Annotated in this window: 63 protein-coding genes; 44 read left to right on the plus strand and 19 right to left on the minus strand. The window is 43.2% G+C overall.

Annotated features, from left to right (window positions below; genetic code table 11):
• The first annotated feature begins 290 nt into the window (after positions 1–290).
• The 3 genes from DWW52_RS18730 to DWW52_RS18740 all read left to right on the plus strand — a co-directional run bounded on the left by DWW52_RS18730 (position 291) and on the right by DWW52_RS18740 (position 1,847).
• The gene (locus DWW52_RS18730; RefSeq protein ID WP_118717254.1) at positions 291–1,103 is read left to right on the plus strand and encodes an RteC domain-containing protein; all 813 of its coding nucleotides are present in this window, start codon (positions 291–293) and stop codon (positions 1,101–1,103) included.
• Between the two features lie 89 nt (positions 1,104–1,192).
• On the plus strand, positions 1,193–1,540 hold the full coding sequence (locus DWW52_RS18735) for a helix-turn-helix domain-containing protein (protein ID WP_018339453.1): 348 nt from the start codon (positions 1,193–1,195) through the stop codon (positions 1,538–1,540).
• A 4-nt stretch (positions 1,541–1,544) separates the two neighbouring features.
• Positions 1,545–1,847 (plus strand): helix-turn-helix domain-containing protein, encoded by a 303-nt coding sequence (locus DWW52_RS18740; protein ID WP_117775551.1) that lies wholly within the window; start codon positions 1,545–1,547, stop codon positions 1,845–1,847.
• Positions 1,848–2,517: 670 nt separating this feature from the next.
• Here DWW52_RS18740 and DWW52_RS18745 read toward each other — a convergent pair.
• Positions 2,518–2,967 carry a hypothetical protein gene (locus tag DWW52_RS18745; protein WP_117775550.1) on the minus strand — a complete coding sequence of 150 codons (450 nt, stop codon included), beginning with the start codon at positions 2,965–2,967 and terminating at the stop codon, positions 2,518–2,520.
• Positions 2,968–3,067: 100 nt separating this feature from the next.
• Between DWW52_RS18745 and DWW52_RS18750 the strand changes: the two genes are divergently transcribed.
• A complete protein-coding gene (locus DWW52_RS18750) occupies positions 3,068–3,277 on the plus strand; it encodes a hypothetical protein (RefSeq protein WP_117775549.1) in 210 nt (69 codons plus the stop codon).
• Between the two features lie 38 nt (positions 3,278–3,315).
• Here DWW52_RS18750 and DWW52_RS18755 read toward each other — a convergent pair whose 3' ends face one another.
• A complete protein-coding gene (locus DWW52_RS18755) occupies positions 3,316–3,783 on the minus strand; it encodes a hypothetical protein (protein WP_117775548.1) in 468 nt (155 codons plus the stop codon).
• 169 nt (positions 3,784–3,952) lie between these two features.
• Here DWW52_RS18755 and DWW52_RS18760 point away from each other — a divergent pair, with 169 nt between their 5' ends.
• The 16 genes from DWW52_RS18760 to DWW52_RS18835 all read left to right on the plus strand — a co-directional run bounded on the left by DWW52_RS18760 (position 3,953) and on the right by DWW52_RS18835 (position 25,766).
• Positions 3,953–4,570 carry a hypothetical protein gene (locus tag DWW52_RS18760; RefSeq protein ID WP_118261383.1) on the plus strand — a complete coding sequence of 206 codons (618 nt, stop codon included), beginning with the start codon at positions 3,953–3,955 and terminating at the stop codon, positions 4,568–4,570.
• On the plus strand, positions 4,567–6,027 hold the full coding sequence (locus DWW52_RS18765) for a hypothetical protein (RefSeq protein WP_118310437.1): 1,461 nt from the start codon (positions 4,567–4,569) through the stop codon (positions 6,025–6,027). Before DWW52_RS18760 ends, DWW52_RS18765 begins: the two co-directional genes overlap by 4 nt.
• Positions 6,028–6,048: 21 nt before the next feature.
• The gene (locus DWW52_RS18770) at positions 6,049–6,978 is read left to right on the plus strand and encodes an AAA family ATPase (protein WP_118261381.1); all 930 of its coding nucleotides are present in this window, start codon (positions 6,049–6,051) and stop codon (positions 6,976–6,978) included.
• 1 nt (position 6,979) lies between these two features.
• Entirely contained in the window at positions 6,980–7,603 is a 624-nt protein-coding gene (locus DWW52_RS18775) for an ATP-binding protein (protein ID WP_118717256.1), read from the plus strand.
• A gap of 24 nt (positions 7,604–7,627) precedes the next feature.
• On the plus strand, positions 7,628–8,047 hold the full coding sequence (locus DWW52_RS18780) for an HAD family hydrolase (protein WP_255419011.1): 420 nt from the start codon (positions 7,628–7,630) through the stop codon (positions 8,045–8,047).
• Between the two features lie 36 nt (positions 8,048–8,083).
• Positions 8,084–8,659 (plus strand): RNA polymerase sigma-70 factor, encoded by a 576-nt coding sequence (locus DWW52_RS18785; RefSeq protein ID WP_118261380.1) that lies wholly within the window; start codon positions 8,084–8,086, stop codon positions 8,657–8,659.
• 92 nt (positions 8,660–8,751) lie between these two features.
• A complete protein-coding gene (locus DWW52_RS18790; protein ID WP_158582668.1) occupies positions 8,752–9,918 on the plus strand; it encodes a FecR family protein in 1,167 nt (388 codons plus the stop codon).
• Between the two features lie 159 nt (positions 9,919–10,077).
• Positions 10,078–13,476, plus strand: coding sequence for a SusC/RagA family TonB-linked outer membrane protein (locus tag DWW52_RS18795; protein WP_370449536.1), 3,399 nt, complete (start codon positions 10,078–10,080; stop codon positions 13,474–13,476).
• Positions 13,477–13,494: 18 nt separating this feature from the next.
• On the plus strand, positions 13,495–15,462 hold the full coding sequence (locus tag DWW52_RS18800) for a RagB/SusD family nutrient uptake outer membrane protein (protein ID WP_118717262.1): 1,968 nt from the start codon (positions 13,495–13,497) through the stop codon (positions 15,460–15,462).
• Between the two features lie 24 nt (positions 15,463–15,486).
• Complete coding sequence (locus DWW52_RS18805; RefSeq protein ID WP_118717264.1) at positions 15,487–16,794, plus strand: DUF4959 domain-containing protein; 1,308 nt, start codon at positions 15,487–15,489, stop codon at positions 16,792–16,794.
• 3 nt (positions 16,795–16,797) lie between these two features.
• Positions 16,798–18,255 carry a DUF4998 domain-containing protein gene (locus tag DWW52_RS18810; RefSeq protein ID WP_118261376.1) on the plus strand — a complete coding sequence of 486 codons (1,458 nt, stop codon included), beginning with the start codon at positions 16,798–16,800 and terminating at the stop codon, positions 18,253–18,255.
• A gap of 211 nt (positions 18,256–18,466) precedes the next feature.
• Positions 18,467–18,940 (plus strand): hypothetical protein, encoded by a 474-nt coding sequence (locus tag DWW52_RS18815; RefSeq protein ID WP_118261375.1) that lies wholly within the window; start codon positions 18,467–18,469, stop codon positions 18,938–18,940.
• A 21-nt stretch (positions 18,941–18,961) separates the two neighbouring features.
• Positions 18,962–20,041 carry a TlpA disulfide reductase family protein gene (locus DWW52_RS18820; RefSeq protein WP_118261374.1) on the plus strand — a complete coding sequence of 360 codons (1,080 nt, stop codon included), beginning with the start codon at positions 18,962–18,964 and terminating at the stop codon, positions 20,039–20,041.
• Between the two features lie 179 nt (positions 20,042–20,220).
• Complete coding sequence (locus tag DWW52_RS18825) at positions 20,221–20,604, plus strand: hypothetical protein (protein ID WP_147348417.1); 384 nt, start codon at positions 20,221–20,223, stop codon at positions 20,602–20,604.
• Between the two features lie 502 nt (positions 20,605–21,106).
• Complete coding sequence (locus DWW52_RS18830) at positions 21,107–22,714, plus strand: ATP-binding protein (protein ID WP_118717266.1); 1,608 nt, start codon at positions 21,107–21,109, stop codon at positions 22,712–22,714.
• A gap of 244 nt (positions 22,715–22,958) precedes the next feature.
• A complete protein-coding gene (locus tag DWW52_RS18835) occupies positions 22,959–25,766 on the plus strand; it encodes a pitrilysin family protein (RefSeq protein ID WP_118717268.1) in 2,808 nt (935 codons plus the stop codon).
• Between the two features lie 322 nt (positions 25,767–26,088).
• On the opposite strand, the gene DWW52_RS18840 is transcribed toward DWW52_RS18835, so the two are convergent.
• The 3 genes from DWW52_RS18840 to DWW52_RS21145 form a co-directional block, all read right to left on the minus strand.
• Positions 26,089–26,538: a DUF4405 domain-containing protein gene (locus tag DWW52_RS18840; protein ID WP_117775537.1), complete on the minus strand. Its 450-nt coding sequence runs from the start codon at positions 26,536–26,538 to the stop codon at positions 26,089–26,091.
• A gap of 66 nt (positions 26,539–26,604) precedes the next feature.
• Positions 26,605–27,063 (minus strand): AraC family transcriptional regulator, encoded by a 459-nt coding sequence (locus tag DWW52_RS18845; RefSeq protein ID WP_233556986.1) that lies wholly within the window; start codon positions 27,061–27,063, stop codon positions 26,605–26,607.
• A gap of 43 nt (positions 27,064–27,106) precedes the next feature.
• A complete protein-coding gene (locus tag DWW52_RS21145; protein WP_181998447.1) occupies positions 27,107–27,256 on the minus strand; it encodes a hypothetical protein in 150 nt (49 codons plus the stop codon).
• A 99-nt stretch (positions 27,257–27,355) separates the two neighbouring features.
• Here DWW52_RS21145 and DWW52_RS18850 point away from each other — a divergent pair, with 99 nt between their 5' ends.
• Positions 27,356–28,282 (plus strand): ABC transporter ATP-binding protein, encoded by a 927-nt coding sequence (locus DWW52_RS18850; RefSeq protein ID WP_118717270.1) that lies wholly within the window; start codon positions 27,356–27,358, stop codon positions 28,280–28,282.
• Between the two features lie 32 nt (positions 28,283–28,314).
• Positions 28,315–28,719 (plus strand): ABC transporter permease, encoded by a 405-nt coding sequence (locus DWW52_RS18855; RefSeq protein ID WP_118717272.1) that lies wholly within the window; start codon positions 28,315–28,317, stop codon positions 28,717–28,719.
• Between the two features lie 133 nt (positions 28,720–28,852).
• On the opposite strand, the gene DWW52_RS18860 is transcribed toward DWW52_RS18855, so the two are convergent.
• A complete protein-coding gene (locus DWW52_RS18860; RefSeq protein WP_118451162.1) occupies positions 28,853–29,308 on the minus strand; it encodes a hypothetical protein in 456 nt (151 codons plus the stop codon).
• Positions 29,309–29,413: 105 nt separating this feature from the next.
• On the minus strand, positions 29,414–30,670 hold the full coding sequence (locus DWW52_RS18865; protein ID WP_158582669.1) for a DUF3945 domain-containing protein: 1,257 nt from the start codon (positions 30,668–30,670) through the stop codon (positions 29,414–29,416).
• Positions 30,671–31,017: 347 nt separating this feature from the next.
• Here DWW52_RS18865 and DWW52_RS18870 point away from each other — a divergent pair, with 347 nt between their 5' ends.
• Positions 31,018–31,806, plus strand: coding sequence for a hypothetical protein (locus tag DWW52_RS18870; protein ID WP_118451164.1), 789 nt, complete (start codon positions 31,018–31,020; stop codon positions 31,804–31,806).
• Here the strand turns inward: DWW52_RS18870 and mobC are convergent.
• The 3 genes from mobC to mobA are packed head-to-tail and all read right to left on the minus strand — an operon-like array spanning position 31,803 to position 35,450.
• Entirely contained in the window at positions 31,803–33,815 is a 2,013-nt protein-coding gene (gene mobC / locus DWW52_RS18875; protein ID WP_118717274.1) for a conjugal transfer protein MobC, read from the minus strand. The genes DWW52_RS18870 and mobC overlap by 4 nt on opposite strands.
• A gap of 17 nt (positions 33,816–33,832) precedes the next feature.
• Positions 33,833–35,041: a conjugal transfer protein MobB gene (gene mobB, locus DWW52_RS18880; protein ID WP_118717276.1), complete on the minus strand. Its 1,209-nt coding sequence runs from the start codon at positions 35,039–35,041 to the stop codon at positions 33,833–33,835.
• Complete coding sequence (mobA, locus tag DWW52_RS18885) at positions 35,025–35,450, minus strand: conjugal transfer protein MobA (RefSeq protein ID WP_118717278.1); 426 nt, start codon at positions 35,448–35,450, stop codon at positions 35,025–35,027. Before mobA ends, mobB begins: the two co-directional genes overlap by 17 nt.
• A gap of 588 nt (positions 35,451–36,038) precedes the next feature.
• Between mobA and DWW52_RS18890 the strand changes: the two genes are divergently transcribed.
• The 20 genes from DWW52_RS18890 to DWW52_RS18985 all read left to right on the plus strand — a co-directional run bounded on the left by DWW52_RS18890 (position 36,039) and on the right by DWW52_RS18985 (position 50,425).
• Entirely contained in the window at positions 36,039–36,794 is a 756-nt protein-coding gene (locus tag DWW52_RS18890) for a ParA family protein (protein WP_118717280.1), read from the plus strand.
• A complete protein-coding gene (locus DWW52_RS18895) occupies positions 36,791–37,120 on the plus strand; it encodes a DUF3408 domain-containing protein (RefSeq protein ID WP_118717282.1) in 330 nt (109 codons plus the stop codon). The genes DWW52_RS18890 and DWW52_RS18895 overlap by 4 nt, the downstream gene beginning before the upstream one ends.
• 71 nt (positions 37,121–37,191) lie before the next feature.
• Entirely contained in the window at positions 37,192–37,566 is a 375-nt protein-coding gene (locus DWW52_RS18900; protein ID WP_148315409.1) for a hypothetical protein, read from the plus strand.
• A 109-nt stretch (positions 37,567–37,675) separates the two neighbouring features.
• Positions 37,676–37,969, plus strand: a complete 294-nt coding sequence (locus DWW52_RS18905) for a DUF4134 domain-containing protein (protein WP_118717286.1) — start codon at positions 37,676–37,678, stop codon at positions 37,967–37,969.
• A gap of 10 nt (positions 37,970–37,979) precedes the next feature.
• Complete coding sequence (locus tag DWW52_RS18910; RefSeq protein WP_118717288.1) at positions 37,980–38,297, plus strand: DUF4133 domain-containing protein; 318 nt, start codon at positions 37,980–37,982, stop codon at positions 38,295–38,297.
• Entirely contained in the window at positions 38,290–40,767 is a 2,478-nt protein-coding gene (locus tag DWW52_RS18915) for a TraG family conjugative transposon ATPase (protein ID WP_118717290.1), read from the plus strand. The genes DWW52_RS18910 and DWW52_RS18915 overlap by 8 nt, the downstream gene beginning before the upstream one ends.
• A gap of 24 nt (positions 40,768–40,791) precedes the next feature.
• The gene (locus DWW52_RS18920) at positions 40,792–41,133 is read left to right on the plus strand and encodes a DUF3876 domain-containing protein (RefSeq protein WP_148315410.1); all 342 of its coding nucleotides are present in this window, start codon (positions 40,792–40,794) and stop codon (positions 41,131–41,133) included.
• Positions 41,130–41,753 carry a DUF4141 domain-containing protein gene (locus DWW52_RS18925; RefSeq protein WP_118717292.1) on the plus strand — a complete coding sequence of 208 codons (624 nt, stop codon included), beginning with the start codon at positions 41,130–41,132 and terminating at the stop codon, positions 41,751–41,753. Before DWW52_RS18920 ends, DWW52_RS18925 begins: the two co-directional genes overlap by 4 nt.
• Positions 41,754–41,767: 14 nt before the next feature.
• Positions 41,768–42,757: a conjugative transposon protein TraJ gene (traJ, locus tag DWW52_RS18930; protein WP_118717294.1), complete on the plus strand. Its 990-nt coding sequence runs from the start codon at positions 41,768–41,770 to the stop codon at positions 42,755–42,757.
• A 4-nt stretch (positions 42,758–42,761) separates the two neighbouring features.
• Complete coding sequence (traK, locus tag DWW52_RS18935) at positions 42,762–43,382, plus strand: conjugative transposon protein TraK (protein ID WP_118717296.1); 621 nt, start codon at positions 42,762–42,764, stop codon at positions 43,380–43,382.
• Positions 43,379–43,630 (plus strand): TraL conjugative transposon family protein, encoded by a 252-nt coding sequence (locus tag DWW52_RS18940; RefSeq protein WP_118717298.1) that lies wholly within the window; start codon positions 43,379–43,381, stop codon positions 43,628–43,630. Before traK ends, DWW52_RS18940 begins: the two co-directional genes overlap by 4 nt.
• Positions 43,614–44,876: a conjugative transposon protein TraM gene (gene traM / locus DWW52_RS18945; RefSeq protein WP_118717300.1), complete on the plus strand. Its 1,263-nt coding sequence runs from the start codon at positions 43,614–43,616 to the stop codon at positions 44,874–44,876. The genes DWW52_RS18940 and traM overlap by 17 nt, the downstream gene beginning before the upstream one ends.
• A 2-nt stretch (positions 44,877–44,878) precedes the next feature.
• The gene (traN, locus tag DWW52_RS18950; RefSeq protein ID WP_118717303.1) at positions 44,879–45,703 is read left to right on the plus strand and encodes a conjugative transposon protein TraN; all 825 of its coding nucleotides are present in this window, start codon (positions 44,879–44,881) and stop codon (positions 45,701–45,703) included.
• A 1-nt stretch (position 45,704) separates the two neighbouring features.
• Entirely contained in the window at positions 45,705–46,280 is a 576-nt protein-coding gene (locus tag DWW52_RS18955; protein ID WP_118717305.1) for a conjugal transfer protein TraO, read from the plus strand.
• A 2-nt stretch (positions 46,281–46,282) separates the two neighbouring features.
• The gene (locus DWW52_RS18960; RefSeq protein ID WP_118717307.1) at positions 46,283–46,738 is read left to right on the plus strand and encodes a hypothetical protein; all 456 of its coding nucleotides are present in this window, start codon (positions 46,283–46,285) and stop codon (positions 46,736–46,738) included.
• Between the two features lie 2 nt (positions 46,739–46,740).
• Positions 46,741–47,550, plus strand: coding sequence for a fimbrillin family protein (locus tag DWW52_RS18965; protein WP_118717309.1), 810 nt, complete (start codon positions 46,741–46,743; stop codon positions 47,548–47,550).
• Between the two features lie 21 nt (positions 47,551–47,571).
• The gene (locus DWW52_RS18970) at positions 47,572–48,378 is read left to right on the plus strand and encodes a fimbrillin family protein (RefSeq protein ID WP_118717311.1); all 807 of its coding nucleotides are present in this window, start codon (positions 47,572–47,574) and stop codon (positions 48,376–48,378) included.
• A 47-nt stretch (positions 48,379–48,425) separates the two neighbouring features.
• Entirely contained in the window at positions 48,426–49,343 is a 918-nt protein-coding gene (locus DWW52_RS18975; protein ID WP_118717313.1) for a fimbrillin family protein, read from the plus strand.
• Positions 49,344–49,390: 47 nt separating this feature from the next.
• Positions 49,391–49,798 (plus strand): DUF3872 domain-containing protein, encoded by a 408-nt coding sequence (locus tag DWW52_RS18980; protein ID WP_118717315.1) that lies wholly within the window; start codon positions 49,391–49,393, stop codon positions 49,796–49,798.
• On the plus strand, positions 49,799–50,425 hold the full coding sequence (locus tag DWW52_RS18985) for a hypothetical protein (protein WP_118717317.1): 627 nt from the start codon (positions 49,799–49,801) through the stop codon (positions 50,423–50,425). It begins immediately after the preceding gene.
• Between the two features lie 192 nt (positions 50,426–50,617).
• On the opposite strand, the gene DWW52_RS18990 is transcribed toward DWW52_RS18985, so the two are convergent.
• The 9 genes from DWW52_RS18990 to DWW52_RS19035 form a co-directional block, all read right to left on the minus strand.
• Positions 50,618–51,007, minus strand: coding sequence for a hypothetical protein (locus DWW52_RS18990; protein ID WP_118717319.1), 390 nt, complete (start codon positions 51,005–51,007; stop codon positions 50,618–50,620).
• Positions 51,008–51,053: 46 nt separating this feature from the next.
• A complete protein-coding gene (locus DWW52_RS18995; RefSeq protein WP_118717321.1) occupies positions 51,054–52,703 on the minus strand; it encodes a ParB/RepB/Spo0J family partition protein in 1,650 nt (549 codons plus the stop codon).
• A gap of 35 nt (positions 52,704–52,738) precedes the next feature.
• A complete protein-coding gene (locus DWW52_RS19000) occupies positions 52,739–53,041 on the minus strand; it encodes a hypothetical protein (RefSeq protein ID WP_118717323.1) in 303 nt (100 codons plus the stop codon).
• 40 nt (positions 53,042–53,081) lie between these two features.
• Positions 53,082–53,246: a hypothetical protein gene (locus tag DWW52_RS21085; protein ID WP_158582671.1), complete on the minus strand. Its 165-nt coding sequence runs from the start codon at positions 53,244–53,246 to the stop codon at positions 53,082–53,084.
• Entirely contained in the window at positions 53,212–53,457 is a 246-nt protein-coding gene (locus tag DWW52_RS19005; protein WP_118717325.1) for a hypothetical protein, read from the minus strand. The genes DWW52_RS21085 and DWW52_RS19005 overlap by 35 nt, the downstream gene beginning before the upstream one ends.
• 496 nt (positions 53,458–53,953) lie before the next feature.
• The gene (locus DWW52_RS19020) at positions 53,954–54,166 is read right to left on the minus strand and encodes a DUF3873 family protein (RefSeq protein ID WP_118717331.1); all 213 of its coding nucleotides are present in this window, start codon (positions 54,164–54,166) and stop codon (positions 53,954–53,956) included.
• Positions 54,167–54,172: 6 nt separating this feature from the next.
• On the minus strand, positions 54,173–54,379 hold the full coding sequence (locus tag DWW52_RS19025; RefSeq protein ID WP_118717333.1) for a hypothetical protein: 207 nt from the start codon (positions 54,377–54,379) through the stop codon (positions 54,173–54,175).
• Positions 54,379–54,645, minus strand: coding sequence for a hypothetical protein (locus tag DWW52_RS19030; protein ID WP_118717335.1), 267 nt, complete (start codon positions 54,643–54,645; stop codon positions 54,379–54,381). Before DWW52_RS19030 ends, DWW52_RS19025 begins: the two co-directional genes overlap by 1 nt.
• Positions 54,646–54,698: 53 nt before the next feature.
• Positions 54,699–55,226, minus strand: coding sequence for an antirestriction protein ArdA (locus DWW52_RS19035; protein WP_118717337.1), 528 nt, complete (start codon positions 55,224–55,226; stop codon positions 54,699–54,701).
• Between the two features lie 684 nt (positions 55,227–55,910).
• On the opposite strand from DWW52_RS19035, the gene DWW52_RS19045 reads away from it, so the two are divergent.
• On the plus strand, positions 55,911–56,792 hold the full coding sequence (locus DWW52_RS19045; RefSeq protein ID WP_118717341.1) for a HEPN domain-containing protein: 882 nt from the start codon (positions 55,911–55,913) through the stop codon (positions 56,790–56,792).
• The last annotated feature ends 147 nt before the right edge of the window (positions 56,793–56,939 follow it).

Genomic DNA, 56,939 nt, shown 5'->3' on the forward strand with positions numbered 1-56,939 from the left:
CATTATGAGTCTCTTAGTGGGCGCTGAGGTACCCGAACCTGTATCTTTTAATTCTTTAATATCCAATTCTTTACTTCGAAAGAACTCTTGAAAAACTAATCTAGGTTACTTTTAAGTAACTGCTTTTGGCTCAAAAAAAAGCCTTTTAATTTTCTCGTAACAAAGATACTAATTTTATTTTCAATATAGGCGATAGTGGGCTATTTTCTTATGTATTTCAGTGTATTATTTGTTTTTTATTTGTATATTTTACACTTAATAGTTTCATAGCCGCTATTAAACTATCGTGTATGAAAAAGTATTTTATGATGCTTATGAGCGAATTGGAAACAATTATTCATTCGCTTAAAGGAAATGACGCCTTAAATATGTCGGTTATGGCTATGCAAGTTATTTATGGTGTGGTGAAACAAGTAAAAGATTACGTACTAACGAATGGTTTTGCAGATATAAACGAAGAGATAGTGTTCTTCAAAGAGTTAAAGCCGTTATTGCATAGTAAATTGATCTACTACATGGAAATAAAGGAGATCGAATCAAAGCGTATTTTATACGCAAATAAGGAATTTGTACGTGCTTATTTGATTGAACAAGTGGAGCGTTTAACGGGATATTTGGAAGAGAATATTTACACGTATAAATATTTGCAGCTTGGTTCTACATTCTTGGATGAAGCATTATTTACTCGAAAAAATGTTTTAGAATTTTCGTGTGTAAATCGTGATAATTTGGATGATTCTTTCATGACACTTTGGGATAATAAAGTATCTCGAATTTTAGCTTACCAGATGCTTTTGGAATATCTAAACTCTGAAATATTGCTTTTGGATAAGCCATTTAGCAAATCTTCCAAATTAGTGTGGCACGGGACAAAGCGGGGGTTAGTCGAATTGATCTATGCGCTCGTCACGAAAGAGTGTTTTGGAGAAGCAACGATAAAAGATTTAGCCGATTTTTTTCAGTTGAATTTCAACGTGGATTTGGGTGATTATTATGGGATCTATAAAGAGTTAAAAGAACGTCCGGTAAAGAATCGTGCGGGTTTTCTTGGTGATCTTGTGGATGGGCTTTTAAAGCGTATGGAAGAGGACGAAAATAGTTAATATAGTATAAATAACTACCCCTGATTTCCCCTACCGTGGCATTCTGAAAATTACGTAATTACATATTCGCGAAAATAAAAAATGACTTTATGGAAATAATAACATTTGATTCTGAGGTTTATCGCGAATTGAAAAAGAGTTTGGATACAATTTCAAACTACGTGCTTAATAAAGAAGACAAGCAAGGGGAGGAGGATTGGGTAGATGAATATGATGTTTGTACTTATTTGAAGATTAGCCGCCGTACCCTTCAACGTATTAGATACGAAAATCTGTTAACCTATTCTTTGGTAAGGGGTAAGGTGTTAATACAGATGAAAGAGGTGCGGCGGTTAATTGAAACGGGGACTATAAAATGCGACATTAATCGCTTTGCAGATTTGTGCAAGGGGCATAAGGCGTATCTTGAACAGCGTAAACGAAACAAGAAAAAGTAAGTCTATGGATATTGACGAGCATTTAATGCTAAAGGCTTTTGATAAATGCTTTAGCCTGTTAGAAAGGATAGATGCAAGGCTTAATTCTCTTGAAAAAAGGGAATTTGGTGTGGATGGTGAACGCTTGTTAGATAATCAGGATTTATGTCAATTGCTGAATGTGGATAAAAAAACATTGGAACGATACAGGCGTTCCGGGCGATTGCCTTTTTTGAAGTTGGGTGGTAAAATTTTTTATAAATATTCCGAGATTGTCAAGGTAATGCAGAATCTAAGGAAATATGATTTTGACAAAGAAAGTGAGTAGAGGTAGGGGGGTAAAAACAAAATGTGTAAATGATAATCTTATATGTTGTTAATATACAGGCAAATACAATAATGATGCAGAAAAATAAATTGTGCAAAAAGTATAATTCAGGTTTACTTATTGAGCTACTTCTCATCAAAAATAAGGGAAAAAGTTAACAATAGGTATAAGAAGGAGGGGAAAATGTTACTTTGGTTATATTTGTGAGGGAAGATCGGTCGGGAAAGGCTTGAATAACGTGGTTTTAGGCGATATTGAGGGGGAATTGACAAAAGGATTGGGAATAGACAAAAAGACTCCAGAAACGGGGTCTTTTTTGTTGTTTATAGAGGGTAGTTTCGGGAGGATTCTGAGAGACGATGCTTCCCTCAAAAGAGTGTGAAAAAGGTGTTTTTTAACACTTGGATATTCAGTTGGATATTCAAAAAGCATATTTTTGAGAGGGCAAATACGGATACATATTCTATAAAAAATATACATTTAAAACGTTTGCATTGCAAAATAAGGGGGTACAAAATATTTTGATTAACATAAACAGATTTAATTTGAATCGCTTGTAATTCAGTAAACTACAACCAAAAACACAGAAAAGGTAATAGTAAAAAGGCGCAATAACCCTATACAAGCCACTTGCCTGGTCACCCATGTGGCCAAAGAAATGCCCAACCGATCAAGAAGCGGCAACGACACCCGAGACATCCTCGGCACTTCTTAACTGAACGATAACCTTTCTTAATTCTTGGTTGTCTACCTCTAAATTTTCATTGATCTCCCTCAAGCGTCCGATCTCCTGCGCTTGTTGCTCTATCTTATAGTCTTTTTCCTTGATGACACGCTCCAAATAGGATACAATGGGATCAGTCGTTTGTAAAGTGTCATGGGTGGTTGGAGCGTCTGGCTGTTTCAACATTTCACCTTGACCTGTAATGAGCCATTCTATATTTAAGTCCGGGAATGATGCTAAGATTTTAGCAATATATACATCTGAAACAGTAGCATCAAGCTTGTCTTTATCAAGTAAACCTCTTTTAATATCAGTTTTTTCGTAAAAAACTGACTTGGTAATATTCTTTTTTTCAATAAAATACAAAATTCTTTGCTTTGTTGTTGCTAAAATCATAGTAAAATGTTTGTTTGTTGCGATAATCTTAGTAATATTGCATCATATTACACGGATGTGTAACGGCAGTAAAGGTAATGATAAATTTAATAATAGCAGAATGGCAAAAGTGATTATTCGCACGACAAGAAAAGTGATGCCGGCATTATTGCCGCCCGGGGCGATCGATGATATCGCCAAGGTTTGCGGCTGTGGCCGGAAAACGGTTTACAACGCCTTAAGAAAAGGGATGAAAGGTCCAGTGTCCAACCGGGTGAAGGCTTATTGCCTGGAGAAATACGGGACGGAGGTTGAAAATAATAACGAGTGAAAAGAGAATTGACATGAGAAACAAAAAAATGTACAGTATTATAATGACGACACATCTGTATCTTGCAAGTCCTCTTCATTTAGTAAATTTTGAAGAGCTTCCACGGCAACACAAAGAGTTACTTTTTTTCCGTTATGGACTTCCGTGTAAGGATAATTTAGAGGTTTGCAATACTCATCAGGAAAAGGGTATTGAGGTAAAAGCTTATAAAGTTGACGACCAACTTCGACTCCTTCATAAAAAAATGAAAGCCCGTTGCGGAATACGTCATAAATGAGCGTATCAAGTTCTTTCTTAGAGATTTTTGTCTCCTTGGTAGAACGAAAATAGATTAAATCTGCATCACCTTTATCTAATCCAAAATTATGACTAGTAGAGATGGCATACTCAAGGCGATACAGCCAAGCAAGATTTGTAAGGATATTAAGAATAGGTTGACGATACTGGTTGATATTTACGTGTTCAGTGTACGATACAAGTACATTTATACGAAAGTTTTTTTTCATAATCGTGATATTTAATTGTTTCGAGGCTACAAATATAACGATTTTCCCACGAACAGAATGGTGTTGTTCACAGCGATAGTGGCGTGGGAACAAAATCAAGCATTTTTCCCGAACGGCATAGCCCGGGGTTCGACTCCCCGGCGGGAACCAAGAAAAAAAGAATAAAATTATGGAATGGTACAATGGATTGGCTTGCGTGACATACAAGGAGCTGACAGACGGGGACCCGGAAGCGGAAAAAGTGGAAGATAGACCGGTGATGAGTGTTTTCACTTATCGCAACCTGACAACCAGGGGTGACATCTCAGTACTTCGGCGTGCTTGTTACGGACATCCGGCGTTGATCTCGTTCAGGAGTTTGCCGTTGAAATACCGGGAGGCCTTTGTCGCCAAGTACGGTGATCCAGAGAAGATGGCGAAGACGTCGTGCCTGAAAGACCTCGTGATCACGGACGTCAAGGCGGAGGCTTTTTTCTCCGGGTGGCAGAAGCCAAACGGGGATCACCTGAAACCGGAACAAATCAGGACCCTGACAATGAACGTGTCGATCCTTAACGCGCTGAACGAGATCATGACGGATGGGCTCACGTTGCACAAGGCCCTCGGGAATTTCAGGTCGCCGTCGGAAGCGTGGAGAGATATGGCGAAATCAGTAAAAGAGTTGAAAAAGTATGACAGGTACCGTCACACGTTGCCGGAGAACTATCGCCGCTTACGGGATCGGCTTGAAAGCTACAGGGCGAACGGGTACCGGGATTTCTCATCCACGCCAACGAGGGGAACTTGAACGCCTCGAAATTAAAAGAAGAGGAACAGAACGCCATGTTGCAGGAACTCGCCAGTGACGGGCGGAACCTGGACAACGAGATGATCGCGATGTTGTATAACACGGTGGCCTCGAAACTCGGGTGGAACACTATCTTGGCGGGAACCGTGGCGAACTGGAAACTCCGCAACATGGACGTGCAGTACGTCGGGCGACACGGCGTGGTGGCTCACCGGAACAACAAGGCCATGCAAGTGAAACGCCGGGCCCCGAGATTCCCCTTGTACTACTGGACGGTGGACGGCTGGGACGTGGAACTTCTTTACCAGCAAAGAGAGGAACGAGAAAAGAACGGCAAAAAATATTCCGTGGTGACATACAGCAACCGCCCGACCGTGGTCATGTTACTTGACCCTTGCACGAGATATCCCGTTGGTTACGCTATCGGGACACACGAGACCCCAGAACTGATCCGGGAGGCATTCCGGAACGCGTTCAAGCACGTGAAAGAATTATTCGGGCATTATTACAAGCCGTGGCAGCTACAGACGGATAATTACGGTAAAAAGACACTCCTCTCGTTCTACGAGGCCTGCACGAGAGTGTACACGCCCGCCCGGGTGAAGAACGCCAAAGCGAAAGTCGTCGAGCCTTACTTCAAGAAAGTGAATAGCAAGTATTGTCACCTGTTACCCAACTGGAGTGGTTACGGGGTAACGAGCAGGAAAGAGAATCAACCAAACGATGAATGGTTAAACCAGAACCGTCACAAGTTCCCTGGCTGGGATGGCGTGGTTGGACAAGTAGAGGGAATCATCCGGGTACTCCGTTCCGAGAGTATCGAGAAATACCGTCAAGCGTGGGGAAAAATGGCCGTCGAGGATAGGCTGGAGATGAGCGACGAGGAGTACCTGGTGTTATTCGGGGAGACGACCGGGTACGGCAACAGCCTCGAGGGAGGCGGCGTTGGCTCGACCATTCTCGGCGAGAAGGTTTGGTACGATAGTTTCGACCCGTCGTTCCGGAACTGGGGACACCTGAACTGGATCGTGAAGTACGACCCGGAAGACTTGAGCGTGGCGGTGGCGATCGAGAATCTCGGTACCCCCGGCAAGCCGGAAGAGGGAACCCGGCGGTTCATGCTCGAGCGGAAACACGTGCAGCCCATGGCGTTGAAAGAACGGGAACCCGGGGATTTCGACGAGTTGCGGAGGGTTCAAGACTACAACGACCGGAGAGAGAAGATGATCAAGGAGAAGCGTGCCCGCTCGGGAGAGGTTGTCCGGGAATTGTTCGAGGAACGGGCAGAACTGAACGATACGCTGGCGAAACTTGTTCTCTGTGATAGCCGGGGGCAGCACAAGGACGAGCGCAACCGGTTGGCCGGGAGGACGACGAAACAGGTCGAGAAGAGCTGTCACGAGGAAGTCGATTACGAGGAAGTGTTCGACGAGCGAGATTTACTGAGAAAATTTTAAACAAACTTTAAACGATACATCATGAACAGGAACGGGTTAATGAAACACGCGCACGACTGGATCACCCGGTTAGGAAGCCAAGCGAGGGTCGCCGATAGATGCGGAATCAGCACGGCAGCGTTGAGCTTGTGGCTCGGTGGCAAATACGGGGCTGACACGGCCTCCTTGGACAAAAAGATAGCGAAGGCGCTTGGGTACAAGGAGAGTGATTGGGTAACGGTAGAAAATGTAAAAAATTTCAAGACGGTAAAATTCGTTTTTGACCAGTGCAAAGAAATAAGTATGTGGATGGCGATAAGCAGTAACGCCGGTAGCGGCAAAACACGCAGCCTCGAGCATATATTCAACACGGACTTGAGCGGGTCGATCGTGTTGATCCAGGCGGAAGAATGGGCAGCACACCAGTTCCTGGAACGCTTGCACGGGAAATTAACAAGCACCCCGTTGAAAGGGTACATGACGAATAACGAACTGCTTGACAAGGTTATTGCCTTGTTGAACGAGATGGACGGTCATCCGATACTGGTGATTGACGAGGCAGACAAACTAAAACCCTCCGCGTTAAGGCAACTAATCCCGATTTATAACCGGACAGAAGAACACCTTGGTTGCGTGCTTGCCGGGACAGAAAATTTGCAAAAAGAAATCAAGGCCGGGGTCCGCAAGAGATTAAAAGGTTATGACGAAATTGATAGTCGCTTGGGAAGAAGTTACATAACCCTTGACGGGGCGACGGAAAAGGACGTTTACACTATTTGTGAGGCAAACGGTGTTACCAGCGAAACGAGTAAATTGACGGTATGGAGCGAGATCGAAAAAGTGGAGAAATTCGTTAGGGTACGGACCACTCAAGGGGAACGGGAGGTGAAGGTATTGCATTGCGAGGATTTCCGTCGCCTGAGACGGTTAATCACCCGGGAAAAATTGTTAAACAAGACAAGCGGCAAGTGACATGAGTCAGGCTATATCAATAGATAACCTTCTAAAAAAGAAATACCGGAAACTTGGTTTCACGGGGGAATGGCACGAGGCTTTCGGTGATCCCGTCCTGGGCGGATCATGGTTCGTGTACGGTGCCTCCACTAACGGGAAATCCAGCTTCGTGCAACAATTAACTCGTTATCTTGCCGAGTTAGGGTTAAACATCGAGTACGTTTCCCTCGAGGAGGGAGCCGAGGACACGATGCAGCAAGCGGCACTCAGGGCGGAATGGAGAAGCGTGAAGCGAAAAATCAGGATCATGGAGCCGATCGAATTCGATGATTTCGCGGAGAGAGTAGCCAAACCGAAAAGTGCGGACGTGTTCGTGATCGACACGATACAGTACTTCGGGGAGGAAGTAAGGTTTAAACAGTATTTAAAATTAAGAAGGGATAACCCGGGCAAACTGTTTATATACATCTCGCACTTGAAAGGCAAACAACCCGACGGCAAGGCCGCAATGAAGGTGATGCGAGACTCGAGTCTGAAAATATGGGTCGAGGGCTACCGGGCGATCTCGAAAGGAAGGTATATCGGGCCACGAGGGTATTACACGATCTGGGAAGAAGGCGCATCACGATACTGGGGAGTGTGAAATTTAGTGATACAGTGATTTACGATTTTAAAAGCGGATTTCACGGCTCCTTATGCCGGGATCCCCGAGTTGCTGGGGGAATTGAAGCGGCAAGGTATTTTATTAGCCGTGGCATCCAATAAATACCATGAAGCAACCGTAGCCCTTATCCCCGCATATTTTGGCGAAGGACTTTTTGATTTTGTATTCGGGCAACGGGAGGGAATACCTATAAAGCCTGATCCGACGATTGTCTATGATATTATAAAAGCGGCAGGTGTCCGAAAAGAGGAAGTGCTTTACGTGGGAGATTCCGGTGTGGATATGCAGACCGCCGTGAATAGCGGGGTGACTTCCGTCGGTGTGACTTGGGGCTTTCGGGATCGGGAAGAGTTGTTGGCAAACGGGGCTTGCCATGTCGCGGAATCTCCATTAGATATACTGGCAATATTGAATGAAATATAAAAATATATGCTAATTTTGCACTAAACATGAACTGGCATGGTGGGTAGTGAAAAAATATTGTCATTGTATAAACAGAACGAGAAGGTGGCGATGCAGTTGCTTTTTGATGTTTATTACGACCCTCTTTTATTGTATTGCAACCGGATGGTGCATGATGCGGATGGTGCGGAAGACATCGTGCAAGAATGTTTCGTGCACCTGTGGTTCTCCCGGCGATTGCAAAGTTTTGAGGGGGATTTGGACCGGTTTATGTTTCAGGCTGTGAGGTTTCGAACGATTAATTATATCCGGGATAAACATCGCCGGGATAAAATGCACGACGATTCTTCCGTTGATGATTGTATTTTGCCCGGTATTCTCCGGGAGGAGGAAGCGGGACAAGAGATTGAGTTGCTATATCGTATGATAAATCGCTTGCCGGACGAGTGCCGGAAAATATTTTTGATGGCAGCTCTTGACGATATGAAATATCAAGAGATCGCCGACGCCTTGCAGATCAGTGTGAATACCGTGAAAACTCAAATGAAGATAGCCCTCCGGTTTTTGCGGGAACATTTGAATAAGGATTCTTTTTCTTCCATTTTGCTTTTCTTCGTGGAGGACGTGTTTTAATTTTTTTGCGGCAAGGCAAAAAAAATTCATTTTCTTTTCACCCTAAATGAAAAGTGTGGTGATATATGAGTAAACGACCCATAATAATGAGTATGAAAGAAAATGAAATAGATCGGATTTTGGCAGACCTTGTTGCGGGGGAGCGTATTTCCGCGGAGGATCGGCAAATCTTGGAAAACTGGAAAGAGGTTTCCGGGCGAAATTCCCGTTTTGAGCGGGAGATGCGGGAAATAGCCTCCTCTGGTGCGAAATTGCATCATCGGCGGAAGAACGAGATCGTCTTTGAACAAGTGGAGCAGGTCGTGAGAAAACGACGGGGGAGGGTCCGGTTGATGCGGCAATTGTCAGTGGCGGCAGGTATAGCCTTGTTCGTGGGGATAGCGGCTTATTTTATGCTTGCGGGAGAACGGCAAACGGGAACTTCAGCACGGGTGGTTACCGCGAGGATCATGCCCGGGAGTGTGCGGGCGGAGTTAGTTTTGCCGAGGGGAGAGGTGGTTCATTTGGATTCCACCACCCAAGTGGTGCTTGCTGCCGATAGCTTGAACCTGCGAGTGATGAGCGACGAGAGTACGCTAATTTATGGTGCGGAAGAGAAGAACGAGCAGATGGAGTACCACACGATTCGGGTACCCCGGGGCGGGGAATATAATTTGCAGTTGGCGGACGGTTCCAAGGTCTATTTGAACGCGGGATCCTCGTTACGTTATCCTGTTCGGTTCACGGGGGAACGGCGGGAAGTCGTTTTAACCGGGGAAGGATATTTCGAGGTGGCAAAAGATACCGCCCGACCGTTTGTCGTGAAGGCGGGCGAGATTGACGTGCGGGTGTTGGGGACGGCGTTCAACGTGAACGCTTACCCGGAGAGGGAAACCGTTGCCGCGACGCTGGTGGAAGGAAGCGTGCAAGTGAATTATAAAGCGGGACAGCAAGTGATACGACCTGGGATGCAACTCGTGTATGACAAGCAGAACGGGAAGGCGGAGGTGAGTGCGGTGGATACCGAGGTGTACACTTCGTGGAAAGACGGGTATTATTATTTCAAGCGGGAACCGCTGGAGAATATCATGGAGGTGCTTTCCCGGTGGTATGATTTGAATGTCTTTTACCATAACCAAGATTTGAAACGCATGGAATTCGGGGGACGTTTGAAGCGTTACGATGATATTAGTTACCTGCTCAAGAAAATGGAGGAAACTCAAGATGTCGAATTTATAATAAAAGGAAACACGATAACCGTGCAAAGAAAAACAGATTGAAGACCTGAGCAATCTTCAACCTGCCGTTAATCAAGTATACTTTCCGATTCATTTGCACCGATAGGGAAGTATATCATGTACAATTATAAATACAAAACTATGAAAAAAAGGCGAAATTGCGCTTGGCGATGCCATGGGAAGTCATGGCGAAAAATGTTAATGTTTATGAAATTATTGAGTGTTTTACTATTTGGTGTGTGTATGTCAGTGAGCGCCAGTGTGCTGTCGCAAAATGCGAGAGTGACGGTGGATATGCGAAACGTGGCATTAACCACGGTGTTGGAAGAACTGGGGAAGCAGTCGAAGTGTGATTTCTTCTACAATTACGCTTTGATGCAGACGAAAGGGATGGTCAGCGTGAAAGCCGAAAAACGGGAACTCGGGAAGGTGTTGGAAGAGTTGTTGCCCGGGTTGGGATTGGCATTTACTTTTGACCGGAACGTTGTGGTGATCCGGGAGAAGGTCGACGACGAGAAACCGAAATCCGTGCGGGTGAAAGGGTACGTTTTCGACAAGCAGAAGCAATCCATGCCGGGGGTGACGGTGAAAGTTTCCGGGCTGACCATCGGGACGTCGACGAATGCCCAAGGATGGTTCGCCCTGGATTTGCCCATGACAAGCGGAACGTTGGAGTTCACGTTTATTGGGTTTAAGAAGAAGACGCTGGACTTTACCGAGAAGATGGCGAAAGACACGTTGCGCGTCACGATGGAGGAGGACGTGCAGGAGTTGGACGAAACGGTGGTCGTGGCTTTCGGGCAGCAGAAGAAGGAGAGCGTCGTGTCGGCGATTACCACGGTGCGCCCGATGGACTTGAAGTCGTCGAGCAGTGACCTGACCACTAGCTTTGCCGGTAAGATCGCCGGTATCGTGGGGTGGCAGACGGGTGGTCTTCCCGGTGCGTTGACCGAGGAGGAGATGAACACGAAGTTCTACATCCGGGGTATTACCTCGTTCCAGACCGGGGCGAACATCGACCCGTTGATCCTGATCGATGGCGTCGAGTCCTCCAAGCTGGATTTGGCGCGTATCGTGCCGGAGGACATCGAGAGTTTTTCCGTGATGAAAGATGCTTCCGCCACGGCGATGTACGGTGCCCGCGGGGCAAACGGCGTCATCCTCGTGACTACCAAGAAAGGGGAGGAAGGTAGCGTCTACACCTCCGTCCGTTACGAGGCGGTGGCTTCCATGCCGACGAAGGAACTCGACGTGGTGGATCCGGTGACCTACATGCGTATGTACAACGAGGCGCTGATGGCGCGCGACCCGCTCGCCGCGCCGCGTTACTCCGCCTTGGATATCAGCCGCCGGCAGAACAAGAGTTTCCCGTCGTGGGCGTATCCCGCCAATGATTGGAACGACATCCTCTTCGAGGATTACAGCATCAACCACCGTTTCGGGGTGAACATCCGGGGCGGTTCCAAGGTGATGCAATACTACGCTTCGGTCAACTACAACCGGGACATGGGTATGTTGAAAACCGACCGCCTCAATGACTTCGACGTGAACATCAAGAACGGCACCCTTTCGTTCCGCGTGAACCTGAACGTGAACCTGCACCGCAACATCAAGTTGCTCTACAATAGCCAGACCAACTGGGATAAATACCACGGTCCGTCGGCAAGCGTGCAACAGGCTTACAAGTTGGTGATGAAAGCCGACCCCGTGTCATACGCTCCTACGTACCCCGCCGATTTGGAATATAACTGGAATCATATTCGCTTCGGGGCGTACCGGGAATCTGATATGCAAATTAATCCCTATGCCATGATTCACGCGGGATACTTGGAACGAAACCGCTACAGCGTCACCAACCAGTTGGAATACATCCACAATCTCTCTTCCCTGGTGAAGGGATTGGAGTTGCGCGGACGGGTAGCGTTGAGCCAGACGGGCTATTACGCATTGAATTTTACCACGAAACCGTTCTTCTATCGTTTGCAATCCTTTGACGAGTCCACGGGAGGCCATAAACTCTTTGCCTTGAATGCTGCCAGTGGGGATCGCACAATCGATTTGTCTGACGAGAAAGCGGAGGCGATGCAAACCCGTCTGACCTACGAGTTGCGCGCCTACCACACGGCAGCGTGGGGCGACCACCAGACCAGCCTCACGGCGGTGCTCAATGCCATGGAATCGACGAGTTCTGAACCGCAGAAGTTCCTAGAGGCAGTGGAACATCGGAATCTCGGTTTTTCCATGCGGGGCACTTACGGGTTCAAGGACCGCTATTTCGTGGAGGCGAGTTTCGGGTACAACGGTTCCGAGCGTTTCGCCAAGAAGCACAAAATGGGATTCTTTCCCGCTGCCGGCGTGGCGTACGTGATTTCCAGCGAGCCCTTTATGGCGGGTGCTGCCAACTGGTTGCCCTACCTGAAATTCCGTGCTTCTTACGGGAAGGTCGGGAACGACGGGATTATCAATACGCCCCGTTTCGTGCATTTGCCGGAAGTGCTTGCTACTTCTGTGCGCTCCTTACAGCCGGGACAACAGGATGCTAAAGCTTGGACTGTACGGAATTACGCGGATGAGAATATCAAGTGGGAAATTGCCGAGCAGGTGAATTTCGGGTTGGAGGCGAAGATGTTCAAGGGCATCATGGAGTTCACCTTGGATGCTTACCAGGAGATCCGCCACAACATCCTCTCCTATCGCCTTGTGATCCCCAGCCACGTGGGGATTGAGCAGAACCAGTTGGATAATATCGGGAAGGTGCGCTCCCGGGGGATCGATTTCTCCGGGAAGATCCAGCACGCCTTCTCGCCCGACTTGTGGATTATCCTGAACGGGACCTTCACCTACAACAAGGCGGTTTACATGAGCCTGGAAGAGGCTGCCGACAAACCGGAATGGCAGCGCAAGAAAGGGCACGAGATCAGCCAGCAGGTGGGATTCATCGACCAGGGTTTGTTCCGCGACGAGGCGGAGGTGGCGAACGCCCCGAAACAGAGCGGTAGCTACGGTCCCGGTGACATCCGTTACCGCGACGTGAACGGCGATGGCACGATCGGCCAGGAGGATGCCGTGCACATCGGTTTCCCGGAAACGCCTCGGATTACCTACGGGTTCAACGGTTTTGTCAATTACAAGGGATGGGAGTTCAACTTCGCCTTCCAGGGTTCCGGTAGTCGCGGGTTCTTTATTAACCCGATGAGCATCTCTCCGTTCTATAGCGGGAATATGTTGCAGGCGATTGCCGACGACCATTGGACTCCCGAGAACATGAAGATGCATCCCTTGTGGCCCCGTTTGTCTGCGAACGCCATTGCGCTTCATAACGGTGAAGAGGATTACTACCAGTACCAGACGGGCGTGATCAAGAGTACTTATTTCATGCGCGAGTGCCACTTCTTGCGTTGCACGGCGTTGGAACTGGCGTACAATTTGCCGGACCGCTGGAAAAATAAAGTGCGCATGCAGAACGTGAAAGTGTTTTTCCGGGCGAACAACCCCTTCATCCTCTCCAACTTCAAGTTGTGGGACGTGGAACTGGGCGAGAACGGGTTCAACTACCCGATCCAGAAGACTTTTGCCTTGGGATTGAATTTTAGTTTTTAACTTGAATGAAATAGATATATGAAAAAAATTGGAATTATAGCTTGTGGCTTGGCGTTCTTGTGGGGCGGGTGCGATTACCTGGATATCGTGCCGGAAGACGACGTGAAGTCAATAGAAACGATTTTTGAGCAACGCTCGCAGGTGGATGGTTGGGTGGCAACGTGTTACCGCAATATTCCCGGTTTGACCACGTTGACCGGGAATGTCGCCTACACCGGGGCGGACGAATTGGTGGGGAATGATGTCCATCGGTATGTGGCAGGTATGGTCGGCACGATCGACGGGTTCAAAATTGGCGACGGTTTGCAGCAGGTGTTGCACCCGATCAATGACTCTTGGACGAACAAATCTTATTACGCCACGATCCGCTATTGCAACACTTTCTTCGAGAACATCGGCAACACGCTGAACATGGAGCAGGAGGAGAAGGAGTTGTGGACGGCGGAGGTGAAAGCCGTGAAGGCGTTCTACTATTTCCAGATGGTGCGAAAGTACGGTCCCATCATCCTCTTGCCGCAGACGATTGGCATCGAGGAGAGCATCGATGACATGAAGCGTCCCCGCGTGCACGTGGACACCTGTTTCAAGGAGATCGTGCGCCTGCTGGATGAGGCGATAGAGGTGCTGCCGCTCCGGGCGGAAAAGGAAGCGATGCGCCAAGGGTATTTCCACAAGGAGTCCGCGCTGGCGTTGAAGGCGCAGGTGCTGGTTTACCAGGCTTCCCCGCTCTTTAACGGTAACCCGAGTTACGCGAGTTTCCGCAACCGGAAGGGCGAGCTGCTCTTTAGCGCGACACCCGACCGCGAGAAGTGGAGGCGTGCCGCCGAGGCTTGCGATGAGGCAATCAAGGTGTGTGAGGATGCCGGTTGGGGCTTGACCAAGGGATACACGGGAAAGGCAACCTCTTTGTTGAATACGATGATGGATATCGAGCAGTCCGTGCAGGCACCCGGTTCCGTGAGCAAGGAGATCGTGTTCCAGACGAAAACGATTTATTCAAACATCGCATCGCCCAATTATTTCTTCGCGCACACGTTGCCCTATTTTTGCAATGCCACAATATTGAACAATCCTCCCTCGGACGGATCCATGTCTCCCTCGATGAAGATGGTGGAGATGTACTACACGAAAAACGGTTTGCCCATCGATATGGATAGGGAGTGGAAATACGAGGAGCGCTATACGATGGGGCAGGTGACCGACGTGACAACCTACGAGCGGGTGATCCCGGCAAACACGGGCGTTTTGAAGTTGCACCTGGACCGGGAACCCCGTTTCTATGCCTGCATCGCTGCCGACCGGCTCTACTGGCGGGGGGCGGTTGTGAACCAGTCGAACGAGATGAAAGAACCGAAAATCATCACGGCACGGAAAGGCGAGGAGTTCGGGACGAACCTCGAGTCCTTGCAATCCTACATGAACCAGAACCGGAGCGGCTATTGGCTGATGAAGCATATCTATACCGATTTGTTGTGTAATAATTATAAAAAGCAGATAGAGGGAAAAGGCGATTTGCCGAAGCCGTTGATTCGGATGGCACAGCTTTACCTGTGGGCTTCCGAGGCGTGGAACGAATACCTCGAAACCCCGGACGACCGCGTCTATGCCGGAATTGACAAGGTGCGCGCCCGTGCCGGCATCCCGGACGTGAAAGAGGCGTGGAGCCAACACTCCACGAACCCGGCACTTGCCACGACCCAGGCAGGCATGCGCCAGATCATTCGTAGGGAAACGAGCATCGAGTTGGCTTTCGAGGGACAGCGGTTCTGGGATTTGCGCCGCTGGCTGGAAGCCGAGAAGGAGTTGAACGAACCGCTGACGGGGTGGAACGTGGTGGCTGCCGATGCCGACGGGTTCTATAATAACTACCAAGGTCCGGTGGTGGTTTGGGAGAAACGCGGCTTCCTGGCGCCGAGGGATTATTTCTTTCCGATCAGTTCGGAAGTGGTGCAAGTGTCTGGCGTGGTGCAAAATCCGGGTTGGTGATGTTTAATCGTAAAATGAAGAATTATGAGAAAAAGGATAGGATTATTAGGGTGCGCTTTGCTGTTGCTGGCAGCCTGTAATGATGACAAGGATATGTTTGACGTGCCCGTGCCGGCGGAGACCATCTCTTTCCAGCCGGTGAGCGGGGGTGCCGTGATGCGCTATGCGTTGCCGGATGATACCGGGATCTGCGCCGTGAAGGTGTGCTACCGGAACGAGCGTGACGAGGAGGTGACCATCTTGGGCACCCCTTACGCGGACTCGGTCGTGCTGACCGGCTTCGATGCCCCGCGCCGGGACGTGCCGGTGCGGATCTCCGTGACGGACAACAATAACGTGGAGTCGGAGCCGATCGAGCGGACTTTCAACACGTTGGCATCTTGCCCTTACGCCTTTATTGACAGCGTGAAAGTGGAGGAGAGTTGGAACGGCTTGAATATCGTTTCTTCTTACACGGGGAAAATCACCGGTATTGTGGATGTCTACCGGGTGGGGATTAATCCCTTCTCCAAAAAATTGGATACCTTGTATATCCGGAATTTTACCATTGCTGCAGGGACGGTGAAAAATTTTGTTTCTATTGCTACCGAGGACGAGGAGAGCACGATTGTCTTGAAGACGGGCGACGGCAAGGGAAATCATGTGCGTACGCTCGTGGTTCCCGGGGTGAAAAATCATTCGACACAACAATACCCGCGGCAAAAACTGTCCGTGACGGATCCCGGGGAGATGAGTTACGAGTACAAGGGTGTGGCCGATGATTCTCCGTATAGGGCATCATATTTCGGTATCGAATACTTGACGGATGGCGATTTGAAAGGAAAAATTCGCAAGGAAAGGGGTAAAAACGCTCATTATTACACGTACGTGACCAAGGTGAATGGAAACGGTTCGTACGTGCAGGTGGAGCTGGAAGAGCCGCAAGTGATTGCCTCGGTTCGTTTGTACGGGGTGCTACGTGATCTTGATGCCATCATGTCGGCGGGTGATTTGTTTGCTGGTAATTACATCGATCGTTTGCCTTGCAAGGTGCGGGTGGATGCGTCCGATGACGGCGAGCGGTGGGAAACGATCGCTTCTTTCGAGCAGCAGAAAGACGGGAATGGAGATTGCTGGGGAAGAACCACGAGTTTAGGATGGGATGTCACGGTGGAGACGTATGACAAGACGGATCCTTATTATGCCGAGATTGTGGCTGCTATTAGTGATTTGAAGTACAAGTACTTGAGAGTTTATTCCTTGGATCATTTCACGACCTGGACGTTTTCTGGGGATAATACGGGAGATCGTATCTCTTATCATGAATTGGAAGTTTACGTGCAAAAAGATTAATTTATGAAATACACATATTTATTGGGTTTATTGGCAGTGCTGTTTTTGGCGGGCTGCGAGGATTTGGAAGACACGTACGAGGATTACGTGGGGGACGGGCCGGTGCGTTACCTGGCGAAATGCACTTCCGTGGAGGTGTTGAGCGGTTGGAATCGGTTGATTGTTTCTTGGGAGAATAAATTGGACCCGAACCGGGAGGCGATATTGGTCCATTGCGAGGCGGACGGTTACCTGTACGATACCGTGCTGGATGCGAACGCCACCTCGTGCATCATCCGGGGATTGGCGGACGCCACCTACTCCGTTTCCGTGGCGGCGCGGGATAAGGCAGGCAACACGTCGTTGACGAATGACGAGGTGCGTTCCGGCCGTCCTTACACGTTGTCGCACGAGGGTGTGCAGGGTTACACGCGGGGCATCGTGAAACACATTTTCCTGGGGGACAACCTCGTGTTGTTCATGGGAACGAAAACCGACAAGATGCTGGAGTTCGTGGTGCATTACACCGGCACGGACGGCAAGCGGTACGATTATGACGTGTACAGCGAGGGGTTGAACACGATTTTTCTCCGGGGAGTCAAGGCTTCGGAACCCGTCGTGCTGACCCGCAAAGGATTGTTGGAGGAGGGACCCGATGTGATTCCCTTCCCGGACGTAACCTTGGAAACCAACGTGGTGAATATGGCGGGAGATTTTAGTGGTTACTTGCAAGAGCGTTACGGGAACGTGGACGTGAATCGCACCAACCTGGAACTGGACTATGATTTGTCGTCGATCGAGGATATCCTCTATTTTAAAGATTTGAAAAAGTTGGAACTCGGGAAAAACCGCTATTACGGCAAGACGAAGAAGATGAGTGCCATCTCGGTGGCTGCCAACAGGAAGCGTGCCGAGGAGTGTATCGCGTTCATGCAGGAGGTGATCGGTCTGGAGGTGGTGAATTATGGTTCTCATTACGGGGCGTTCGGTATTCCTGCGGAAACTCCTGAATTGCCGCAGGATCTGGTCCTGATGGACACGGAAGGCTTCACGGTGGAAAATTCGATAGAGGGTTCGGCTCCCGATTTCGAATCGTACATGTTGCTGGACAATGATCCCACGTCCTTGTGGGAAACCGTGCTGGAAAAAGGAGAGCGGCGCATTTACGACCTGACCATTGATATGAAAGAGGTGCGCGAAGTGAAAGGCTTGAAGATCGTGCAGGCGGACGTGTCCACCAGCGTGAGAAATTACCTCCCCAACGCGATTACCATTTATGTTTCCGAGGACGGAAAAACGTGGACGAATCCTTGCAGCATCGCGGAATGCCGTTTGGGGGTATGCGTCGGCGAAACGAAATTGCTGAACTTTACCTCCCCCCGGAATGCGCGCTACATCCGCTTGACAGTGAAAGATACCTATTACGGTAGTGGCTCAAACATGAGAGCTGGTTGCGTACTCGGTGACGTGCTACCTTTCTGACGTATAGTGTGTTTGTAAATAGGTTTATTTTGCACGCACCCCGGAAGGGGGTGCGGCAAAATAACGATTAAAACATGAAATCATGAAAGCGATGTATTTTTTTGCCATCGTTTGCCTGTGCGGGTTGCTCGGGATTCAAAGAGTGAAAGCATAGGAGTCTGAAACAAGGACATCATGTAATTTTGAATATGTAAAAGATTTTTGTAGGGTTGTGGGGTGGAATTATCCGGGACGTCAGGTGATCGATTCCGTGAAAAAGACTTATAACGGTAAAGGGAGGATCACGCTTGCCGTGTTAAAAAAGCTCTCGAACATGGTCGGGAATAACATCCTTACCCCGGAAATGAAAGAAGTCGTGAAGAGCACGCGGAAGCAACCGGGAGGTGACGAACGTCTGTTTATGGTCGCATTTGTTTTTAATGGCAAAGGAGAAGTGCTTGCCGGCAATATCAATTTGGAGGGCGAGTACATCGATAAATTGAAAGATGAATCGGAATCGATTTACCGTGCTTTGTTGAATTTGAAAATAGATGTGCCGGCATTAAGAAAGTTGTCTCCGGATTATTTTCAAGATTTTTCGGAATCCGATGTTTTCAAGTTTTTCGTCTTTTTTGACATCTCCGGTCGTTTGACGAAAATGTTTTCGACGTGCTATGCGGATTTGGAAGAAACTGGTAATAAATGATTTTTAAAAGGTAAAAAAGAAATGAAAAAAATAGTATTGTTAATAAGTATGGTATTGGCGTCCTTCGCGTTTTGCCGGGCGCAGGAAGGATTTAAAATCACGGCGGAAACCTCCGGGGTGCCGGACGGGAAAATGTTGTTGATCAGCGAACGGGGCGACACGCTCGCCACCGCCGACATGGTGGGCGGCAAGTTCGAGTTCACCGGGCGGGTGGACCGCGCGATGGTAGCGTACATCATGACGGCGGACGCGAAAGCGAGAATTCCCCTGATGATCGAGAACGCCGTGTTTAACGTGATCGCCAACGAGAAAATGGTCTACGTGGACGGCGGCGGTGCGGCGCAGGAATTGCTCCGCCAGTTTGATGCCATCAACGCGAGCGTCAAGCAAGAAAAACAGCGGATGCAAAGCGAGGTGCAAAAAGCTTACCAGGAACAAAATATGCCTAAAATGCAAGCCCTCCAGTCACAATTCCAGAAATTCGTGGAGAAGGCACAGAAGCAGGAAACCGAGATGTTGCAGGCTAACGGCGGATCGTTCGTGGCAGCCTACGTGATAACCAATTCCATGAGGCAGGTGGGCTTGGAACGCTTGCGGGAACGCTACAACTATCTGACGGACGAGGTCAAGGGCGGTCCCTACGGGAAATTGATCGCGCAACAAATTGCCTTGTACGAGTCGCTGGAGATCGGTGGCACCGCTCCCGATTTCACGGCAATGACCCCGGAGGGCGACACCCTCTCGTTGCATCAGGTGAAAGGCAAGTTGAAATTGCTGGATTTCTGGGCATCGTGGTGCAACCCCTGCCGGCAGGAAAACCCGAACATCTTGAAACTCTACCAGAAGTACCAGTCCAAGGGTTTGGAAATTATCAGTTTCTCGTTAGATAACGATCCCCGTGCCTGGAAAAAAGCCATCGAGGAAGACGGCATGATCTGGAAACATTTCTCCGACCTGAAAGCCCAAGGCTCTCCCATCGCCAGCATGTACAACCTCATGAGCATCCCCTGCACCTTCCTGCTTGACGAGAACAACAAAATCGTCGGCAAGAACCTCCGCGGCGCTCAATTGCAGAAAAAAGTGGCAGAGTTGTTGAAATAAAGTTTGTAAGGTCTATAAGGTCAAAGGTCACGGGAGTCCTTCGGACCGAATTTATCGGCAGCCCTGCTGCCGTGAACAAAGCACCCGCGGGGGTCCTCGGACCTTAAGGACCTTATGAACTTTCGACTTTACGGACTATAAAAACCTTTTTCATCGTTCATTTCCTATATTCCATTGCCATGAGAACCTTAAAATTTTTATTTTGTATTATTCTTTTCGTGAGTATCATGCCGGAGCTTCAGGCGCAAGTTTTGGAAAAGGAGGAGAGTGTATTTGGGTACATTAGTTACGGGCTTAAGGGAGACTCTCTTCGTTGGTATTCCCCCGGAGTGTTTACTTTTGAGATAGACAGTGTCGAGGAACGAAAGATATCCGAGGAAATTGTTCGTGAAGTGATTCCCGATACGTTGAAAACGATTCTTTTGAAGATATTTCAAGAAAAAAGTTCCGACGTTGATTTTGCCCAGTTTTCCGATATACTTTCTATTAAAAGGTGGTTTCGAGAAAGCGAGGCCGAGTTGGGATTCCTCCTTTATTTCAATCCGGAAGGTAAAAATCTTTAAAGCCGAAATCCACTTCTCCAAAGTTATTGAAACTTGCATCAAAGAGCAGGACGTTAATGCCATGTACCGGAAAATCATGAAAATGAAGATTGACATGGGAAAATTGAAAAACATTGCTTCGGAGCCAGGACAACAACCGGTTTTTGCGACTTGGCTTATCCCTGTCCGAAAGGTATTGTCTTTATAAAGAAAATAACGAAGTATAAACAAGTTCTTTGACATATTGGGACGAGAGAGAAAAAAGAACCGAAGATAGAACCTTCGGTTCTAGTCTATAAGGTCGAAAGTCCATAAAGTCAAAGGTCACGGGAGTCCTTCGGACAGAGTTTTCGGCAGCTCTGCTGCCGTGAACAAGGCGCCCGCGGGGTCCATGGACCTTCAGACCTTATGGACTTTACGGACCCGAACCTTCGGTTCGCTCTTATAAACTTTATAAACTGTCCTCCCCCCTCAATCAAAAAAAAATTGTACCTTTGTTGCAAGATAAAAAACTCGTACAGCAATGAAGTACCCGATAGGCATCCAAAGTTTTGACCAAATTATAGAAGATGGTTACGTTTACGTGGATAAAACCGAGATGATTTACTCCCTCGTGAAGGAAGGAAAAATCTATTTCTTGAGCCGTCCCCGTCGTTTCGGTAAGAGCCTTTTGTTGTCGACGTTAAAGAATTATTTCCTCGGGCGAAAGGAACTTTTCAAGGGGTTGGCAATCGACCGCTTGGAAAAAGACTGGTTGGAATACCCGGTGTTTCATATTGATTTTAACGGGAGCAATTTTCAAGAGGAGGGTACGCTGGAAAAGGTGATCGAGGAGCATATTTCCGCTTGGGAAAAGGCTTACGCCATTCTTCCGGATCAAAGCCGGGATCGGGGAATGCGATTCATTCAAGTCCTGAGAGAGGCTCACGCGCGGGTGGGACGTCGTGCCGTGGTATTGATCGACGAGTATGACAAGCCTATTTTGGATGTCCTCGACACGGGACTGGAAACGGTTGTCGGGGAAAACCGGATGTCGTTGGAAGACCGCAACCGGGGAATCCTGAAAGGTTTCTACTCGGTATTCAAGGCGGCTGACGAGCACCTGCAATTCGTCTTGCTGACGGGGGTGACCAAATTCTCGCAGGTAAGCGTGTTCAGCGGCTTCAACCAACCGAGAGATATCAGCATGGACGAGCAGTTCGAATCCCTTTGCGGGATCACGGGCGAGGAGTTGGAAAGCTATTTTGCCATTTCGATCGAGGAACTGGCACGGAAAAACGAGTTGACGGTAGAAGAAATGAAACAACTCGTGAAGGCGCAATATGACGGGTATCATTTCGGGACGGGCCTGATTGATATTTATAACCCGTTCAGTTTGTTGAACGCTTTCATTTCGAAAAGGATCTCTGATTACTGGTTCCAAAGCGGAACGCCGACCTACCTGGTTCGGCTGTTGCGTCACACGCGGGAAAACCTGGACGAGATGACGGGTCGTTATTACCGGACCCCGGAATTCGTGGATTACAAGGCAGACGTGGAGAAGCCGTTGCCGATGATCTACCAGAGCGGTTACCTGACGATCAAGGATTTCAACAGGCGCCGCAACACGTTCTTGCTGGATTTCCCGAACAACGAGGTGAAGAACGGCTTCTTGAGTGTAGTCGCCTCGGATTACTTGAAGCCCCGGACGGAAATAAACAGTTGGGTGCAGGATGTCGTGGATGCCTTGCAGGAGGGGAAGGCGGAAGAGTTCGGCGTGTTGTTGACCTCGTTCTTGAGCGACATCCCTTACACGATGCGGCGGAAAGAGAACGAGCGGGAGCGTGAACGTTACTTCCATTACACGTTCTACCTGATCTTGCGCCTGGTAAGCGTTTACACGGTGTACACCGAGAAACAGCAGAGCGAGGGCCGGGTGGATTGCATCGTGGAAACGGACCGGTACATCTACATCTTTGAATTCAAGCTGGACGGCACCGCCGCCGACGCCCTTCGCCAGATCGAGGAAAAAGGCTACGCCCGTCCCTACCTGAACGACCCCCGCCGGTTGTACCGCATCGGGGTCAGCTTCTCCTCCGAAACCGGCACGGTCGAGGAGTACGAGGTGGAACCGGAGGTTTTAAGTTTATAAGGTTTATAAAGTTCGTAAAGTTCATAAAGTAGAACCTTCGGTTCTGGTCTGTAAGGTTGAAGGTCTATAAGGTCTTTAAGGTCAGGGGAGTCCTTCGGACAGAGTCTATCGGTAGCAGAGCTGCTATAAACAAAACGCCCGTCGGGTTCCAAAACCTTATAAACTTTATAAACCTTACAAACTTTATAAACCATTCTTTCTCTCCCGTTCCCCTTGTCATAGATTGAAAAATTAATCAACAGACATGAAAAAAGCGATATTGTTGTTTGTCGCGAGCTTGCTTTTCATGGCGGGCTTGTCGGCACAAGTGGATTTGGAAAAGAAATTACCCCGTGACCCGGAGATGGTCGTGGGGCGTTTGTCGAACGGTATGACGTATTATATCCGTCACAACGACCGCCCCCGGAATCAGGCGAACTTTTACCTGGTGAGAAACGCGGGCTTCCTGCTGGAAGAGGGGGACGAGCAGCGTGGCGTGGCGCACTTCCTGGAGCACATGGCATTTCAGGGCTCGGAGCATTTCCCCGGGCGGGAGATGATCAAGACGCTGGAGCGTCACGGGGTGCTCTACGGGCATGACATCAACGCCGTGACCTCGGACAACCACACCGTTTACCTTTTTAACAACGTCCCCACGGGCGACGAGCGGTTCTTGGATACTTGTGTGATGCTCCTGCGCGACTGGTCGTATTACCTGACCATCGACGAGGACCGGATAGATCGGGAGAAGAAAGTCATCGAGGAGGAGTGGAACATGCTGAACACGCCCGCAAAGAGAGTGCAGGACCAGTTTGCGCGGGTGTTGCTGCAAGGCTCCCCTTATGCGGACCGGGACGCACTGGGGACACCGGAAGCGATCCGGGCGATCGACGTGCGGAAGCTCAGGGAGTTTTATCACGAGTGGTACCGCTCGGACCTGACAGCCGTGGTGATCGTTGGCGACATTGACGTGAAGCAGATGGAACGCCGGGTGAAGAAGATCCTCTCCAAGATCCCGGCGGTGAAAAAACCGACTCCCCGTCCCGAGATAGAGATCCCGGCGCATGAGGAGATGTACTACTGCTTGGCGACGGATCCCGGGGTGAACTACACGACCCTGAACGTCATCACGATGGTGCCCGAGCCCTCCAGGGAGGAGAAGAACACTTACGCGTACTTGAAAGAGGAGATATTGATCCGGTGCTTCAACACGATGGTGGGGAAACGTTTCGCGAAATTGCTTGCGAGTCAGGATTGCCCACTGGCGAAAGGGGGAATTAGTTTCATCCCGTTCAAGCGGGGGTATTACACTTACCAGCTCGGGGGAATCCCCAAGCCGGGCCAGGACGAGGCAGCGTTGCGTGCGTTGCTGACGGAGAACGAGCGTTTGAGACGCCACGGCTTCACGGCGGGGGAGCTGGATGAGGTGAAGGCGTCGCTGTTGAAGGACCTGGAACTGGGTTACCGCGTCTGCGGGGAGGTGAAGCATGACGTTTACTGCCGAGCGATGATGGAGCATTATTTGAACGGCGAACCGTTGGTGGCGGATGCCGAGAAGTACGGCTTCTTGAAAGACTTGATCCCGACGCTGACCGTGGAGGACGTGAACACGAAGGTGTGGGAGTGGGATATCCCGGGTAACAAGACGGTGGTCATCTCCGGTGCGGAAACGGTCTGGCATTTGATGGAAGAGGAAGTGGCGGATATCATGTCGGATGTGAGGAACGGAGAGGTTGAGCCTTACGTGTACGAGAAACCGGTGACAGATGGCGGGAAACCTTTGCTGGAAGAAGAATTGGCGGGAAGTCCGGTGATTTCGGAACATGAGATTACTGGGTTTGATGCCGTGGAATGGACACTGGCAAACGGGGTGAAAGTCGTGTATCGTGAAAGCAGTCAGGAAGGAAACAAGTTGGCATTGAAGGCTTATAGCCCCGGCGGGACTTCTTTGTACGAGGAGGATATGCTTCCCACGGTGGAAATGACCGTGCCGTTCGTGAAGGCTTGCGGTTTGGGCGATTATGATGCGATGGCATTGAAGCGGAAAATGGAAAGCAAGGGTTTGAAATGTGAGGCGAGTATCCGGGAATTGAATGAATACGTGATCGCTTCCGCCTTGCCGGAGGATGTGGAAAGTATGTTGCAGTTGGTGTACATGACTTTCGCGCAACCGCGGTTTGACCGAGAGGTTTTCGGGAAGATGATGGCACAGCAGTTGATGCAATCCCGAATGCAGGGGATGAACCTGTTGCAGGACACGGTGAAGCGGTTGCAATCCGGTTGTCATCCGCGAGCGTTGTTGAAGAACGCAGCTTATTTCGGGAAAGTGAATCTCGATAAAATCGAACAAGTATATCGGGAACGTTTCTCGAATGCCGGCGATTTCACGTTCTTTATCACGGGAAATATTCCTGCGGCGGAATTGAAACCGCTGGTGGAGAAATACATCGGTTCCCTGCCGGCAACGGATAGCCGTGAAAAATGGGTAGATTGGGGAATAAGACCTCCCCGGGGAAAACAGGAGCAAGAGATCGAGTTTATGGGGCTTCCTAGTTCAATCGTGGTGTTGAGCATGACCCGGGAAATGGATTACAATATTCGCCATAATATCTGTTTGGAAGCGTTGAAGAGTATCCTGCAAACGCGTTGTATGAATGTCATCCGGGAAAAGGAGGGCGGCACTTATGCGGTGAACGTAAACCAAGGTGTGGTTTATGAGCCCGTTGCGCAGTATAGCATGATAGTGGAATTCCAGTGTGACCCGTTGAACGCCGCCAAGTTGAAAGGTATTGTTTACGGTGAATTGGAACGGTTGCGGCAGCAAGTCCCTTCCCGTGACGAGTTGATGATGGCGTTGAATTCCATCCGCAAGAAGGAGGGAGAAGCCCGGGAAAGTAATGTTTATTGGCAGGAAAAATTGGTGTTGTATTATAGAACCGGACTGAACCAGGCGGATGTGAGGGAATTCGAGGAGATCGTGGATAAACTGACACCGGAGGATTTCCTTGAGTTCGTGCGGGAGTTTTGGGAAAACGTAGATATCACGGATGTAGTGTTTAAACCGAAGAGTTAGTTTGTAAAGGCGAACCTTCGGTTCTGGTCCATAAGATTTATAAAGGTCCATAAGGTCGAAAGTCACGGGGGCTTCGGACAGTGTTTTTGATTTTATGGACTTTATTGCTTTAGATGATTCGTAATTCGGTAATTTTGATGTAAACGAGCAGAAATGAAGGAGAGGATGGGGTGAGAACGGGCTACTACTCCAGTACAACATTTAAGCAACACCTGTCTAGCACCTGACGGGATAAGTGTTGCTCAAATGTTATAGAAAAGGCAAAACTTGGTTGTTGCTTGATTTTTGTTTGTAAACGATGGGAATAGGATTAAAATTTAGCCTAACGTTTGCCTAATACATGGGTTATGAATCCCCGGTACAAGAATTTTCTTCGTTTAAATATATGTTGAAGTCCTAAAATGCTTAGTATAAGTCCATTTTTGTAATGGAAAAGTCCTATCGGAGAATTGACTCCGTGAACAAAAAACAACCCTATTCCCGTGGCAACAAGTGATATGAAAACAATGGAAAGTAACAATACGATTTTCCATTTGTTCTTCTTGCCTGTGCTTGCCAGCCCTTTATACCATTTCCAATGGCTTTTCATATGTATAAATCCCAATAGCATAAACAATAGGCTGGTAATCACGTGAAATGCAGCCCAATTATGCCATATTTCATGATTGTTGCCATGTCCTGCTACATGTAACTCGATACCCGTGTAAAATGATAAAGCGAACACAGGGACTAGCATTAAATCTGTCAAGTAAATAAGTCTGCTTCTGTCCATTTTTTTTATGCGAAGTTACAGCAGATGGACGAACAGAAGAATAGACGATGTATGGTTAAGATTGCACTATTCGAGGTATTTTTTTCGGAAACAAGTAGGATTTATGCCCACTGTTTTCGTGAACAATCGGGTAAAATAGGCACAATCATCTATTCCCAAAAGAGCAGAAATCTCACTTATTCTCAGGGTGGTGTGTGCCAGCATTCGCTTGGCTCTCAGCATGAGTTCGTTTTGAACATACTTGCTTACACTCGTGCCTGTAATATCTTTAATCACTTCATTCAGATAGACTGGTGATATATGCAATGCTTCCGCGTAATAAGATATATTCCTGTTAATTTGTTTTTCTTCTGAAAATAATTCCTTGAATGCCAGTGTTATTTCAAGGTGTCTTTTGTTTTGGGATTTTTGTCCGATGATTTCTTGCATGGAATCTGCTATTATACCCACAACAGCGCATGACAGGTTTTGTAAAACGGTTTTTGGCTCGTTGGTTTCCTGTTTGTCGATTCTGCGGAGAATCATCGAAAATAATTGGGCGAGTTCTGCATACGAGGTGTCACTTATACTAAATGGGGTAGGTGATAGCGCATATTCTATCCCCCTGATTATACGCTCCAAAACGAACGTGATTCCAATTATACTCCAAATCGGCGGGATAAGTGGGAGCGTAAGACACGGGATCGGCTTTCATCGCCAAATCATAAGCTTGTTGCACACTATTTAAAGGACCGTGATATTTATCCCAGTTGGTCTGGCTATTATAGGGACGGGCGATGCTTTTGGGGTGTATTGTATGTAAAATTATAGCAGTGTTATGGAAGATATTATTGTAAGAGTAGAACATTTGTCACATCGATATAGCATCCAATGGGCTGTAAGAGATGTTAGCTTTGAGATACCCCGGCACGGGATTTACGGGTTGCTGGGAGCGAATGGGGCGGGGAAGTCGACCGTGATGAATATTATGTGCGGGGTGTTGAAGCAGACGGAAGGGGATGTGATTATAGCGGGGGTGAACACGAAGCGGGATACGATTGCCGCGAAAAAACATATTGGCTTTTTGCCGCAAAAACCTCCTTTATACCAAGATTTAACGGTAGAGGAGTATTTGACCCATGCGGCTGATTTGCGTTGGGTGACACCGCGGGAGATGAAAAAAGCGGTGGAGGAGGTGATGGAACGTTGTGCCATCACTCATTTCCGTAAACGGTTGTTAAAGAACTTGTCCGGTGGATACCAACAACGGGTAGGGATAGCGCAGGCTATCGTGCATAAACCGGATTTGGTGGTATTCGACGAGCCGACGAATGGTTTGGACCCGAACCAGATCGTGGAAATTCGTCATTTGATCAAGAGTATCGCGGAGGAACGCACGGTGATTCTTTCCACGCATATTTTGCCGGAGGTACAGGCTGCCTGTGACCATATTTTGATGATGGACCACGGGAAAATGGTCTTTTCCGGTACGGTGGATGAGTTTGATAATTATATTGTTCCGAATACTATATATGTTCGTTTTGCTAACGCACCCTCTTCGGGGGTATTGAAAGGGGTGGAAGGAGTGAATGACGTGGAAGATTTAGGAGGTCAGCAGTTCCGGGTGCGTTTCACGGACGCGCAAGAAGTAACCGAACGTTTAGTGGATTTGAGTACCGAACATCATTGGCGATTGCAGGAAATTCGGCAGGAGAAAAATTCGTTGGATACGATTTTTGCTAAATTAATGGAGAAGGGGAAGTGAAATTAATAGCATAAAAATTAAAGAGATTTATTATGAGAGCCATATATAAAATAGCGAAGACGGAGTTACAGATGCTTTTCTATTCGCCTATCGCCTGGTTGTTGTTGTTGTGTTTTGTTTTTCAAACGGTGTTCTTTTACACGGGGATGCTTGAAAGTTTCGTGCTCGACGTGGAAAATTCCGGCAGAACTTACTGGTGTTCTTTGCGCCTGTTCATTAGGGGGTATGGCGGTAGTTCAGGATTGTGGCCGAGTGTGGTGAATATCCTGTATTTGTATATCCCATTGTTGACGATGGGGGTAATCAGTAAAGAGTTGAGCAGCGGTTCTATTAAATTGTTGTATTCTTCACCGATTAGTAATACCCATATTGTACTGGGAAAGTTTTTGGCAATGGTGGTGTATGCATTTTTGTTGACTTTGATTTTATTTATCTAGAGGAAAGAACAGTTTCGCGGGTTCTTTGAACTCGTGAATCTGTTGTGTGTTTTCAAAGGTTGTTTCTAGTTCTGAATTTTTGTGGATTCGAGGGAATGCCAATAAGGAATTAGAATGAACCGAGTATTAGGAATTATTTCTCTGTTTGAAATCTTTCTTTCAGGTGCATGGTCTTTTTTATATCACATCCCCAAACAAACACTCTATAAACAGGGCGATTTATACCGTAATAAGGTATTTCATCTTGAAAATGTTCTATATCCATTTCTGTAAGGATGTTACATAATTCCTCCGATTTGGCTTTGTCACTAGTGAAACCGATACAATGCGTCCAAGCCCATTTATCAGATTGTATTTGTGCATAGCCATATTCAATAATATCCTGTTCTGATGTGAAGGTCTTTATTTTGTCCTTTTGTCCTCTTTCAGTATAATACCAGATAAAAGTTCCCCCGATTTTTTCAATCCCGAATCCTTCATAAATAGCGTTCCCGTTAATAGAATAAGAATCGAAGTTCGCGCAATTTGCTTTCATCCATTCTTCAAGTTCTTTTTCTGTCTTGGGTATATTACCATCATCATTTTTCATAGGAGTAATTTTATTTCTAAAGACTAAGATAATGCTTTTAAGTAGAATAACAAAGACTGAAGGATTATCCCTCAGTCTTTGTTATTCTACTTGTATAATTTAATCTCATTGCCTCATTTTAGGGGTTTTAGGTGTATTCTTTTGTTTGTTCGTTTGTTCGTGAGATTGGTATTTTTCCTGATATTTTGTTTGTGATTTTAAGACTTCTTGTGCTAGTGATGCGTTTCTTCTATCTGCTGCATCATAGAACTCGATACCTGTTGATGTCCCCTTGAGATAAGCATCACGTACGGATTTATCTTTACATAAAATATTTCTCACGAAAATAACCCCGTTATCCTTCAGTATGGTTCGTTGCTCTTCTGTGATTGGTTGCCCTCCAAATGCGGGCGGAATACCTTTTAGTGGATCTTTCTCGTTTGAAATTCTTTTATCCGTTTTTTCTTGCCGTGTACGGTTTCGTACTAACGCGATACCACGACTATCGGCATTTGCTTGCACGTACCCGTCGAACTTTACCCCCTCCTTACTATTCATCCCGGTTAGATACACTGCTTTACCTTCTTTCAGACTGTTTTTTTGTTCTTCGGTTAATTTTACACCTTTGTATTCGTCTTTTATTCTCAAGGTAGAGGCTCTTAATGCAACAATCCTATTTGTCAGATGATCGACGCTTAAAAATGCGGGTTCCGCTTCGGACGATCCTTTAAATTTGTGCGAAACAACACGACCGAGATTCCCCGTTGTAAGCATATTTTTTTTGTCATCAGCCGTGAACGTGAGATCGTATTTGTCAAAATTCGGATAATCGAGTTTTGATTTTAGATCTGTTGTGATTTTATCATCTTGTAGGTTAAAGAATGCACGTGCTTTTCCCTCAAACGTCACTCCATTTATCGCAATTTTTACATCAATAAGATTATTTGAACCGTACCCTTTCAACATTGATTCCAAAGAACCGTTCTCTTTTAGTTTTTCGGGGGTAATCCCGAATTTCGCGAGGGTTTTCCAGTCGATTTTCTCGTCAGGATTTAGATTTAAGGACTTGATTTTTTTCTCGACCTCTTTAGTCACCTCGTGTTTTTGCTGTTCTCCGGGTTGATTTACCAAATGAATTTCATCTTCTTTAAAACGGAAAAACTTGTAATTCTCCGGATTTTTAAATTGCGTCCAAAAGTTCTTGAAAAAGTTTTCAAAGGGATTTAAATTCTTGTCAACCTTGAAAAATTGGTTTTGGTCAATTGCTTCATCTGCCGGGGCAGTTTTTAGATTCCCTTTCTCGTCTATACCGCTGATGCTTTTTAACGTGTTTGTTTGGTCGTCCTTGTCGGAAACAAACATAATGTTCAATTCATTGCTCATGTTATCTCTGTTATTATTGATTATGAACATGAATATGATTCTTAAAATACAGATAATTAGGGGAATGTAAAATTCGTCTGTTTTTGTCCTATTTTGTCTTTCTGTTTAGAATTTTTGTTATCTTTGAAAAAAGAAATAGTAATTCTCTTGTAGCGAAACCACCATTTTTCCTCGCTACATGGAATGATATATTAGGCGTGATAATTTACATCTAGGGGATATGGTGGTTCCTGCGTGACAAATTAATCCACGCCTTTTTATTCACGTTTTGGCGTGAAAAAATAGGGGAGATAAATTTAAACCATTGAAAAATGGGATGAAAATTTATTAACTCTAAATATATAAGAATGAATAAACGTCACGCGAAAACCACCACCACCCAAAGACCGCAATCTATTGAATTTACTTTGAATACGGATGTCGTAAAAGAAATATCTTTTACTTGTTTGTTGTATGGAGGTACAATTGATTGGGGAGATGAAGAAATAGAGCACAGAAATAATACTATTTCAGATTTGAATACTTTTTTTACGCACGAATACACGTGTGCAATGGGGATTGTTACGGTCAAAATATCTGGCACGAAGATTTGTGAATTTTCTATCCAAGATGTAAAACTTGTTGATTTTAAGTTGATTAATTGTGATTTTCTGCATCGTTTGTATATCGTTAATTGTAACTTGCAGAGCTTAAAATTTGATCGTAGTAACCTCTTGGTGCTATTTTGTGGCTGTAATTGTCTTGAAGAATTGCAGGTGGATACTTTACCTAATATGGCTATATTAAATTGTGAAAATAATTACATCAAACATCTGGATTTAACAGCGAATTTAAGTTTATGTTGTTTAGAATGTAAGTGTAATAATTTGTCTGAAATACAAATTTCAGAACAAAATACCAAATTACATTATTTGCATTGTAGCTTTAATGCTCTTTCTAAAAATGCTCTTGATGAAATATTTACTATTTTACTTGATGCCGTTGGCGTGTTGGGGCTTGAACTTGATTTCGCGTATAATCCCGGCACGAGTGAAATTGATAAATCTGGTTTTAAGGAATTATTTTGGGATGTAAAAAATATCTACTATGAAAAGTTGGTAGCACGTTTCACTGAATATACGAAAGAGTGCGTTTAGCACTCTTTCTCTTTAATTAGATGTTTTAGTTTCGGATCTTTTTTTATTCGCTTTAATTCGTCGAGTACAATTTGTTGAATATCTTCCTTGATGCGGATGTAATTTGCTTGAATCGTTTCTTGCATCCTATCATTTTCATCTTCGTCTTGAAAATTTGTGATTGGTGGCAGCTTCTTGTAATTGGCAGCTTCCTGTTTCACCTTTTCATTATCCACTACAATTTCACAATGGAATATCTTCTGCTCAATACGTTCATTGAAATTATCACTGACTGCACCCACGAACATACCCTGTGTAAGATTGGAAATTTTGGACGGCGGTATCAAGCTATCCATTTGTGTAGAAATGGAAGTTGATTTATCGTTGCGGTTGATAGTCATGCTTTGCCGCTTTTGCAGCACCTTTCCGAACCTTTCGGACAGAGTTTTCGCCGTTTCGCCAACTACCTGACCACTAAAAATATTACCTACTGTATTTTCGATAACCCGGCTCTCTTTATCCCCGTAATCTCGGCGTAACTGACTGAAATCCTGAAAGCCCAAACAGACTGCCACCTTGTTGCTTCGTGCCGTTGCTATCAGGTTATCCAGTCCCCGAAAATAGATGGTCGGTAATTCGTCAATAATTACAGAGCTTTTCAGTTGGTGCTTCTTGTTTATCAACTTTACAATGCGGGAATTATACAACCCTAAAGCACAGGAATAGATATTTTGGCGGTCGGGATTGTTACCTACCACCAGTATTTTAGGTTCTTCCGGATTGTTAATATCCAGTGAAAAATCGTCCCCAGTCATTACCCAAAATAAAGCCGGGCTTATCATGCGGGAAAGCGGGATTTTAGCACTTGCAAGCTGCCCCTGCAACTGGTCTTGAGCGTTGGATTCCCAAGCGTCCATGAACGGTGAAAGGTAGTTCTCCAATTCGGGATAACTCGTTAAAATCGTGAATGTATCAGCATATTTCTTGTTCAGAAATTCGATGGCGTGAGGGAATGTACAATACTTACCTCCTTGATAGATTTTTAAAAACCAAATGATAGAAGCTAGCAAAATAATCGGACTTTCTACAAAGAAATCTCCCTGTTTGGTTATCCAACTGCGGTTAAGATTTAGCATGATTGTATAACTGGCTTCGTATGCGTCCGATATGTCCGTCATGAATGCCGGATTTATCGGGTTACATCGGTGGCTCTCGCGGGGATTGTCAAAATTGATAATGTAAAATTTAGGGTTTACCTTATACCCGTCCAAATGCTTGATTAAATGGTTATAAGCTATTTCCGAAAGGTCGGGAAATTTGTAGTCATAAATATAAACAGCAAACCCTTTTTCGATTTGTTGTTTGATGTAGTTATTGACTACCGCGTACGATTTTCCCGAACCGGGCGTGCCCAATATCATGCTTGCTCTGAACGGGTTTACAATGTTTATCCACCCATCGTTCCATTTCTTTTTATAGTAAAACCGGGTCGGTAAATTTACGGAATATTCGTTCTCTATCAGACGAGTTTCCTGTACAAAACTTTCGTTTTCAGTATTAAAAATATCATCTAGCAAATTATTTTTTAAAAGTCGTGAAATCCAGAGTCCCGCGATTAAAAGAGATAGGTACCCAACTGTCATGGTGAGGATATACAGAATTGTCCTATTTTCAGAGGATAACACAACATCCCATATCCACCAATTCAAGAAAAAAAGGATATAACCGATGCTTAGGAATACATAAATCTTGCTCCATGTAATTTTTTCATTTTTTACCCCCTTTGTCCCTAAACAAGATAGAGCGAGAAATACTACTGAAAAAAGTTTAGTGTACAGGATATTGGAGAATAGCCCTGTGCTACGCTGGAAGTTCAACAAAATTTTATCGACGACCCCGATATTGATACCCCATTTCTGTATTATAGGGTAACAGAACCAATATATATTTATGGATACGAACAGAATGCTAATAGCTCGCATGAAATCCATTACGCGGGCTAACCCGCGTAGATCATCTTCTTGTTGCATAATAATTGTTTCGTGGTTTATAAATTCTTTTTTCTTCTTTTTCTCCGGCGTTTCCGTTGGTCTACCGAATAGATGTCATTGCCAAATGTTTCCTGTCCCGTGATGGAATTAGAAATGAATGTTCCGTTTCCGAAATCTATACCGGGAGATAAGCTAGGGCGAATAGTCCTGCTATCGTTAGGAATACTTTTATTGAACCGTTCGTTAAACGCATTTGCGGAATACTCTTTGCCTAGGCGTGAACCGTTCAGCACCACCCGGCTGTCGTGGTCGATGAATGTAACTCCATAAATACGTTTGCTAGAGTTCTGCCGGAATATCACGTTAATCCCTTTCTTCCTCAATTCCTTTTCAAACTGTTTGCGGGTCCGCGAGCCATTAAAGGCCTCGGAAACCGCTTGCCGGGTATGTTCTTTGAGTTTTTTCTCTTTTATTCTCTTTGTAGATGTTGCAATCTTTCGTGAAATTGCATTGTAACTCACTGATCTTGATATACGTGATGCCTTAATTGGATTGCCTTTTTTTTCTCCTTTGTCGTTAGTTGCTGAATAAATAATACCATGATAGGGTTTCCCGGCTGCTTCTCCTTTTATTTCTTCAACGTGAATATTGTAAAGAGATAACAAGGCTTTGTATTCCGTAAAACTTTCGAAATAGTAACTACTTATTAGAGCTTTAACCGTGTTAGAGATTTGGTGTTTCACATCACCGTCCCGGTAGTTCACTTTCTTTAGTTCCGGGTATTCTGAACAATTTTGCTTTTCTGCTGGATGAAGGTTATATTTTTTTTCTAGTTCATCTGTTATTTTTTTACTGCGAACGTGTTCAAAAGAATCGTTAATTTTTTTCCCATATTCGTTTGTCCGGACAGAAACAATATGAACATGATGACGGTTTATATCTTCGTGCTTGAACACCATAAAGGGTTGATTAATATAACCGAGTTTTTTCATGTATTCTTGTGCGATTTCGGAAAACTGTTCATCCGAGAGCTTATCATCAGGGTGTGGATTTAAAGATATATGAATGATGTTTTTTTTCGTCCGAATACCCTCTGGTATATACTTGTTGAAGCATTCTATACACTTATGAATGTCAAACACTCCGTTATAATTTTCCGAAATTTTGTTAGTGAATAAAACCTTTCCTTTCTCTTGATCCACCTTGTTTTGATTGTAAGCAAGTGCACCATACAATGATTTACCGACACTAATTTTCGCTATCATGATTCATGTATTTGTTTTCAAAATCTTGTGTCAGGTTTATAATTTGTTGGCTAAGCTTGATTAATTGTATGGTTTCTTTTTCTAATTTGAAGAGTAAAACACGGGCTTTATTTTCGCTGAAATTAGTGTTTAGTACTTTTACAACTTGATTATAATTTACCCCGATCGACCGGAATTGAGCAAATATGTTTGTCAAACGGGAATAATAATCGTGTGCGGACTTGTCAATTTTAAGCACTCGAAAGGGTTCTGAAAAAATTCTTTTCACGATAAATTTTGATTTATTTGTCATTCCGGTTTGCTCCATTAGCGTTAAAAAGCGTGTATTATCTGCGGCGTTCAAGCGGATATAATACCGGTATGTTGCCGGATCGACCGTTTCCCGTTTTGTTGAGTTTTTATTTTTCATGAGTTTTTATTTTAGGATTTACGACTTCGGAGTGAATACCCCGGCTATCTGCCGGGTAAGGGTTTTTGTCGGACAAATGAATATTTGTCGGACAAAGACACACCTTGCTATGTTCTCTCGAACATAAAAACCAATTCCTTGTGGATTTTGCTTTAAAGAATCTACCGTCTTTTTTTTCATGTCGATACTGTGAATCGTTTTGCTCGAAGTTACTGTTTAGAGATTTGAAACACTGTATTTTGTGTTTGCCAATAGCGAACAGTTATTTGCCAATTTCACCATTGAAAATGCTTGCGTGCAGGTAAATTGATATGATGAATGATCGGATGGAGGACTGGCGGAAAGATTGATTGATTGATTGATTGATTGATTGATTGAGTGATTGAGTGAGTGAGTGAGCGGATGATTGAGTGAGCGGATGATTGAGTGATATGTTGATTTATTGAATCATCGAATGAATGATTGTTTGGTGGAAAGGATGAATGAAGGGTAGACAATATCGGACAAAAAGGGACAAAAAAGGAATAACTTTTATTTTGAAGCTCTTTTAATATTCTTTTGTTCTGAAAATAATTCAAAACAAAGCATATGAAACAAGTTTTTTTAAGTTTTGCGAACCAAAAAGGAGGTTGCGGGAAATCTTCTATGACCGTCTTAATGGCTAGTTATCTACATTATCTTACACGGTTGAATGTACTTGTGGTTGATGCGGATTACCCTCAATACAGTATTTACAATTTGCGCAAACGCGATTTAGATTTAATAGAGAAAGATTCTTATTTTAAACGACTTGCTTATAGTCAATTGAAAACTCAGGAAAAAACAGCGTTCCCGATTTTACGAAGTACGCCGGAGAATGCTATTGGAACGTTAAAAGAGTATTTACATTCTTCTAAAACTATCTATAATGTAGTTTTGTTTGATCTACCGGGAACGGTGCAGAGTAATGGTGTTTTGGCAACTTTGGCGGGGATGGATTATGTTTTCGTTCCTCTTCTTGGGGATCGTTTAGTTTTGGAGAGTAGTTTCGCGTTTGTCAAAACATTGAATGATGTGTTTGTTAAAGATGAAAAGATGCGCTTAAAACATCTTTATTTGTTTTGGAATCAAGTTGATGCGAGAGAAAGAAATGATCTATACGATTTGTACAATAGAATAATACAACAACTACATTTTAATCTATTAGATAATAAAATTTTGGATACAAAGCGGTTTCGAAAGGAAATACTGGCCGATAAAAGGATAGTATTTCGTTCGACGCTGTTTGCTCCTTCTCGTCAGTTCGTGAAAAGTAGTGGACTTGAGAATCTATTTTCTGAAATTATAAAGATCGTTGTGCGATGAGTAAAGATGAAATTAACGAATTACTGTTGAAAAAAATGATTGCCGGGGAGGATGTTTCCGAGCAAAAAGAAAAAGAGATTGAGGTAAAATCAAGGCGAAAAAAGGACTATTCTTCTACTTTCTTGATGATAAATTCTTTGTCAGAGAGGCACGGCGTGTATATAAGCATGAATAATTATTTACGAGTATCGGCATTCATCAGGCTACTGGGTACAAAGCTGACATTGGGAGGTTTTATTGATAACATCTTGAACGTCCATTTTGAACAGTTTGGTGATGAAATTTCTAAAATGATCGAACAACAAATTTCAAAATTGAAACCATGATAATTTTGATAATCATGGTCGTTTTAATTTTAACGATCTACTATTTGTGGATTTATTTACATGATACAGACGTGAAAAAAGAAAGAGATCAACAAGTATCGAACAATTGTAATGATATTATAGGAGAAAGTAAGTTTGATAATAGACAATTTTGGACAAAAACAGGCATTGGACTTCCGATCACAAAAGAAGCGAATATTGAGAATACATTTGTATTAGAGGGAGAAAATGAACCTGTTCTGCTGGAAGAAGATTTAATAGAGGCAGAGTATGAAGATGAGGATTCCGGTGTAGCGAGAGGTATTCGTTTTGAGGAAATTGTTTACGTGATAAAAGAGGAAGAGAGTACTGGTGAAAACACGGAGGTGTATGATTCGGTCATGAAACAGATTCAAGAAAATCGGGAAAAGATGGAAGATATGTTAGATAGTATTGAAATTGAATAGTAGTGAATTATGAAAGAAATAGAATACGGTTAATATTTTAATGCTTTGATAGTCAGGTAAATAATTAATCATAGCCACGGCAATACCGGGGCATAAAACAAAATCGGAAATGAAAAGAATATTTTTTTCGATGCTATTTATTAGCATCGCCGGGTCTTTATTTGCCCAAGGCAACGGCTCTGCGGGAATTGAAGAAGCTACGGTTATGATCGTTTCTTATTTCGATCCAGCTACAAAATTGGTTTTCGCAGTAGGTGCGGTTTGCGGGTTAATTGGGGGAGTCAAGGTATTTAACAAGTTTAGCGCGGGCGACCCCGACACGAGTAAAGTCGCTGCCAGTTGGTTCGGAGCCTGTATATTTCTTATCGTGTCAGCCACGATCTTACGATCATTTTTTCTTTAAAAAGGGTATTATGAAATATCAAATTCATAAAGGCGTGGGTAAATCGGTTGAGTTCAGGGGATTGAAGAGTCAGTATCTTTTAATTTTTGCGGTCGGACTCTTGGCAATATTCTTTGTGGTTATAGTATTGTTTATGGTTGGAGTGAATAATTTATTTTGTATCGTGTTCGGGTTAATAGCCGCTTCCGTGTTGGTTTGGTTGACTTTTAAGCTAAATAGGGTGTACGGGGAACACGGGTTAATGAAATTGTTCGCGAATAAACATCGTCCTCGCTTCTTGATTAATCGGAAATTAATTCATCATTTTATTAAGCAAAATCATGCGTAATACACTAAAAGCGACGACGCTAGAAAATAAATTGCCTTTGCTGTCCGTTGAAAATGATTGTATAATTTCAAAGGATGCAGACATTACGGTATGTTTTCGTGTGGAGTTACCGGAAATATTTACTATTACGGCTGCCGAGTACGAACAAATACACGGTGCTTGGGTAAAAGCTATTAGCGTGTTACCTCAATATTCTATTGTTCATAAGCAAGATTGGTTTATCGAGGAAAAATACGAAGCTGATTTTGAAAAAGAAATGACTTTTTTAGAGCGTTCGTCGGAACTACATTTTAATGAACGTCCGTATTTAGAGCATAGTTGTTATTTGTATTTAACGAAGACAACGAAACAGCGAGCCCGTCAACAAAGTAACTTTTCCACGCTTTGCCGTGGAAATATTATCCCGGGTGAAGTAAACAAAGAATCTTTTACCTGTTTTCGTGAAAGCGTGGAGCAGTTTAAAAAAATAATGGATGATTCAGGGTGTATCAGGTTGACAAGATTAACCGGGGATGAAATTATCGGAACGCCGGAATCAACGGGATTGATCGAAAAATATCTATCGTTATCAGACTCAGGTAGTTTACAAGATATTAAGTTACACACGGATCATGTACGCGTGGGAGATAAAATAACTTGTTTACACACGTTGTCAGACGTGGAAGATTTGCCGGGTTTCGTCAGTACAGACACGGAGAATAAGGCATATTCGACGGATCAAACTTCCTGCGCTCTTTCGTTTGGTGGAAATTTGGGATTGTTGTTAGATTGTAACCATATCTATAATCAGTACGTGTTTTTGGATTCAACCCCGGAAATTTTACACAAATTTGAAAAGTCCGCACGGACGATGCTTTCACTCTCCCGTTATAGCCGAGCGAATCAAATAAATAGAGAGTGGATTGAGTTATTTTTAAACGAGGCACACTCCAAAGGACTCACGGCGGTACGATGTCACGCGAATGTTATGGCTTGGGGTGAAAATGTTTCAAAACGGGTTAAGAATGAGGTCGGTAGTCAGATTACCGCGATGGGCTGTAAGGCTCGTTATAATACAAGCGATGCCGCGACACTTTTTTGGGCTGCAATACCCGGTAACGCGGGCGATTTTCCAGCCGAAGAGTCATTTTATACATTCTTGGAGCAAGCGGTATGCTTTTTTTCGGAAGAAACAAACTATACATCTTCTCTTAGCCCGTTCGGTATTAAAATGTGTGACCGTGCCGGAAAACCAATTCACGTGGATATTTCGGACGAGCCTATTCGGGCAGGAATCACAACCAACCGGAATATGTTTGTCGTGGGGGGATCTGGAAGTGGAAAGAGTTTTCTCATGAACCATATTGTAAGACAATACTGGGAACAGGCAACGCATATTGTTATAATAGATGTTGGAAATAGCTACAAGGGGTTATGTAACTTGATTAACAAAAGGACAGGAGGGCAAGACGGTATATATTTTACATACTCGGATGAATCGCCAATCTCGTTCAATCCTTTTTTTACGGATGATAAAGTTTTTGATATAGAAAAACGGGAGAGTATCAAGACTCTCATTATGACTTTGTGGAAAAAGGATACCGAGCCAGCCACGAGAGCGGAAGAGGTAGCACTTTCCAACGCTATCTCGGAATATATAAACAGGATCAAAGTAAATGAATCGTTAGAGCCTGATTTTGACGGGTTTTATGACTTCGTGAAGACAGATTATCAGGAACTTTTAAGAGAAAAAGGAGTCCGAGAAAAGGACTTTGATATTTTCAATTTTTTAAACGTGTTGGAGCCTTACTACCGGGGAGGTGAATATCATTTTTTACTCAACTCGGATAAAAAACTCGATTTATTACATAAGCGATTTGTGATTTTCGAGGTCGATTCAATTAAAGATCATCCAATTCTTTTCCCAATCGTGACCTTAATTATTATGGAAATGTTTATAAATAAAATGCGTAGACTCCGGGGAGAACGAAAAATGATAATTATAGAGGAAGCGTGGAAGGCTCTTATGAACCGGGGAATGGAGGAATATATTAAATACCTGTACAAAACGGTGCGTAAGTTCTTTGGAATTGCCGTAACTGTCACGCAGGAAATTGACGATATTATTTCATCTAAGATTGTAAAGCAATCTATTATTAATAACTCCGATGTAAAGATTTTACTGGATCAACGAAAATTCTTAAACAAGTTTACAGAGATTCAATCCCTATTAGGATTGACAGAAAAAGAAAAAGCACAAGTGTTATCTGTTAATATGGCAAATGACTCTCGCAGAAAATACAAAGAAGTATTTATTAGTTTGGGAGGAACACGGTCGGCAGTGTACGCAACCGAAGTTTCAGAAGAAGAATATCTAACCTATACGACGGAAGAACAAGAGAAGCTAGAAGTACAGCAACGTGCTGAAAAATTAGGAAACATCGAATTAGCAATCAAACAGCTTGCCCGTGAAAAACGGGAAAATAATTAATTTAATCATCTTAATATGTTTAAAATGACACGAATAGAGCAAAATGGTTCGGAAAAACGACAAGGTTTTTCTTTAGAGGAAATGGTTGATTTTGCAGATCAGCAAACGGGTAACTCAGAATTGAATTTGGATGATGTTTGTGGGTGTTGGCGAAGTCGAGAGCTAAGCCCATCGCTATTAATATACAAAGATCATAGTCAATACAGAATAGCAATTTTATGTATTAACGAATACGGGGAAGTAATCCCGGAAATTAATGCTTTGAAAGAAGAAATATTAACTCTTGATGAGGACGATATTTTGAGAGTTTGGGGATTGGGAGAATACGAGAAAATGCAAACGGAACATAATTCGGAAATAGTATGAAGAAGATATTATTAATTATAAGTGTTGTGCTTTCTTCCATGTTCGTGAAGGCACAAATTCCGGTAACAGATGTTGCAAATGTTACGCAGAGTATTGTAAATTCTATCCAACAAATCGTGCATACCTCCACGACTGCGACAAACATGATAAATAATTTTCAAGAAACGGTTAAACTTTACGAACAAGGTAAGAAGTATTACGATGCCCTAAAAAGCGTGAGTGACTTGGTGAAGGATGCCCGGAAGGTACAAAAAACGGTTCTTCTCGTTGGGGAAATCTCTGATATTTTCGTGAATAACTACAAACGGATGTTGACGGATAAAAATTTTACTACAAGAGAGTTAGAGGCTATTTCTTTTGGGTATACACGTTTATTACAGGAGGCTACCGACCTGCTATTGGAATTGAAAAACGTTGTGACTATCACAAAATTGAGTATGACGGATAAGGAGCGTTTTGACTTGATTGATCGTGTTTACCGGGATGTAAAACACTATCGGGATTTAGTGAATTATTATACCCGGCGGACTATTTCAGTTTCTTGGCTCCGATCAAAAAAGAAAAATGATACAGCTAGAGTCCTAAACTTGTATTCAACAAGTGATGAAAGATATTGGTAATTAATAAATAAGATATGGTATTAGGCGAAGGATTTGACAATTTGCATCAAGTGTTACGCAACGCATATGACGAAATGATGCCCCTTTGTAGCGATATGGCAGACGTGGCACGTGTTATCGCGGGAATAGGAGCCTTATTCTATATTTCTATGAAAGTTTGGCAATCACTCGCTCGTGTAGAACCGATAGATGTTTACCCGTTGTTGCGACCTTTCTGTATTGGTTTATGTATTATGTTTTTTCCGCTTGTCCTGCAAGCGATAAATGGGGTTCTTTCCCCTGTTGTCGTGGGTACGAGTTCGATTTTGTCGAAGCAAGTATTTGATTTAACGGAATACAGGAAACAAAAAGATCGCTTGGAATACGAGGCTATGGTTCGTAACCCGGAAACCGCGTATATCGTGTCGAGTGAGGCGTATGATAAGGAATTGGAACAATTGGGTTGGAGTCCCTCGGATTTGATGACAATGATGGGAATGACTATCGAGAGGCAATTATATGAACTACGCAAAGGTGTAAGGGATGCGTTTCAGGCGTTTTTGGAATTTCTATTCCAGTCGGCAGCCTTGATAATAGACACGATCCGAACCTTTTTTCTTGTAGTCCTATCAATACTGGGGCCTATCGTCTTCGCGATAAGCACATTTGAAGGACTGCAAGCATCCTTAACCAATTGGCTTACAAGGTATATTTCTGTTTACTTGTGGCTTCCCGTGTGCGATCTTTTTAGTACATTATTATCTAAGATACAGGTGCTTATGGTGCAAAAAGACATAGCTGCATTGAGTGATCCGTTATTTGTACCTGATGCGAGTAGTGGAGTGTATATTATTTTCATGTTGATTGGCATTTTCGGGTATTTCCTTGTTCCAACCGTGTCGGACTGGATTGTGAAAAGTGGTGGTGTTGGTAATTACCAAAAACATTTGAATGATACTGCAAATGCTGGAGCTTCTTTAGGAGGAAGTACGGCGGGAAAAATAGCCGGGACAATAATAAAATAATAGTATGTTCAAGAGTTTAAAAAATATTGACAGTAGTTTTAAGCAAGTTCGTTTTGTGGTTATCGTGTTTTTAATCACGTGTGCGGGAATAACGGGATATAGCGTGTATAGCGCCTATAATTTCGCTGAAGCACAACGACAGAAGATTTACGTGCTGGATCAGGGGAAATCTTTAATGCTTGCTTTAGCGCAAGATTTATCCACGAATCGCCCGGTAGAGGCGAGGGCGCACGTGTGTATGTTTCATGAACTTTTTTTCACGATCGCGCCGGACAAGCAAGCGATCGAGGGCAACGTAAGACGGGCTTTATTTCTTGCAGATCGTAGCGTGTATAATTGTTATAAGGACTTGGAGGCAAAGGGATACTACAATCGCATGATTAGTGCAAATATTAACCAAAAGATTCAGATTGATAGTGTCGTATGTAATTTTAACCACTACCCTTATGCGGTTACTACTTACGCGAAACAACTTATTATTCGTGAAACAAGCGTGACAGAACGCAATCTAGTAACCCGGTGTAATTTACTGAATACTGTAAGAACCGATAATAGCCCGTTTGCTTACATGATTGAGAAATTCGAGATAACTAATAATGAAGATATTAAAACAATAAAACGATGAAAGTATTTAAACGAATACCCGATAAAATAGACTTGCATATAAGAAAGCTATGCAATTGCCTTTCTCCCATGCAAAAAATAGTTTTGACAGTGATACTATTTGCCTTATTCTTTTTGGCTTCTCTTTACACGATTGCATTTACAGCCTACCAGATTGGTAAAAAAGATGGAAAGTTCATACAGATTGAACATGTTCATCCCGTGCCAATTATAAAACAAAATAAAGAATTGTATGATGAAATGGAATAACAAAGGAGAGGGGAAACAATTAACTCCTAAACAAAGACTTCAAAGGCAGAAGTTAATCGTGTATCCTATTTTTGCCGTGATCTTTATATTCGTGATGTATTTTATATTCGTTCCTTCGTCAACAAGAAAGGATAATATTGAGGAGGTGAATGGTTATAACGTGAATATACCCGTGTCGGAAGGTGATAATATAACGAATGATAAAAAGGCAGCTTACGAGGCAGAAGATATTAGGCAGAAGCAAAACGAGAGGAAGACATTAGAGGATTATGCTTTTGAACTTACCGCACGGGAAGAAGAGAGTAAATCATTATCACTTTTACCAGAAAAAGAGGATCAGGCAACAGGTGTAGTTACTTCGGTAACGACATATAAAGATTTAACGAAAGAGATGCAATCTTTTTATCAGCCCATTAATAAAGAAGATCGAGAAAAAGAAAATTTGCAGCGACAAATTGAACAATTACAGCAACAATTACAGGGAATACAGACTCAACCGAATCAACAGGAATTGATGGAAGAATCTTATAAACTTGCCGCGAGATATTTAAACGTGCAAGCCGCGGAAACAGCCATGCCTACGTCACCCGTAACCTTGGTAAATGAAGAGAACAAGAGGGACGTTAATCCCGTGTGTGGAGTATCGGACGGGGTGGTGTCCCGGCTTGGGGCCGCCAACTCGAACAGAGTGGTGTCCCATCTGGGGAACACTAACCCGAACAGTCGGTTTTATTCACTTTCTAGCGTAGAAAAATCGACTTGTACCCTAATAAAAGCGTGTGTTTACTCTGATTTGGTTCTTTTTTTCGGGGAGAATACGGGAGTACAGAAAGTTTCTTTACGATTACTTGAAGCTATGCAAGTTGGGAGTATAATTATTCCTCGAAATACTCTTCTTACCGGGATTGCAAGGTTGAGGGATAAAAGATTAACAGTCACCGTGGATAATCTAATATATGATAACAAGATAATAAGTATTTCATTAAAAGTGTTTGATATGGATGGCTTAGAAGGAATAAATGTTCCGGGAAGTCAAGAGCTTAACAGTACGAAGGAAACAGCTTCTGCTCTAACTGGAAATTTAGGTACTTCTATAAATTTAAATGGTTCTGCCGGGCAACAGTTAGCATCGGATCTCGCAAGGGGGGTAATTCAAAATGCGGCTTCTTATTTGGGTAAGAAGATAAAAACAGTAAAAATCACTTTAACTGGGAATTACATGGTCTATTTAACTAACAGGATGTAAAGATGAAAACTGTATTTATAATAATCTTTTTATTCTCATTTAATTATTCCGGTTTTACGCAACAGGATTCCATAAAAAAAATAGAAATGGAAGTTTCCCATGTGAAGACGGTACACGTTATTTTCTCGTCAGCGATCACTTATGTTGATTTGGGTTCTTCGGATATAATAGCGGCTAAGGCTCCGGGGGTGGAAAACATTTTGCGGGTAAAATCGGCGGTAGAAAACTTTACCGAGGCAACTAATTTCACTGTAATAACGGAAGATGGAAATTTTTACTCTTTCGTTGTACGGTACAATAGTAAGCCGAAGCGATTAAATATTCTACTCCGGGATGATAATATACTCGTGGAAGGAGAACATGACGTATCCCCCGCGGTCGTGGATAAAATTACAAGGGCTATTTACAAGAACAATCAAAATGATATTAAGTATCTTGGTTGTAAACGGTACGCGATGCAGATGCTTGTAAAATCCATTTTCGTGTATAAAGGTTTGTTTTTCGTGCATATTGTTATTAAAAATAACTCGAATATCCCGTTTGACGTGGAATATATTCGTTTCATGATTCAGGAACGAAGGCTGATAAAAAGGACTGCAAGACAAGAAATTCAAGTAAATACAGTAAAAGCATTTAACGAGCAAAGAACAATTGAGGAAAATTCTATTGCTAGGGCAGTATACGTTTTGCCGAAATTTACTATATCAAGCGATAAAATTTTTATAGTTCAATTAATAGAAAAAGGGGGAGCTAGAAATCTGACTATACAGATAGAGAGCGAGGATTTCTATAACGCAAAAACAATAGAGAATCTAAAATTGAGATAATATGAAAAAGATGATTACACTTACGTGTATCGTACTGTTTGTCGGTACGATAGAGGGCTTTGCACAGCGTTGTTTACCGAAACAATGGGGCATAGAAATAAATGGAGGATGGAGCGACGGTTATCCATTAATAAAGAATCGAAATTTGGATTATTCTTTAGGACTAGCCTTTTTTCGATATTCTCAAAACCAAAACAAGTGGTCTGCTGGCGTCGAATACATGGAAAAAACGTTTTGTTACAAGTGCAATGCTGTTCCTGTTTGTCAATTCCTAATTTCTGGAGGATACTTTACAAATATTTTATCTAATCGAGTGAAGAGTTTATTTTTCAATCTTGGGGGGATGTTTTTAGCGGGTTATGAATCTATAAACTGGGGCGTGAGAAGTTTTTGCGATGGGGCAAGCCTGAAAGATGAAAATAAATTCGTGGGAGGTGGTTGCTTAGGGATCGAATTAGAAACCTATATTACAAATCGTTTCCTCGTATCTCTACGCGCAAGAGAGAAAATACTAATCAACTCTGTCAAAACTTTTCATTTTGAATATTCCATAGGGATTAAATTTATTATTAAATAGTTATGAGAAAAATATTAATATTTGGTCTTTTGGCTATTGCAATGAGTTGGTGCGGGTGTCATAATGATTGTACAGATTGTGAAGACTATACACGCACTTTAGCACTGTATGTTAAAGTGCAAGGGACCGCGAAAGATAGTATTCTGAATATCGAAGGGAATATATACAATGAAATCACCGGGGTACGGACTGTATTTGCAACGGTTAGACAAGATAGTATTTATTCTACTAATATACAGGTATTTGAAGACTTAACTCGTTGCGAATGTGAATTAGATGTTTTTCTAAAAGGGGACAAAAAACGTGTTTTGATTGACCTTACAAACAAGTTAGAATTTTCAGAATCCCGGATACAAGTTATTTCTATTGATATAACTTTTGGTCTTTTGGGATTAGAGGTACACGTGACCGACTATCAACCGGATCATGAAATCGAGTTAGAATCTTTTAAAAATTAATCATGAAAATAAGCTTATTATTAATATGTATGTGTTTGGGATGTTCTTGTGTCCGAAAGGATATTTCAGAAAATGTTCCAATCTCTTTGAACGTAAGCATTGCGTCTTTAAGGAGGGCAGTAAACACGCTCCCTGATGGTGCAGAGTTAGGAATATATGTCGCGGAAGATTCGCCAGAAAATAATTATAATGGTGTAGCTTATCAAAATATTCACGCGGTAGTTGCCGGAGGACGATTAGAACTTGACGAGGACATCATGTTAAGTTCAACGATGGCTAACATATACGTGTATTCGCCTTACAAAACAACTTTTACCGATCCTCGTGCAACGAGAGTAACAACGAAGGCGAGTCCGGACTTTTTATTAGGTAAGGTCGAAGGTATAAACAATCTTAACCCAAATGCTAATATTATACTACAACACATGTATTCCGTTATTCGGTTTAAGATAAGAAACCTTTCCGGGAAAACAGTTTATTCAAGTATCCTGAATATAACATTAAGAAATAACGAAGGCTATACAAACCTATCTGTTTTGGGAAAGGTGGATATGAAAGACAGTTCGATAGTACCTGCTTTGCCTAGCGCGCATGCGGTTTCTATTTCGTTCAGCCCGTCGTATAAAATTTCAAGTGATTTTCCTGATGACGACAATAGCATATCAATGACCGTAATTCCAACGCCTGTATTGTCGGGAGAAATGATTTTAGAGGTCGTTTTCTCTCCAACCGATCGACGTTCTTTTGAAATTCCCCCGATAAATTGGGAATGCGGGAAGATTTACACTTACAATTTATCAATAACCAATTGAAAATACATAAAACAAGCAGACATGAGAACATTAATATATTTTTCAATTTTTCTGTTGGTGAGTTGCACGAAAAAAACAGAGATAAATAATGATAATTCCGTACGCTTAGAAATTAGCTTGGAATCCGATTTGTCCCGTTCAGCCTCTTCGAGTTTGCTGCCAGTTGGTAGTGAAATAGGCATTTTTATCGTCGAATCCGTAAACATGGAAGCGATTTATGATGGGGAAGAAAGGTATCGCAATATTCGTGTAGTCAGGACAATTGACGGTTGGAGAATGGATCAGGACGTAATTTTAAAATCATTTCCCGGAAAAGTTTTAGCGTACTACCCGTATAAAGAGGGAACAGATTTTTCGATCCCTTTAAATTCGGAAGAGGATAAGACGTTTCTTTTTGGTCAGGGTGAAACCGAGGTTAGCGAAAGTTCGACGAAAGTGCTAATCCGGATGCAATCTCCTTTCACGATCGCCCGGTTTTGGTTGAAACAATCTGCTCCCGGAAGTTCTGTATTCGCGACAGAATTACGCCTGCGAAACGATCCTCAATTCACGTCGTTGTGTATCCGGGGAAATGTTGGTCTTTCCACGCAATCCATAAATCCGGTACTCAGTAGTCCGCATATTAGCGTGATTGACGATCAAGGATATATTTGGTTTACGGATAAGTATAGAAATGTAGATTTTTTCGTGTTTCCGTGCCGAATGCGCACTGCTGAAATCATATTCGAGGCACGCATAGATGATCGTTATTATCAATATGTAATTCCTCCAGCGACTTGGATTCCGGGTATGGTAAACGAATACTATCTCACGTTCAATAACAATTGAATATCTATATATCTCTTATTATTTTAATTAATCTAAAATCTATTTTTATGAAGACAATTTATTTTTTTATCGCCGTATTTGTAAGTGCAATATTTTGCACGAGTTGTTCTAAACCCGATGCAGAGGTCACGCCAGCAAGGAGCGAATTAGAAGTAGCTACCAATTTGGAAGCAATGACCTCAAGGGCTTCTTTTCCAACAAGTACGGAAATGGGATTATTCATTACAACTGGAAGTATCGGGAACGTGTACGATAACACGAGTGCGAACAGTAATGTTAAAGCGGTTTTAGGTGCTTCCGGTTGGGTGTTAACACCCCCGGTTTATCTCTCGGCTAATAATGCAACGATTTACGCTTATACTCCTTATTCCTCGTCAGTGTCAAGTGGAACGAGTATTCCGGTAAATGTTACTTCTGCGGTTGCAGACTATTGCTACGGGAAATCGTCCGGCACTATTAACGCTAAAAGCCCCACGGCAACAATAACAATGTCGCACGCCCTAACTAAGGTTCGTTTCAAAATCTCTAAGGCATCGACTTACACGGGAACGGGAAAACTCACGGAAATCTCGATCAACGGTAGTACAAACAACACGATTTGCGCACAAGGTACGTTAAACATTAGCACGGGAGTAATAACGGCAACCACAACGTCAGCGCACACGATCACGCGAACCAACGCGAGTGGGTTGTACACGATCACGGCATCAGCCCCAACGGATGCACAAGCGGCGGTTTTAGATTTTACCCTTATTCCTGCGAACTTTCAAGCCAAAGAGATTTCAATGTCGTTTACGATCGACGGTAAAATCTTCACCTTTTCGGTTCCTGCCGGGACTTGGGAGAAATCGAAAATCAACACTTACACTTTAAGCCTTGGAGGTACCGGGCTAACTATGAGTAATGTATCCGTAACTGTCACGGAGTGGGCTGCTGGGGTAAATGCATCGGGAGAACTTAAATAGATTTATTCATACGAGGGGGAATAATCCCCCTCCTTTTTACTAGAAGTATGAGATACATATATATAATAGTATTATTTGCGTCATGCACATTTGCCTGTAATGATAAGCTGGATATTCAGCAAGTGTATAAATTCACTATCGAAACAATGCCCGTTCCTTCACAAATTAAAAAGGGGGAAACTATCGAAATCCGTTTTCAGATAGAGCGTGAGGGTGAGTATAAAGACACGAAATATTACATTCGTTATTTTCAGCCGAGTGGTACGGGAGTATTGAAAACAAGCGATAAAATTGAATTTACGCCAAATGACCGCTACCCACTCTCGGACACGATATTTCGCTTGTATTATACCTCTAATAGTACAGATCAACAAAGCATAGATATTTATATTGAAGATTCTTTTGGACAAGTGGAAAAAGTAACGTTTAGTTTTACAAATCATAATAAAGAATGAATGGAAAACGACAAATTATTTGAATTAGTCAAAATAGATCCTTTTTTGCTCCGAGTATTAGAAGACGAGGATAAAACGAGAGAAGTTTGCAGAGCCGCGCTGGAAGCCTTATCAGCGCTAATCCCGAAATACGAGTTGATTGCAAATGTTCCATATTCAGATGTATGTTTAGAAACCTTACAAAAATATTGCACGGATAAGGCAGATGCTATCATGTACGCGATAAATATACCTGATGCGATTATGAATGAGGAGATTGCTGAATTTATTCTTGAAAAAAATCCTCTTGCCTTTCCTATCTTAAAAGATACTTATTTTTCTCCGGAGTTGTGTCTTTTTATTGACCGGGATAACCCTAATTATTTTAGTAAATACCCCTCCATGTTGCCACGATCAGTAAGGGAAACCGTGAACGTGTTCACGTTATCAAGGATGCTTGAACGGCGATGGGGATGCGGTGAGAATTTTTCGTTAGACGAGTTAAAGGAAATTTTACAAGGTAAACCTTTTCATATTAAAGAATCGTCCTCGGGGAAAAATGTATTTATGGAATTAGAAGGTGGTAGATTTCACATTTTACCGGAAGAAAGGAAAATACGAGAAATAAAAAAGGGACATAAATTATAATGAAATTTTTGAAGATAATTTCTTTGGTGGAGTGATTAACGAAGAAGAACGTGGAAAAGGTATGAAAGATGTAAAGAGAAATCGCCCGCGGCTCCTGCCGCGGGCGGAAATTTTTTCTCCTTCCCCTCTCCCAAAATGAACGAGCGGGCCAATATATTTCCACGCTCGTTCATTTACCGATAAATTGAAGGATTATTGAATCTTATTCAAACTTTCCTCAAGTCTTATACTTTCCACGGAGCCTTTCGGGTAGAATTTAATAATATCAAGCGGATTTTTCAGTGTTTTGAAAGTGTTTTTGATTTTTTCTACAATCTCGTGAATATCATCAAAATTAATAGCGTCTTTGTTTTTAACAGAGTCATAAGTGATATTCTCCGCGACCTTAATTAACGCTTGTTGCATCCAAGATTCTACGTCGGAAACACGAATATTTTTTTGCTTATCATCCCACGTGTTTTCCGGTATGTTAATCCCGATCTGAAACGAGTGGGCTTTACGCTCGTGTATTAACCGAAAGAAAACCGGATAGTTATTCTTTTCAACAGGAGTTTTCTTTAAATATGGTGTTATCGTTATCATGTCAAGTAATTTTTTTCAGTATGCTAATATAAGAATAAAAATAAGATTACGCGGCTTTCTTGCTCGCTTCTTGCATTTTCTTTTTTCCTTGTTTTAGTTGCTTCTTGATAGAGGCAATTTGTTCTTTTATTTTCTTGAAACGCTTGTTATACACCTCCGTGTATTTTTGTTCGATTTTTTCCACGTCATCATGGAAATGCTCTTTCGCGAAAGCTATAAAATAGTCGGAAGTAACCCCTTTCCCGAAGGCGGTACGGAACCCTTTCACTAGAAAATCTCTTTTAATGATAGTCTTTAGCTCTTCGGATAGTCCTCGTTCCACGATTTCTTTTTTCTCATTCTCGCTAACATAGTACGTGTCTTTAGTAACGCCTAAATCTTGATGATGCTTCCTGTCGAGTGCATCGAGAAGAAAGAAGTACAAATATTTTTCCTCGCTTTCTGAAAATTCAGAGTGCGGTATATCGTTTGCTTCGATGAATGCCTTCGTGTCTTTGATCGTGTTGATCGTTTTTAATTCTGTATTTCTTTTGTCCTTGTCTTGAAGGGATTTAAGTTCTTTTTGCAGTTCATTTTCTTTACTTTCCGCCTCATGTTCTTGATACTGAAAAACGATATTTTTATCTTGAATCACCACGAATCTTGTTAAAGAACCTTCTTCTTCTTTCTGTTCAAGTAATTTAATACTTTCGTTATACTCTTGCATTTTGTTTTGATAAAGTTGCGCGAGGTGTTCCTTTTCTTCTTCCGTTTCAATGTTGGAAAAATCGGGTTGTTTCGGTTCATTCGGATAATAACGACAATTCGCGTTGTCCTTTATTTCGTATTCTTGTAAAAGAAGACGTTCAATCACGGTATCATTAGTTTGACTATACACGGGTTTGCAGAGAACGGCAAGCGGATTTTCTTGTTTTATCCGGATGGCTTCGGCTGTTAGGTAGCTTGCGTTTTTCTCTTGTAGGCAAGTTGGATTCACGCATTTTCCGCTATCCTCACAGAATAGCGAAAAATTTGCCGTGTTGTGGGGACAAGAGGCGCATTCTTGCTTATTAAATTTGTAATCCTTTAAACATGATGTATAGTTGGATTCGATTCTTTTTTTCACGGCTTCTTGGGGCAAGTTGAACCAATTGGAATATGAAGTTTTATCAAAAAATCTCGAATGAACATCTTTTTGAATTTCCTCGGAATATTCACAGATAACCGCGGCAACCCCGATACCAATTTCTCCTGTTTGAAGAAGCTCCGCGAAATCGGCAATAAGATGATTAAGTTTTAAACGTACACGGATATATTTTTCGCTTTTTCCTGTACGGGAAATTAACTCGTTGATTTCCCCGCTCGTTTGCAATAACTTTTCGTATGCTTTCGCTTCCTCGATAGGGGAAATATCTTCCCTCTGAATATTTTCGATTAGGCACAATTCTTGTGCCTCTTCCGCTGTTACATCCTTGATGTAAGCGTTGATAGATTTCCAACCGAGTAATTGGGCGGCACGGAAACGCCGTTCGCCGCAAATAATGGCGTATTGGTTTTTCCCGACCGCCCGAAGGGTAAGCGGATTTATTAATCCGCTATTTTGTATACTATCGGCAAGTTCTTGAATGCTCGCGTTATCAAAACATTCCCGCACGTTTGCTTCATTCGGTTGAATCTCGTTTAAACTGACTTGTTGAAAAAATTCTTTTGTTTTCATGGTATTAAATTTTAAATATTTGAATTGATTATGATTTAGGCGCAATGGTTACGTGAGTACAAGCCTGCCGCGATAGTTTTGGCTTTCTCGCGTGAAACCTTGCGGAGTTTGCCCCCGACACATACGTAACAATTCTTTGTATCCTTGACACTCTCTACCTGTAAATATGAGAATGGTGCATTATAGCAAATTAGATTCGTCCCTTTCGAGGAATATCCCCAAAGGAAATTTCCGTTGTATGATTTAAGGTCTTTCTTGTCAGCCTCGAAGTCTTGGGATACGGTTGTATTTTCGTTTTTCACGATTTCTTTCATCCTATTGATAATATGTTTTTTCATGATAATGTTGATTTAATGTTGATAATGCTCGATTTTGCGATCATGCCACCTTATTTTTAATAACTTCTTCTTTCACTTTTTTTCCCATAGCCTCCACGTTCTTGTATTTCTGTTTTAGTTTTGCCTTGATTTTTTGCAAACGTTCATCAGTGGTGGGATCAAAGAATAAGTTATTTTGGGTTTCGTGTATTATGTATTGTTCCATAATTCGCTTTAGCCAATCTCCAATTAATTAGCCATCGCCACCGATCAAGCATTTGCCGGGGAATGTCAATAACGTGTAACGTGTCATAATTATCATAATCCCTTCGGAGCTGAAACGATATTTTTATCCAGTGTTCGATTTCCAATTCCCTTTCGGCTTTGGCGAAGTCTTTCGCCTGTTCGAACCAATCGTGTATATTTTCCTGTTTCATTTTTTATGTGATTTAGATGTTAAGTTGCTATTTTTCCTCCCGTTTTTCTTCGTTACTAGATGTATTCTTTGTAGTCCGTGATTTTCTTTCCTGCTTTCTTTACCCTTCTAATTTCAAAGGGGGACAGTTTTGCGAAATAGAACGTCTTTTCTTTCGTCCAACACAAGGGTAAATGTTTACATCTTCGGGTTTTGTTAAACGCGAAACAAAGGGAACACTTGTAGCCGTCTTTTTTCACTTCTCTAATTTCGAGGACAATGTTTTTATATTGAATAAAATCTTCTGCTTGCATAATCTAAACTGTTATATATCCGTTAATTTGCATTTAACCTCTTCGCATTTGTCTTCGAGCCTTAAAATTTCCGATACGAAGAACTCGGTCGTTTCTGCCGCGGGGGTAAAATTTGTAAGGCGATTGCACACTTCGCGGATTAAATTTTCTAGTTTCACGTCCTCGATTTCGGGGTGTGTTTTCTTTTTCTCTTTCATGGCTATATTATTTAGATTGTTTGTTTTTTATCCATTCTTCCCGTGCCTCCCTGCACTCTTTTAGGGTGGGTTTCACACAGCTAAACAATTCCCCGTCCGTATGGCGATAATCATATTGATAGAAAAATTTGCGTGGGCGGTCACGAAAAGAAAACCTTTCGTATTTTTCCTCGCCCTTGTTTTGGGTCGTTGATACTCCTTTTTCTGTTAATCTTGTCATGTTGTGTTAGATTAAAACGTTTAACATCAATAAAATAAGTATGGATATAACAATCACGTGGAGAACGAGTTTCAACAAGCGTAACAGGACACGGACAATCAGCACGAAAAGAATTATCCCCCCTAGTACCCCCGTACCCGTTTCCATTAGTATGCAAATCATGGCAAATGCGATAAACACACCTAAACATCCGATTTTCAAAAAGCGTTTCATCATTCAATAATTTTGAAAAAGTACTCGGTTGCCGAATGAACCACGACAAAGTGGTTTTCCGTTCGGAAATAATGATAAGGGTTGTAAAAGTTCAACGCTAGCATATTATAAAATGTAGGTTCAAATCGTTTGACAAGTCGGTTGATTTCTCGCTTGTTCGCCTTTACCGCACCTTTCATTAACTCTTCCCACGTGATTATATCTATACAAGAGCAACACGTTTCATATTCAATGGCTTTCACGTTATATGTAAGATTCGTTTTCATGGTATTGAATTTTAATGTTTGGGAATAAGGGGGACGGGATCGCCCCCCACGGTTCAACGACAATAGAAAACATACCCGTCCACGTAATCATACCCGTCCATGAACAAATCACGGGCGTATGCCTCGTAATCGAAATAACTTCTCGCGAAATCGGATAAATCTTCCATTGTTCTAACACATTCTTCCGCGAAGTCTTCTTCACTATCGTATTCCCCGAAATACTGGTCTTGAAAATCACGTACTAAATCGTCAATATCTTTTTTTGCTATATCGAATGAATAGTAATCTAGCCAAGCAGAGAAAGCCTCTTGCTTTGTTTCGTCCATTTCATCCATTTTATCACGAACCTCGAAAAACTTTTCCGATAGCCACGATTCACCAATAAATGCTTCCGGTATATTTTCCCAATCTTGAAACATAAACTCCGGGTCTTCCTCGTCCGAATGCAGATCACCGCACGCCTCTAAAAATTCCTCCTTATCGGAATAATCCGATAAGTTCATCCACTTGCCCTCGATACTACCACAATTGTATTTATGATACGTCCCGACATAAATAGCTGCTTCCTGTAAATTTTCCATGACTCAATTTTTTATGTTGTCGGGAAAAGCCCCCGATCGGCTAACTACTCGCGTTCTATCCTTGTCTACTTCGACCGAGGGCGGGGCTTCGTTGTTTCCCTTGTCGTTTCCCTGTCCCCTGCCTCTAGTCTACCCCTTCCTCGGACGTTCGCTTTCGTTATGCCCTAAAGGTGTAGGGATTAGGGAAAACAAGATTTTTCAAAAAAATACTACCCGACTGGCACGTGGGAGAAATATAAGGAGGTGTGGAGATTTTTTTGAAAACCAAGGGCTTGAACTTGTTTGAGCGTCCGATCCCGTAACAACCTTTGCATAACCGAGAGCGAATGACCGGGGAAGGGTTAATGATAAAACAGGGGACAACGTGGGAACGGGAAGGAAACAACAAGCACAAATTGCTTACCGCTCTGCCCCCGGAGGGGGTGCTTCGGGTTTTCCGCGAAACTTGTCTTGGGGATAGGAGCAAGATACCGTGTATCGCGGATAGCCCGGTCCGCGCTGTCAGCGGATTCGCCCGAAATAATAATATTACATGGAAAATTTTCTATCTTGGAAAGGCTAAGGTTCGGCAATATTTGTTATTTTTGATGATGTTCGTGATAAGATCGAGTGACACGTGGCTTTCCCGTTTTATCTTTCAAGGAACTTGTTAATTATGTAATGTTGAATCAATAATATTTTTATATGGTTAGTTTTGACTACGATCCTGTCAAGTCTTGCATTGCCTTGTGCTTCGAGTGTTCTGAATGCGGTAGCCAACAAAAGACGAAGAACTTTCGTATTCCGTCGCCTAATTATGATGACGTGGATAATTCTGATACTTATAATGATTATGAACACTTGTGTTCATGTTGTCAGAAAATTTATACTATTACTCTTCATTCGAGTATTTATGGTGGGATAGGTGAAATTCGTGATTTAGATGATGCAAATTTGGTTGGGATATATGAAGAAGGTTACGATGAGCGGGCATATTATAGAAGTTTGTTTGACGAGATAAAAGACGAGATAAAAGACGATCGTAAATATATTGACTTATTTCACGAGAGGATGGCGAGTGTTGAGGGATTAATCGTGACGGTTGACAAATTGTCCGAGAATGATCAAAATATCCTATTCCCGATGCTTTATGTGAACATGATCGCCAGCGTGGAGGCATATTTAGCGGATACTTTTATTAGAAGTGTTTTAGAAAGTGAAGAAAACAAGAGAAAGTTCGTGGAAACCTTCAAGGATTTCGAGAATGTGAAAATTTCGTTCAAGGGGATTTATGAAAAGATGGACGGGATAGATATGTTTATTTTCAGAACATTACGTGATATTATTTATCACAATCTAGGGAAGGTGAAGGGGATGTATAGGGATGCTTTGGGTATTGATTTAGGTGATATTAAGGAGTTGATGGAAGCGGTGAATAAGAGGCACGATATTGTTCACAGAAATTGCAAAGATAAAGAGGGTAATGACGTGATTATCAAGAAAACAGATGTTGAAGAATTATTTGAACGAGTCAAAAATTTTGTTAATGCAATAGACGCGCAAGTTCATCCTGAACCCACGGTTTGAGGGAGCGGCAATTTTTGAATAATGATAATAATAGATTCCGGGGAATAAATTCGACCCCGGAATTTTAGTGTTTCCGTGGGATATATCCCTGCAAAAAAGCTGTGATTCGATAAAACCGGGGGGTGTAAATTAAACTGTGTCATCTTC

This window comes from Odoribacter sp. AF15-53, from assembly GCF_003479425.1.
Taxonomy (GTDB): domain Bacteria; phylum Bacteroidota; class Bacteroidia; order Bacteroidales; family Marinifilaceae; genus Butyricimonas.

Excerpts from the sequence above, each read along its gene's own strand:
- DWW52_RS18730 (WP_118717254.1), top strand. The coding sequence starts at position 291 with ATGAAAAAGTATTTTATGATGCTTATGAGCGAATTGGAAACAATTATT.
- DWW52_RS18735 (WP_018339453.1), top strand. The coding sequence starts at position 1,193 with ATGGAAATAATAACATTTGATTCTGAGGTTTATCGCGAATTGAAAAAG.
- DWW52_RS18740 (WP_117775551.1), top strand. The coding sequence starts at position 1,545 with ATGGATATTGACGAGCATTTAATGCTAAAGGCTTTTGATAAATGCTTT.
- DWW52_RS18745 (WP_117775550.1), bottom strand. The coding sequence starts at position 2,967 with ATGATTTTAGCAACAACAAAGCAAAGAATTTTGTATTTTATTGAAAAA.
- DWW52_RS18750 (WP_117775549.1), top strand. The coding sequence starts at position 3,068 with ATGGCAAAAGTGATTATTCGCACGACAAGAAAAGTGATGCCGGCATTA.
- DWW52_RS18755 (WP_117775548.1), bottom strand. The coding sequence starts at position 3,783 with ATGAAAAAAAACTTTCGTATAAATGTACTTGTATCGTACACTGAACAC.
- DWW52_RS18760 (WP_118261383.1), top strand. The coding sequence starts at position 3,953 with ATGGAATGGTACAATGGATTGGCTTGCGTGACATACAAGGAGCTGACA.
- DWW52_RS18770 (WP_118261381.1), top strand. The coding sequence starts at position 6,049 with ATGAACAGGAACGGGTTAATGAAACACGCGCACGACTGGATCACCCGG.
- DWW52_RS18775 (WP_118717256.1), top strand. The coding sequence starts at position 6,980 with ATGAGTCAGGCTATATCAATAGATAACCTTCTAAAAAAGAAATACCGG.
- DWW52_RS18785 (WP_118261380.1), top strand. The coding sequence starts at position 8,084 with ATGGTGGGTAGTGAAAAAATATTGTCATTGTATAAACAGAACGAGAAG.
- DWW52_RS18790 (WP_158582668.1), top strand. The coding sequence starts at position 8,752 with ATGAAAGAAAATGAAATAGATCGGATTTTGGCAGACCTTGTTGCGGGG.
- DWW52_RS18795 (WP_370449536.1), top strand. The coding sequence starts at position 10,078 with ATGTTTATGAAATTATTGAGTGTTTTACTATTTGGTGTGTGTATGTCA.
- DWW52_RS18800 (WP_118717262.1), top strand. The coding sequence starts at position 13,495 with ATGAAAAAAATTGGAATTATAGCTTGTGGCTTGGCGTTCTTGTGGGGC.
- DWW52_RS18805 (WP_118717264.1), top strand. The coding sequence starts at position 15,487 with ATGAGAAAAAGGATAGGATTATTAGGGTGCGCTTTGCTGTTGCTGGCA.
- DWW52_RS18810 (WP_118261376.1), top strand. The coding sequence starts at position 16,798 with ATGAAATACACATATTTATTGGGTTTATTGGCAGTGCTGTTTTTGGCG.
- DWW52_RS18820 (WP_118261374.1), top strand. The coding sequence starts at position 18,962 with ATGAAAAAAATAGTATTGTTAATAAGTATGGTATTGGCGTCCTTCGCG.
- DWW52_RS18825 (WP_147348417.1), top strand. The coding sequence starts at position 20,221 with ATGAGAACCTTAAAATTTTTATTTTGTATTATTCTTTTCGTGAGTATC.
- DWW52_RS18830 (WP_118717266.1), top strand. The coding sequence starts at position 21,107 with ATGAAGTACCCGATAGGCATCCAAAGTTTTGACCAAATTATAGAAGAT.
- DWW52_RS18835 (WP_118717268.1), top strand. The coding sequence starts at position 22,959 with ATGAAAAAAGCGATATTGTTGTTTGTCGCGAGCTTGCTTTTCATGGCG.
- DWW52_RS18840 (WP_117775537.1), bottom strand. The coding sequence starts at position 26,538 with ATGGACAGAAGCAGACTTATTTACTTGACAGATTTAATGCTAGTCCCT.
- DWW52_RS18845 (WP_233556986.1), bottom strand. The coding sequence starts at position 27,063 with ATGATTCTCCGCAGAATCGACAAACAGGAAACCAACGAGCCAAAAACC.
- DWW52_RS18850 (WP_118717270.1), top strand. The coding sequence starts at position 27,356 with ATGGAAGATATTATTGTAAGAGTAGAACATTTGTCACATCGATATAGC.
- DWW52_RS18855 (WP_118717272.1), top strand. The coding sequence starts at position 28,315 with ATGAGAGCCATATATAAAATAGCGAAGACGGAGTTACAGATGCTTTTC.
- DWW52_RS18860 (WP_118451162.1), bottom strand. The coding sequence starts at position 29,308 with ATGAAAAATGATGATGGTAATATACCCAAGACAGAAAAAGAACTTGAA.
- DWW52_RS18865 (WP_158582669.1), bottom strand. The coding sequence starts at position 30,670 with ATGAGCAATGAATTGAACATTATGTTTGTTTCCGACAAGGACGACCAA.
- DWW52_RS18870 (WP_118451164.1), top strand. The coding sequence starts at position 31,018 with ATGAATAAACGTCACGCGAAAACCACCACCACCCAAAGACCGCAATCT.
- mobC (WP_118717274.1), bottom strand. The coding sequence starts at position 33,815 with ATGCAACAAGAAGATGATCTACGCGGGTTAGCCCGCGTAATGGATTTC.
- mobB (WP_118717276.1), bottom strand. The coding sequence starts at position 35,041 with ATGATAGCGAAAATTAGTGTCGGTAAATCATTGTATGGTGCACTTGCT.
- mobA (WP_118717278.1), bottom strand. The coding sequence starts at position 35,450 with ATGAAAAATAAAAACTCAACAAAACGGGAAACGGTCGATCCGGCAACA.
- DWW52_RS18890 (WP_118717280.1), top strand. The coding sequence starts at position 36,039 with ATGAAACAAGTTTTTTTAAGTTTTGCGAACCAAAAAGGAGGTTGCGGG.
- DWW52_RS18895 (WP_118717282.1), top strand. The coding sequence starts at position 36,791 with ATGAGTAAAGATGAAATTAACGAATTACTGTTGAAAAAAATGATTGCC.
- DWW52_RS18905 (WP_118717286.1), top strand. The coding sequence starts at position 37,676 with ATGAAAAGAATATTTTTTTCGATGCTATTTATTAGCATCGCCGGGTCT.
- DWW52_RS18910 (WP_118717288.1), top strand. The coding sequence starts at position 37,980 with ATGAAATATCAAATTCATAAAGGCGTGGGTAAATCGGTTGAGTTCAGG.
- DWW52_RS18915 (WP_118717290.1), top strand. The coding sequence starts at position 38,290 with ATGCGTAATACACTAAAAGCGACGACGCTAGAAAATAAATTGCCTTTG.
- DWW52_RS18920 (WP_148315410.1), top strand. The coding sequence starts at position 40,792 with ATGACACGAATAGAGCAAAATGGTTCGGAAAAACGACAAGGTTTTTCT.
- DWW52_RS18925 (WP_118717292.1), top strand. The coding sequence starts at position 41,130 with ATGAAGAAGATATTATTAATTATAAGTGTTGTGCTTTCTTCCATGTTC.
- traJ (WP_118717294.1), top strand. The coding sequence starts at position 41,768 with ATGGTATTAGGCGAAGGATTTGACAATTTGCATCAAGTGTTACGCAAC.
- traK (WP_118717296.1), top strand. The coding sequence starts at position 42,762 with ATGTTCAAGAGTTTAAAAAATATTGACAGTAGTTTTAAGCAAGTTCGT.
- DWW52_RS18940 (WP_118717298.1), top strand. The coding sequence starts at position 43,379 with ATGAAAGTATTTAAACGAATACCCGATAAAATAGACTTGCATATAAGA.
- traM (WP_118717300.1), top strand. The coding sequence starts at position 43,614 with ATGATGAAATGGAATAACAAAGGAGAGGGGAAACAATTAACTCCTAAA.
- traN (WP_118717303.1), top strand. The coding sequence starts at position 44,879 with ATGAAAACTGTATTTATAATAATCTTTTTATTCTCATTTAATTATTCC.
- DWW52_RS18955 (WP_118717305.1), top strand. The coding sequence starts at position 45,705 with ATGAAAAAGATGATTACACTTACGTGTATCGTACTGTTTGTCGGTACG.
- DWW52_RS18960 (WP_118717307.1), top strand. The coding sequence starts at position 46,283 with ATGAGAAAAATATTAATATTTGGTCTTTTGGCTATTGCAATGAGTTGG.
- DWW52_RS18965 (WP_118717309.1), top strand. The coding sequence starts at position 46,741 with ATGAAAATAAGCTTATTATTAATATGTATGTGTTTGGGATGTTCTTGT.
- DWW52_RS18970 (WP_118717311.1), top strand. The coding sequence starts at position 47,572 with ATGAGAACATTAATATATTTTTCAATTTTTCTGTTGGTGAGTTGCACG.
- DWW52_RS18975 (WP_118717313.1), top strand. The coding sequence starts at position 48,426 with ATGAAGACAATTTATTTTTTTATCGCCGTATTTGTAAGTGCAATATTT.
- DWW52_RS18980 (WP_118717315.1), top strand. The coding sequence starts at position 49,391 with ATGAGATACATATATATAATAGTATTATTTGCGTCATGCACATTTGCC.
- DWW52_RS18985 (WP_118717317.1), top strand. The coding sequence starts at position 49,799 with ATGGAAAACGACAAATTATTTGAATTAGTCAAAATAGATCCTTTTTTG.
- DWW52_RS18990 (WP_118717319.1), bottom strand. The coding sequence starts at position 51,007 with ATGATAACGATAACACCATATTTAAAGAAAACTCCTGTTGAAAAGAAT.
- DWW52_RS18995 (WP_118717321.1), bottom strand. The coding sequence starts at position 52,703 with ATGAAAACAAAAGAATTTTTTCAACAAGTCAGTTTAAACGAGATTCAA.
- DWW52_RS19000 (WP_118717323.1), bottom strand. The coding sequence starts at position 53,041 with ATGAAAAAACATATTATCAATAGGATGAAAGAAATCGTGAAAAACGAA.
- DWW52_RS21085 (WP_158582671.1), bottom strand. The coding sequence starts at position 53,246 with ATGGAACAATACATAATACACGAAACCCAAAATAACTTATTCTTTGAT.
- DWW52_RS19005 (WP_118717325.1), bottom strand. The coding sequence starts at position 53,457 with ATGAAACAGGAAAATATACACGATTGGTTCGAACAGGCGAAAGACTTC.
- DWW52_RS19020 (WP_118717331.1), bottom strand. The coding sequence starts at position 54,166 with ATGACAAGATTAACAGAAAAAGGAGTATCAACGACCCAAAACAAGGGC.
- DWW52_RS19025 (WP_118717333.1), bottom strand. The coding sequence starts at position 54,379 with ATGAAACGCTTTTTGAAAATCGGATGTTTAGGTGTGTTTATCGCATTT.
- DWW52_RS19030 (WP_118717335.1), bottom strand. The coding sequence starts at position 54,645 with ATGAAAACGAATCTTACATATAACGTGAAAGCCATTGAATATGAAACG.
- DWW52_RS19035 (WP_118717337.1), bottom strand. The coding sequence starts at position 55,226 with ATGGAAAATTTACAGGAAGCAGCTATTTATGTCGGGACGTATCATAAA.
- DWW52_RS19045 (WP_118717341.1), top strand. The coding sequence starts at position 55,911 with ATGGTTAGTTTTGACTACGATCCTGTCAAGTCTTGCATTGCCTTGTGC.